Source organism: Streptomyces sp. NPDC040718, from assembly GCF_055593565.1.
The window spans coordinates 444,331-500,585 of the sequence record NZ_JBVIXO010000002.1 but is presented as its reverse complement, the minus strand read 5'-3'; the positions used below and the strand labels follow the sequence as shown (position 1 = coordinate 500,585).

The following is a 56,255-nucleotide window of genomic DNA, read 5'->3' as shown; positions in this document are numbered from 1 at the left end:
GGGCAGCGACTGTGGGGCGATGCCGGTGAAGGAGTCGCTGAAGGCCCGTCCGACGGTGCCGGCGGGATTGGCGAAGGACCCCGACGAGGTGAACCAGATCGCGGCGGCGATGTACGCGGCGACCGCGGCCGGGATCAGCCCGTGCCGGCCGATGCGGCCGAGCCCTTGGATGACCAGGACGAGTCCGGCGGTGGCGACGATCTCGCCGATCAGCAGGTGGCCCCCGTCGCGGACCTGGGTGGAGAAGGTTCCCGGGGTGCGGCCGAACATCGTCTCCGCCAGCACGGCACCGCCGATGGCGCCGGCGGTCTGGGCGGCGGCGTACGCGAAGGCCTCACGCGCGTCGAGTCCCTCGCCTCCGGTGCGGCGCGCCCACCAGGCGGTGAGGGTGACGACCGGGTTGAGGTGGGCTCCGGAGAGGGGGCCGAACAGGGTGATGATCAGGCCGAGGCCGATCGCGGAGGCGAGCGAGTTGGCGACGAGGGCGACACCGGTGTCGCGGCTGAGGTTCGCGGCCTGAATGCCCGAGCCGATCACCACCACGAGCAGGCCTGCGGTGCCGATGAGCTCGGCAGCCACACGCCGAAGCAGTGAAGCCTTATTTGTCATAATTTCTCCCTCTGGATAAGTCGTGATGCGGAAAATGTATTCCGTATCTTGGAAAAGCGATAGAGGGGTGCCGAGCCCGTCCAGGGGGTGGAAAATCGCTGCCCGAGGGCGCTGCGAGCCGTCAAGCTGGGGACATGGATGACCGACGCACCGTGAAGGTGTCCAAATACGTCTCGAAACACCTGCGGCACCAGCCGGAACGGATCGGACTGGTGCTCGACCCCCAGGGCTGGGTGGAGATCGACGATCTCCTGCGGGCCGCCGCGGAACACGGATTTCCGTTCAGCAGGGCTGAGCTCGACCACGTGGTCGCCGCCAACGACAAACAGCGGTTCGCCGTCGACGGCACCCGCATCCGGGCCAGCCAGGGGCACACCGTCGCGGTGGACCTGGGCCTGCCGGAGGCCGAACCGCCCGCGCACCTGTACCACGGCACCGTAGCCACCGCCCTGGACGCGATCCGCGCCGAGGGCCTGCGGCCCATGGCCCGCCATCACGTGCACCTGTCACCCGACCGCGAGACGGCGACCCGGGTGGGCGCGCGCCGGGGCCGGCCCGTGGTCCTCGCCGTGGACGCCGGAGCGATGCGCGCGGCCGGGCACGTCTTCCGGGTCAGCGCCAACGGAGTGTGGCTGGCGGACGCGGTACCGCCGGAATTCCTCCGCTTCCAGTAACCGGCCGGGGGGTGTCGGCCGGGGCGGAATTCACGGAGTGATTGTCGGATCGTCCACCTACTCTGTTCCTCGTTCCGGGATCAGTGAGGGGGGTACCTCGCGATCGCCGACCGACCACGCGAGCAAGCGAGCTGATGCCTGATGACATCCGTGCACCCGTCCCCGTCCGAATTCCCCGGTGATTCCCCGGCCGAGGGCGCCGTCAACAACTTCCAGGTCGACCTGCGCGGCCTGGTCGACCTGCTGTCCCACCACCTCTATTCCAGCCCCCGCGTCTACGTGCGCGAACTCCTCCAGAACGCCGTGGACGCCGTGACCGCCCGTCATGCGCACGAGCCCGGCGCGGAGGTCCGCATCCGCCTGTCCGCGACCGCCGGCCGCATCACCATCGAGGACTCCGGCATCGGCCTGACCGCCGCCGAGGCCCACTCCCTCCTCGCGACCATCGGCCGCAGCTCCAAGCGCCGCGGCGAGGGCGCCTCCGCCGCCGAGCTGCAGGGTCTGGAGACCACCCGTCAGCAGTTCCTCGGCCAGTTCGGCATCGGCCTGCTCGCCTGCTTCGTCGTCGCCCGGCAGATCCGGGTCGTCACCCGGTCCGCTCGCGACCCCCAGGCGGCGCCCGTCGAGTGGCTGGCCACCGACGACGGCTCGTACACCGTGCGCGAACTGCCCCACGACGCCCGCCCCGAGCCCGGCACCACGGTCCACCTGGAAGCCCGCCCCGGCGCCGAGGAGTGGACCGAGCCCGCCCGGGTCGAACGCCTCGCCCGCGACTACGGCTCACTGCTCCCCTACCCCATCACCTTCGACGACGGCCTCGGCGGCGCCCCCCGCCCCGTCACCGACCGGCCCGCCGTGTGGGACCGCGCCTTCCCCACCCCGGCCGCCCGGCGCGTCGCGCTCGCCGGGCACTGCGCGCAGCTCTTCGGCTTCACCCCGCTGGACAGCATCGAGCTCGACCTGCCGGTGGCCGGGGTGCGCGGAGTCGCGTACGTGCTGCCCGAGCCGACCAGCCCCGCCCACCGGGCGGGCCACCGCGTCCACCTCAAGGGCATGCTGCTGACCGACCAGGCCGACAACCTGCTGCCCGACTGGGCCTTCTTCGTCCGCGCCGTCCTCGACACCGACACCCTGCGGCCCACGGCCTCCCGCGAGAACCTCTACGACGACGAGACGCTCGCCGCCGTACGCGAAGCCCTCGGCGCCCGCATCCGGTCCTGGCTGGCCGAGCTCGCCGCGAGCGAACCGGACCGCCTGGCCGCCTTCCTGAGCGTCCACCACCTCGGAGTGAAGTCCCTCGCCCGGCACGACGCCGAGCTGCTCGGCCTGATGCTGCCGTGGCTGCCGTTCGAGACCAGCGACGGCTCGATGAACCTGGAGGAGTTCACGGCGGCCCACTCCGAGATCCACTTCACGCGCACCGTCGAGGAATTCCGGCAGATCGCCCCGATCGCGGCGGCCCACGGCCTCGGCGTCGTCAACGCCGGCTACACCTACGACGCCGACCTGCTGGCCCTGCTGCCCTCCGTCCGCCCCGACCTGAAGGTCACCGAGCTGGACGCGGGAGCGGTCACCGACCGCCTCGACCCGGTCCCCACCACCGTCGAACTCTCCCTGGCCGCGTTCCTCTCCACCGCCCGCACCCGGCTGGAGCCCCAGAGCTGCGACGTCGTGCTGCGCGCCTTCCAGCCCGTGGCCGTCCCCGCGCTCTACCTCGACGACCGCCAGGCCCGCCAGGAGCGGGACCGGACCGCCGCGCTCGAATCCGCCGACTCCCTGTGGAGCGGCATCCTCGGCTCACTGCGCGGCTCCGGCCCGCGCGCCCGCCTCGTCCTCAACCACAACAACCCGCTGATCCGGCGGATCGCGGGCCTTCCCGACCCGACGCTCGCCGGCACCGCCGTCGAATCGCTCTACGGGCAGGCGCTGCTGATGTCCCAGCGGCCGCTCCGCCCCGCCGATTCGGCCCTGCTCAACCGGGCCTTCCTCGGGCTCCTGGAATGGGCGACCCATCCCGTCGACACCCCGACCGCCACGTCCGAGGAGGACGAGAAGTGAGCACCCTGACGGCCGACGAGATCCGGCGCGCCCTGCACGAGAACCGCGGCCTGCCCCACGGCGCCGCGCGCAACGCCCAGGCCGAGGCGCTGTCCGCCGCCGCCGAGGTCTGCGGTGACACCGGTGTGTTCCGGATGGCGCTGATCAACCAGATCGACGCGTACGAGTACAGCGCCGAACGGAGCCGCATGGTGGTCCCCTTCGCCCGCCTGCTCCAGGAGTACGACCGCGACCCGTCGGCCTTCGACTCCGGCGACGCCCACTCCCTCCTCTGGCGCTTCAAGTGGGTCTCCGGCCAGATCATCAGCTCCCCCGACGTGCCGATCTCCTCCGTCACCGGCTACCTCGACGACATGGAGAAGCGCTACCGGATCGCCGGGTACAGCGAGCGGGCGGTACGCCAGTCCGAGTACTTCCTCGCCGACGCCATCGGCGACGACGAGCGCGCCGAGCGGGCGATGGCGCAGTGGCGCGCGGCCGACCGCGACGCGATGAGCGACTGCCACGCCTGCGAGACCAACTCCCAGGGCGTGTTCTGGGCGGCCAAGGACGAGCACGCCAAGGCCATCGAGGTCTGGGAGCCCGTGCTGACGGGCGAGCAGACCTGCATGGAGGAACCGCACCGGGTGCTCGCCCGGTCGCTGCTCCCCCTGCTGCGCCTCGGCCGCACCGACGAGGCCCGCTCGCACCACCTGCGCGGCTACCGGATGGCCCGGGGCAAGGAGAGCCTGCTGCGCGCGATCGGCCAGCACATCGAGTTCTGCGCGCTCACCGGCAACGAGGCTCGCGGCGTGGAGATCCTCGCCGAACACGCGGCGCACCTGCGGCCGCTCGTGGACGTCAAGACGCAGCTGGACTTCTACGCCGGAGTGATCGTCCTGCTCCGGCGGCTCGTCGAAATCGGCCACGGCGCCGACCCGACCGTGCCGTACGAGGGCTCCGCGCACACCGTCGAAGAGCTGCACGGCATCCTGCGCGCGGAGGCCCTGGGCATCGCCGGGCGGTTCGACGTGCGCAACGGCACCACCCGGGTCTCCGAGCGGCTCACGGAACGGATCTCCCGGGCCCCGCTGGCCGGCGCGCTGCCCCTGGGCGTGCGCAGCGCCGCGCTGCCGCGCCCGGCCGGGGCGGCGGCCCCGGCACCGGCCCCCGCGTCCGTGCCCGTCAGCGCCGTCGAGTTCAGCGTGCTCGTGGAGCAGGCCCGTGGCGCCCGCGACACGGGGCACCCGGACACGGACCGGCTCTGGGCGGAGGTCGCCGTACGGGTCTCCGCGCTGCCGGAGCCGGACGTGCACCCGCTGCTGCGCGCCGAGGTCGCCGACCACCGGGCCCTGACGGCCGCGCGGGCCGGAGCGCCGGACGCGGCGGAGCTGCTGGCGGCCGTACGCGACGACTACCGGACGCTGGGGCAGGCCGAGCGCGCCGCCCTGGCCGAGCTGCGGCTGGCGAGCGCGGCCGCCCAGGCCGGGGCCGCGCCGGGAGAGGTCCGCGCGCTGTTGGCGGCGGGGCTGCGCGCCGCCGAGGCACTCGACGCGGCGGAGCCGCTGCGGGCCCGCAGGATCGCGGTCGCTGAGCTGTCGGCGCTGCGGCTGGAGCCGTACCTGCGCTCGGCGGAGGCCGCGCAGGAGCAGGTCCACGAGCACGGGGACGACCACGGCCACGGGGGCCACGGTCATGACGACGGCCACGGCCACAGCCACGACCACGGCCACGGGCCGCTGACGGCCGAACTCGTCTCCTTCGTCTCCTCCTACCGGCAGGCCCTCCCGGACCTGGCCTCCGAGGCCGAGGAGATGCTCGGCCGACTGGCCCTCTCCCAGGGCGACACCGAAAGGGCCCTGGAGCTGCTGGCCTCCTCCGCGGACCGCGCCGTCGAGGCGGGCCGGCCCTGGCAGGCGGCGGACCCCCTCGTACTGCGGGCCGGGGTGCTGCTCTCGCTGGGACGGCCCGAGGAGGCCGAGGCAGCCGCGCGGTCCGGCCTGGAGCACTCCGCCGAGGTGACCGACCCCGAGGAGCAGGGCCTCGTACGCCTCACCCTCGCGGACGTCCTGCTGCGCGGGCGGGGCACGGCTGCGGAGGCCGCCGAGCACGCCCTCGCGGCGGCGCACTGGTTCGACCAGGCGGGGCTGGCCGCCGACGGCGGGGCACAGGCCCGGCGGATCCTGGCCCAGGCCTACGCGCGGGACGGCCGGACCGCCGATGCGGCGGAGGTGCTGCAGTCGGCGCTGCCGGACCTCCTGGAGCACGGCGAGGGACAGGCCGTCTCGGCGCGGGACTTCCTGGGGAACCTGCTGCGTGAGCTGCGCGAGTCCCGGGCCGCCGCGGAGCAGTTCCTGCTCGCCGCCGAACTGGTCAAGGACTGGGAGGACCCCCGGCCGCAGGCGGGCTTCGCCCAGGCGGCCGCCGACAGCCTCTCCGACGCCGGTCTGGCCGATGAGGCCGTCGCCGCGTACCGGCGGGCTCTGGAGCTGCGCCGGCTGACCGGTGATGCGGTGGTGTCCGAGGTCCGGATCCTGCGCTCGCTGGCCTGGCTGGGGATGCGCGAGGAGGTCACCGAGGAGACCGTGGCAGCCGCCCGGGCCCTGATGGACGAGGCTGCCGGAGCCCTGGAGGCGGCCCTGGCGGCCGACGGAGCCGAGGTCACGGAGCTGCTCTCCGAACTGGCGCAGACCTGGCACCAGCTGGCGCAGGTGCTGGACCGGCTGGTGAGCTCCCGGGACCCCGGCCAGGACGGGGAAGGGGAGCCCCCGGCCGGGGGCCTCCTGGGCCCGGACGCCGCCCGGGCCCTGCGGCTGGAGGAGATCGATTTGTGGGAGCGCGCGGCCGAGCTGTACGCGAGGCTCGGGCTGGAGTCGCTCCAGGACCGCTTCCAGTGCCTGAACAACGCCGCGTGGACCGATCACGAACTGGGCCGCCCGGAGGTGGGCGCCGCCAGGATGTCTGCGCTGCTGGAGGAGATCGAGTCCCTGCCCGAGGGCATGGCTCCGGAGTGGGCGGCCCCCCAGGCGCGGCGGATCATCGCGAACCTGACGGCCTGAGCGGCCCGGCATGCCCGACCGGGGCCCGTCATGCGACGGGCCCCGGTCGGGGCGGGTTCAGCCGTCCAGCTGGGCGAGCGCCTCGGTGGCGATCCTCTCGAAGACCGCATCGTCGGCGGCGAAGTCGGAATCCGGGATCGGCGCGTGGATGACCAGCTCGGTGAAGCCCAGTTCGCGGTGGCGGCCGGCGAAGTCGACGAAGGCGTCAACGGACTCCAGCATGGAGGCGCGCTCCGGGGTGAAGCCGGTCAGCAGCACCTTCTCGATCGAGTCGGAGTCGCGGCCGATCTCCGCCAGCGCCTTTTCGAGGCGCCCGTGCTGGACGCGCAGGGCCTCCAGCGACTGCTCGGGCGTGCCCTCGGAGTGCTTCGGGTCGCCCGCGGTCACCCAGGCCTGGCCGTGGCTCGCCGCGAGCTTCACACCGCGCGGGCCGGTCGCCGCGACGGCGAACGGCAGGCGCGGGCGCTGGACGCACCCGGGGATGTTGCGCGCCTCGTCGGCGGAGTAGAACGTGCCGTGGTGGGTGACCGCCTGCTCCGTGAGCAGCCGGTCGAGCAGCGGCACGAACTCCGCGAAGCGGTCCGCCCGCTCGCGCGGGCTCCACTCCTCCTGTCCCAGTGCGGTCGCGTCGAAGCCGTTGCCGCCGGCGCCGATGCCGAGGGTGATGCGTCCGCGCGAGATGTCGTCCAGCGACATCAGCTCCTTGGCGAGGGTCACCGGGTGGCGGAAGTTCGGCGAGGTGACCAGGGTGCCCAGGCGGATCCGCTCGGTGACGGAGGCCGCGGCGGTCAGCGTGGGCACCGCGCCGTACCAGGCGCGGTCGCGGAAGCCCCGCCAGCTCAGGTGGTCGTAGGTGTAGGCGGTGTGGAACCCGAGGCGCTCGGCCCGCTCCCACTCGTCACGGCCTCCCTCGTGCCACGGGCGTACCGGCAGGATCACAGTGCTCAGGCGCAGAGTCATGACGTCGAGCGTACGGCGGTCCGTGTCCCGTACACCAACCACGCCTCGTCCGTCAGGGCCCGGCTCGTCCGATTCGGCGCGTGTTTCACGTGAAACATGCGCCGTGCCGGACGGTTCCACAGGGCGCCCGGCCACGAGGGCGGGAAAAATGTCTGGACGATCATGGTCCGGCGGCAGGGGCCCATGGGCGAAGATGGAGCGGTGACCTCGGCTTCCCAGGGCCCGGACGGGCCGCCCCCCGCACCCCGGCTCATCGCCACCGACCTCGACGGCACCCTGCTGCGCGACGACAAGTCCGTCTCGCTGCGCACGGTCGCCGCGCTCGCCGCTGCCGAGGAGGCCGGGATCGAGGTCTTCTTCGTCACCGGCCGCCCGGCCCGCTGGATGGACGTGGTCAGCGATCACGTCCACGGCCACGGCCTGGCGATCTGCGCGAACGGCGCCGCCGTCGTCGACCTCCACGCCGGGCGGGAGTTCGTACAGGTCAGGGCACTGCCCCGGGCCACGGCCCTGACCGTCGTGAACACCCTGCGCAAGGCCGCGCCCGGTACCTCCTTCGCGGTCGAGATGACCACCGGCATCAACTACGAGCCGGCTTACCCGCCGTTCTTCCAGGACCCGGGTGCGACGGTCGCCACCGCCGAGAAGCTGCTCCACGAGGAACACGACGACCATGCGGCGCCGGTGCTGAAACTGCTCGCGCACCACGCCGAACTGGCTCCGGACGAGTTCCTCGCCGTGGCCCGGTCCGCCGCCGGCGCCTACGCCTCCATCACCCGCTCCAGCCCGACCGCCCTGCTGGAGGTCAGCGGGCTCGGCGTGTCCAAGGCCAGCACCCTGGAGCTGTGCTGTGCCGAACGCGGGATCTCCCCCGCCGAGGTCGTCGCCTTCGGGGACATGCCGAACGACGTGGAGATGCTCCGCTGGGCCGGCACCTCGTACGCGATGGGCAACGCCCACCCCGACGTGATCGCCGCCGCGTCCGGCCGCACGGTCGCCAACAACGAGGACGGGGTCGCCGTGGTCATCGAGCGGATCCTGGCCGAACACGCCGCGCGCGGCTAGCCCGTCCCGCCGGACGGGCCGTGACGGATCACAGCGGGGCCTCCCAGACCAGGGTGGTCCCGCCGCCGTCTTCCCCGATACCGGAGCCGTACCAGCTGGAGCCGCCGAGGGACTCCGCCCTGCGGCGCAGGTTGCGCAGACCGCTGCGCCGGCCGCCCTCCGGCATGCCCACCCCGTCGTCGGCGACCTCCAGCCGTACCCCGGGCCGGTTGTCGGGCAGGGTGACGGTGGCGTCGACCAGCACCTCGATCCGGGACGCGTCCGCGTGCCGGAAGGCGTTCGACAGGGCCTCGCGCAGGGCGGCGATCAGGTTCTTGCCGACCAGCTCGCCGACGACCGTGTCGATCGGGCCGGCGAAGCGGTGGGCGGGCTTGAACCCCAGCGGCACGGCCGCCATGTTGATCTCCCGCAGCACGCGCGTGCGCAGCCCCGACGGAGCCTCCGCCGGGCCCTGCTGGAGCGCGAAGATCGCGGTGCGGATCTCCTGGATGGTCACGTCGAGCTCGTCCACGGCCTTGCCCACACCGTCGCGGACCTCGGGGACGATGGACCTGCGCTGCGCGCCCTCCAGCATCATCCCGGTGGCGAACAGCCGCTGGATGACCAGGTCGTGCAGGTCCCGGGCGATCCGGTCTCGGTCCTCGAACACCGCCAGCCGCTCCCGGTCGCGCTGGGCCTCGGCCATCATCAGCGCGAGGGCCGCCTGGGAGGCGAACTGCGTGGCCAGGGTCCGCTCCGCCTCCGTGAAGGGCCGCTTGCCCCGGGCCCGCGGGGTGACCAGCGCGCCCAGCACCCGCCCGCCGCTGTGCAGCGGCAGCATCATGCAGGGTCCGTACTGGCTGGTCAGCCTGCTGATCATGCGGGGGTCGACGGCGGCGTCGTCCACGAAGACCGGCTCGCCCCGCAGCAGCTTGTCCACCACCGGGCTCTCGGCGGGCACGACCACGCCGAGCGAGGTCGCCGGGTTGTCCGCGGAGACCGCGACGATCTCCATGCCGCCCTCCTCCGCCGGCAGCATCACGATCCCGGCGGCGGAGTCGGCCAGGCGGCGGGCCTGTTCGGCCACCACCGACAGGGCGTCGTCGGCGTCCCCGCCGGACAGCAGGGCGGTGGTGACGGCCACCGAGCCGTCGATCCAGCGCTCGCGCTGGGTGGCGGCCTCGTACAGCCGGGCGTTGCCGATGGCGATGCCCGCCTCGGTGGCCAGCACCCGGACCATGTGGACGTCGTAGTCGTTGAACTCGCCGCCGCCGTTCTTCTCGGCGAGGTAGAGGTTGCCGAAGATCTCGCCCTGCACCCGGATGGGAACGCCCAGGAAGGTCTTCATGGGCGGGTGGTGCGCGGGGAAGCCCGCCGACCGCGGGTCCTTCGTCAGATCGGCGAGGCGGACGGTGTCCGGATGCGAGATGAGCGCGCCCAGCAGGCCGCGCTTCCCGTCCGGGCGGTGCCCGATCCTCCTCGCCAGCTCCCCGCTGACGCCGAAGGTGACGAAGTCCGACAGCCCCGGGCCCTCCGTGTCGACGACCCCGATCGCCGCGTAGCGGGCGTCCGCGAGCTCGGCGGCCGTCTCGCAGATGCGGTCGAGCGTGGAGTGCAGTTCGAGTCCGGTACCGACCGAGCGCATGGCCTCCAGCAGCTGCGGGACACGCGCGGTCAGCTCCGTGGACAGCCCGTGCAGGCTCCGGGTGGCCTGGGTGGCGGCCTCCAGTGGATCCGGTGCGCCCCCACGGGATTCCGGTGACTCCGGCGATTCCTGTGACTCCTGCACTGACATGCCCTTGAGCGTAGTTAGTCCTGATTAGGAGGGAAAGTCAGCCGCTGGTGCCGGCGAGGGCCCGATCGGCCTCCCGTTCCCGCTCCAGCAGGCTCCGCAGCGGCCCCTCGACCGCCGCCAGGTCGGCATAGGCACCACGCTGCACGACCGCGCCCCCGTCCAGTACGAGCACCTCGTCCACCGCCGCCAGCCCGGCGAGCCGGTGCGTGATCAGCACGGTGGTCCGGCCTTCGGTGGCCGCCAGCAGATCCGCCGTCAGGGCGTCCGCGGTCGCCAGGTCCAGGTGCTCGGCCGGCTCGTCCAGGACGAGGACGGGGAAGTCCGCCAGCAGCGCCCGCGCCAGGGCCAGCCGCTGGCGCTGCCCGCCGGAGATCCGCTCCCCGTGCTCCCCGACCAGCGTGTCCAGCCCGTCCGAAAGCCCGTCGGCCCACTCCAGCAGCCTGGCCGCGGCGAGCGCCTCGCGCAGCTGTTCCTCGCTCGCCCCGGTCCGGGCCAGCCGCAGGTTCTCCCGCACCGAGCTGTCGAAGAGGTGCGCGTCCTGGGCGCACAGGCCCACGATCCGGCGTACGTCGTCGCCGTCGAGGGTGCGGACGTCCGTCCCGCCCACGGTGTACGCGCCCTCGCGCGGGTCCAGGAAGCGCAGCAGGACCTGCGCCAGAGTGGTCTTGCCCGAACCCGACGGCCCGACGACCGCGATGCGCCGGCCTGCCTCCAGGGTCAGGTCCAGCCCGTGCAGCGCGTCCCGCTCCTGTCCGCCGTGCCGGGCGGCGAGCCCCGTCAGCCTCAGCGGGAACGGCGAGGCCGGCAGCGCCCGGGGCTCGGCCGGCTCGGCTACGGGCACCGGAGCGTCGATGACCTCGTACACCCGCTCGGCGCTGCGGCGCACCCGCTGGCGGTACTGGACGGCCAGCGGGAGCCCGCTGACGGCCTCGAAGGCGGCGAGCGGGGTCAGCACCACCACCGCCATGGCCACCCCGGACAGCCGCCCGGCCGCGACGGCCCCCGCACCCGCGAACGCTGCGCACACCACCGTGAGTCCGCACACCAGGGCGGACAGCCCGCTGCCGAGCCCGGTGGCAGCGGCCCCGCGCGAGGCGATCCGGGTCAGCACGCCGTCGCCCTCCCGCGCCCGCTCCTTCCGGCCGGCCAGCGCACCGGCCACCGTCAGTTCGGCGGTACCCGTCAGCAGATCGGCCACCCGGCTGGCGAGTTCGCCCCGGGCGGGCGCCAGCCGCCGCTCGGCACGCCGCGCACAAGCCCCGCTGATCAGCGGCACCCCCACCCCGGCCGCGAGGAGCCCCACCGCCAGCGCGGCCCCGGCTTCGGGCAGCAGCCAGGCGGTGAACGCCACCGACCCGGTGCCGACGAGCACCGCGGTGCCCACCGGAAGGAGCCAGCGCAGCCAGTAGTCCTGGAGCGCGTCGGCATCGGCCACCAGCCGGGAGAGGAGGTCCCCGCGCCGCTGCCCGCGCAGTCCGGCGGGGGCGATCCGCTCCAGCCGGCGGTACACCGCGACCCGCAGGTCGGCGAGCATCCGCAGGACGGCGTCGTGCGACACGAGCCGCTCGGCGTAGCGGAAGACGGCCCGCCCGATCCCGAAGGCCCGTGTCGCCGTGACGGCCACCATCAGGTACAGCACCGGCGGCTGCTCGGAGGCCCTGGAGATCAGCCAGCCGGAGACGGCCATCAGCCCGACGCTGCTCCCGACGGCCAGCGCCCCGAGCAGCAGCCCGAGCCGGAACCGGCCCTGCCAGGCCGCGGCCACGGCCCGCACCCGCCGCAGCGGATCGCCGGCCGGGCCCGCACCGACGCCGTTCCCGCCGCCCGAGCCGCGGCCGTTCCGCTCCGGTCCGCCGCCGAGGATCCACTCCCCGGGGCCGGATGCCGCCGACGGCCCGCCCGAGGCCTTCACCCCGGGAGCTCCGGGAACCCCGGGAACCCTAGGAACCCCGGGAGCTCCGGCAACTCCAGGAGCCCCGGGAACTGCGGCAATCCCCGCAACCCCGGAATCCGCACCCGCGACGGTTCCGGAAGCCGCGACCGGCCGGGCCGGGGCGCCCTCGGCCACCGCCACCACCCGGTCGGCCACCGCCAGCAGCGCCGGCCGGTGCACCACGAGCAGCACGGTCCGCCCGACCGCGAGGCGGCGTACGGCGTCCACGACGGCCGCTTCGGTCTCCCCGTCCAGGGCCGCCGTCGGCTCGTCCAGCAGCAGCACCGGCCGGTCCGCCAGGAACGCCCTGGCCAGGGCGAGGCGCTGGCGCTGCCCCGCAGACAGCCCCGCCCCGCCCTCGCCGAGCAGGGCCCGCGCCCCGAGCGGCAGGGCCGAGACGAACTCCCACGCCCCGGCGTCGCGCAGTGCCGCCTCCACGGCTTCGTCATCGGCTCCGGGTCGGGCCAGACGGACGTTCTCGGCGATGGTCCCGGCGAACAGGTGGGGCCGCTGCGGAACCCACGCGATGCGCTTCCGCCACTGTGCGAGGGAGAGTTCCGCCAGGTCCGTGTCACCGACCCGGACCCGCCCCGCCGTCGGAGCGACGAAGCCCAGCAGCACGTTCAGCAGCGTGGACTTGCCCGAACCGCTCGGTCCGGTGAGGGCCACGCACTCACCCGGTCCGACGACGAGCGAGACGGGTCCGGGAGAGCTCGCGCCGCGCCCCTCGTACCGCACCTCGACCCCGTCGAGCTCGATCCGCAGTTCCGTGGCCGGTACGTCGGCGCCGCCGCCCGGGGCGGCGGCCGGGGTCTCCAGGACCTCGAAGATCTCTTCCGCGGCCGCCAGTCCCTCGGCGGCCGCGTGGTACTGCGCCCCGACCTGGCGCAGCGGCAGATAGGCCTCCGGGGCGAGGATCAGTATGACCAGCCCGGTGTACAGGTCCAGTTCCCCGTGTACGAGCCGCATGCCGATGGTGACCGCGACGAGCGCCACCGACAGCGTGGCCAGCAGTTCCAGCGCGAAGGAGGAGAGGAAGGCGATGCGCAGGGTGCGCATCGTGGCCTGGCGGTAGTCGTCGGTGATCTTCCTGATGGACTCGGCCTGCGCCTTGGCCCGCCCGAACACCTTGAGCGTGGGGAGGCCCACGACCACGTCGAGGAAGTGCCCCGACAGCCGGGAGAGCAGCCGCCACTGGCGGTCCATCCGGCTCTGGGTCGCCATGCCGATGAGGATCATGAACAGCGGGATCAGCGGCAGGGTGACCACGATGATGGCCGCCGACACCCAGTCCTCGGTGACGATCCGGGCGAGGACCGCCACCGGGACCACCACGGCGAGCCCCAGCTGGGGCAGATAGCGGGAGAAGTAGTCGTCGAGCGCGTCCACGCCCCGGGTGGCCAGGGAGACGAGGGATCCGGTGCGCTGCCCGCTGAGCCAGCCGGGCCCGAGGTCGGCGGCCCGGTCCAGCAGCCGGCCCCGGAGCTCGGACTTGACCGCGGCGCTCGCCCGGTGCGCGGCCAGCTCCGTGAGCCAGGCGACGAGGCCGCGCCCCAGTGCCACCGCCGCGAGGAGCAGCAGTGGCGTGCGGAGGGCGGCTCCGTCGAGGCCCCGTTCGAAGGCTCCGACCACGATCTCGGCGATGAGCATCGCCTGACCGACGACCAGCCCTGCTCCGGCGAGCCCGAGGGCCACCACCGCCCCCAGGAAGAGGCGGGTGGAACGGGCGTACCGAAGCAGGCGCGGGTCGATCGGTTTCACGTGAAACATCCCCTCGGCAGGGTCTGGCAGGAGTGACGCGTGCGGCTCAGTGCGCGTCGACGATGTGCTGCGTACCGATCCGCTTGCGGAAGACCCAGTACGTCCAGCCCTGGTAGAGCAGGACCAGTGGAGTGGCCACGGCGGCACACCAGGTCATGATCTTCAGGGTGTACGGGGTCGACGAGGCGTTGGTGACCGTGAGGCTCCAGGCCGCGTCCAGCGAGGACGGCATGACGTTCGGGAAGAGCGTCAGGAAGAGCATCGCGACGGCTGCCGCGATGGTGATCCCGGACAGGGCGAACGCCCAGCCCTCCCGGCCCGCCAGGTTGAACCCGAGCGCGGCGACCAGCGCCAGTACGGCGACGGCCATCGCCACCAGGCTCCACACGTCACCGCGCGAGGCCTGGGTCCAGATCAGGAAGGCCAGGGCCAGGACGGCCGTCACCACACCCAGCCGGGTGGCCAGCGCACGCGCACGGTCCCGGATGTCCCCGACGGTCTTCAGCGCGGCGAAGACGGCGCCGTGGAAGGTGAACAGGGTGAGGGTGACCAGGCCGCCGAGGAGCGAGTAGACGTTGAGCAGGTCGAGGACGTTCCCGACGTACTCCATGTCCTGGTCGATCTTCACACCGCGCGCGATGTTGGCGAAGGCCACGCCCCACAGGAAGGCCGGGATCAGCGAGGTCCAGAAGATCGCGTGTTCCCAGTTGGCCTGCCACCGCTCCTCGGACCGCTTGTGGCGGTACTCGAAGGCGACGCCGCGGATGATGAGGCAGCCCAGAATGATCAGCAGCGGCAGGTAGAAGCCGGAGAAGAGGGTCGCGTACCACTCCGGGAAGGCGGCGAAGGTGGCACCGCCCGCCGTGAGCAGCCAGACCTCGTTGCCGTCCCAGACGGGCCCGATCGTGTTGATCAGGACCCGCTTCTCCGTGCGGTCCCTGGCGAGGAGCTTGGTGAGGACACCGATGCCGAAGTCGAAGCCCTCCAGGAAGAAGTAGCCGGTCCACAGGACGGCGATCAGTACGAACCAGACGTCGTGAAGTTCCATGGTGTGGTCTCCTCAGCCTCAGTACGAGAAGGCCATCGGCCGGTCGGGGTTCTTGTCGTCCCCGCCGATCCTGGTGGGCGGGTTGAGGTCGGCCTCGGTGAGCTCGGGCGGGCCTGCCTTGACGTACTTCACGAGGAGCCGGACCTCGATCACCGCGAGCACGGCGTAGAGCAGCGTGAAGCCGATCATCGAGGTGAGCACCTCGCCCTGCGAGACGTTCGGCGAGACCGCGTCCCTGGTGCGCAGCACTCCGTAGACCACCCAGGGCTGACGGCCCATCTCGGTGAAGATCCAGCCCCAGGAGTTGGCGATCAGAGGGAAGAGCATGGTCCAGAGCGCGGTGATCCAGTACAGCCGGGCGAACTTGGGGCTGAGCGCCTTCTTGAAGAGGACGAGATGGGGGACCTCGTCCTCGGCGGTGCGCAGCGCCGGCGGCAGCAGGAACCGCTTGCGGGTCAGCCACAGCCCGAGCATGCCGATCCCGAGGGAGGCCATGCCGAAGCCGATCATCCAGCGGAAGCCCCAGTACGCGACGGGGATGTTGGGGCGGTAGTCGCCGGGGCCGAACTTCTCCTGCTCGGCCTTGTTGACGTCGTTGATGCCGGGGACGAAGGAGCTGAAGTCGTCGTTGGCGAGGAAGGACAGCAGGCCCGGGATCTCGATGGCCACCTTGTTGTGGCCCTTCTCCACGTCTCCGTAGGCGAAGACGGAGAAGGGAGCCGGCGCCTCGCCGTCCCAGAGTGCCTCGGCGGCGGCCATCTTCATGGGCTGCTGCTTGAACATCACCTTGCCGAGCAGGTCACCGCTGATCGCGGTACCCATACCGGCGATGATCATGACGACCAGGCCGAGCCGCAGCGAGCTGCGCATGACCGGGACGTGCTTCTTGCGCGCGAGGTGGAAGGCGGCGATGCCGACCATGAACGCGCCGCCGACGAGGAACGCGGCCGTGATGGTGTGGAAGAACTGGGTGAGGGCCGTGTCCTGGGTGAGGACCGCCCAGAAGTCGGTGAGCTCGGCCCGGCCCCGCTCCTCGTTGATGCGGTAGCCGACCGGGTGCTGCATCCAGGAGTTGGCCGCCAGGATGAAGTAGGCGGACAGGACGGTGCCGAGCGACACCATCCATATGCAGGCGAGGTGGATCTTCTTCGGCAGCTTGTCCCAGCCGAAGATCCACAGGCCGATGAAGGTCGACTCGAAGAAGAAGGCGATCAAGGCCTCGAACGCCAGCGGCGCGCCGAAGATGTCACCCACGAATCGCGAGTAGTCGGACCAGTTCATACCGAACTGGAACTCCTGCACGATGCCGGTGACGACACCCATCGCGATATTGATCAAGAAAAGCTTGCCCCAGAACTTCGTGGCCCTGAGGTACTTCTCCTTCTCCGTCCGGACCCACGCGGTCTGCAGGCCGGCGGTCAGCGCGGCGAGCGAGATCGTGAGCGGCACGAAGAGGAAGTGGTAGACGGTGGTGATTCCGAACTGCCAGCGCGCCAATGTCTCAGGCGCCAAAGCTAGGTCCACGTCGTCTTCTCCTTGTCGTCGCCGTGGTCACAGCGGGCAGTCTGCCTGGCGGGTTCCTCCCCATACCGGGAGAAAGCAGGACACGCTTGTGAACGCGTTCACATTCACAAGCATTATGTCCTACCGCCTGCGGCCCCAATCGGCCGGGGTCCCCCGTATCGGCCACTAGCCAAGGATTTCAACAGATTGTTGAATGCGGCCCATGCAGATTCGAATCTCCTGGCCTGCGGGCCTGCTCACCGCGACCCTGGACGAGACCCCGACCAGCAAGGCGCTGGCCGCGGCCCTCCCGATCTCCGCCTCCGCGAACACCTGGGGCGAGGAGGTCTACTTCGACACCGGGGTCTCCGTGGCCCTGGAAGACGACGCCCAGCAGGTCGTCGAGCCCGGTACGGTCGCTTTCTGGACCGAGGGCGACGCACTGGCCCTGCCCTACGGCCCCACGCCCATCTCGCGCGGAGGCGAGAGCCGCCTGGCGAGCCCCTGCAACGTGCTCGGCTCGTTCGACGGCGACCCCCGCCTCCTGGCCACCGTCCGCGACGGCGACCCCGTCCGCGTGGAACTGGTCTGACGGCCACGGCTCCCCGCGGCCGGCATCCCGGTCACCGGACCACGGCCCTCCGGCCGCGACCCTGACTACAGCTCCTTGAAGAAGGCCTCGGCCGTGTGCAGGAAGAGGTCGTTCGCCTCGGTCTCACCGATCGTGACCCGCAGGCCCTCGCCCGCGAAGGGCCGGACCACCACACCGGCCTTCTCGCAGGCCGCCGCGAACTCGGCGGTGCGCTCCCCCAGCCGCATCCACACGAAGTTGGCCTGGGTGTCCGGAACCGTCCAGCCCTGCGCGAGCAGCGTCTCGTGGACCCGGTTGCGCTCGCACACCAGCGCCCCGACCCGGCCCATCAGCTCGTCCTCGGCCCGCAGCGAGGCGACCGCCGCGTCCTGGGCGAGCTGGCTCACACCGAAGGGCACCGCCGTCTTGCGCAGCGCCGCGGCCACCGGCTCGTGCGCCACCGCGAAGCCGACGCGCAGGCCGGCCAGCCCGTACGCCTTGGAGAACGTGCGCAGCACGGCCACGTTCGGGCGGTTGCGGTAGAGCTCGATGCCGTCCGGGATGTCGGCGTCGCGCACGAACTCGCGGTAGGCCTCGTCCAGCACCACCAGGACGTCCGAGGGCACCCGGTCCAGGAACCGCTCCAGCTCGGCGCGGCGCACAGCGGTGCCGGTGGGGTTGTTGGGGTTGCAAACGAAGATCAGACGGGTCCGGTCGGTGATGGCGGCCGCCATCGCGTCCAGGTCGTGGACGTCCCCGTCGGTCAGCGGTACCTGCACCGACGTCGCCCCGGAGATCTGGGTGATGATCGGGTACGCCTCGAAGGAACGCCAGGCGTAGATGACCTCGTCGCCCGGGCCGGCCGTCGACTGGATCAGCGACTGGGCCACACCCACCGAACCGGTGCCCGTGGCGATGTGCTCGACCGGCACGCCGAAACGGTCCGCCAGCTCGTTCACCAGCCCGGTGCACGCCATGTCCGGGTAGCGGTTGAACCGGCCCGCGGCGGCGACCGCGGTCTCCAGGACCCCCGGCAGCGGCGGATACGGGTTCTCGTTCGAGGACAGCTTGAACGCGACGGCCCCGCCCGCGGCGGCGGGCTTGCCGGGCTTGTAGGTGGGAATGCCGTCCAGCTCGGCGCGCAGCTTCGGGCTCTTCTCGCTCACCGCAGGTCCTCCTCGACCGTCCCGTCGACGTCGCCGTCGACTCAATACTGCTCACCTTATGAGGATTCCGCCGATCCGAGAATGGCGGGCGCCAGGAACACAGGGGGAGCGCACGCATATATGCGCGCGCCGGTGGCCTGCGCCGTGGCGCGCGTCCCTCGTGCAGGTGAGTTGAGGGCGATCCGAGACGGCTCCGTTTTGGCATGCTCGTACCCGCCGACAGGCCACACTCTCGACACCAGGCGCCAAATACCTTTAATTCCAAGGTCATTGGGGGTGGCGAACCATGCAGAATCGTGCCTGTCAACGCGTGCATATGCACCCGAACCACCCTCCCTTCCGAGCCCTACTATCGGCTCGCCATGACAGCAGCAGGGAAGCATCAGGTGAGCCGGACCGAGACCACCCGGCGGGTCGGCGGCCGACAGGGCCGGGCCGGCATCAGGGACGTGGCCGCCGCGGCGGGCGTGTCCATCACAACCGTCTCCGACGCGCTCAATGGCAAGGGGAGGCTGCCCGACGCCACTCGCCGCCACGTCCGCGAGGTCGCCGACCGGCTGGGGTACCGCCCCTCCGCCGCGGCCCGCACCCTCCGTACCGGCAAGTCGGGCCTGATCGGCCTGACCGTGACCACGTACGGGGATGAACCTTTCACCTTCACCGAATTCGCGTACTTCGCGGAGATGGCACGGGCCGCCACCTCCGCGGCGCTGGCCCGCGGCTACGCCCTCGTCATCCTGCCCGCCACCTCACGACACGACGTCTGGTCCAACGTGGCCCTCGACGGCACCGTCGTCATCGACCCCTCCGACCACGACCCGGTCGTCAGCGAGCTGGTCCGCCAGGGCCTCCCTGTGGTCTCCGACGGCCGCCCGGCGGGCACCCTCCCCGTCACCGCCTGGGTGGACAACGACCACGAGGCCGCCGTACTGGGGCTCCTCGACCACCTCGCCGCCGCCGGAGCCCGCCGCATCGGGCTGCTGACCGGCACCACCACCGACACCTACACCCGGCTCTCCACGACCGCCTACCTCAACTGGTGCGAGCGCGTCGGCCAGGACCCCGTCTACGAGTCCTACCCCGCCCACGACCCGTGCGCGGGCGCCGTCGCCGCCGACCGGCTCCTCGCCCGCCCCGACCGGCCGGACGCCGTGTACGGGCTCTTCGACCCCAACGGCACCGACCTCCTCGCCGCCGCCCGGCGCTACGGGCTGCGGGTCCCCGAGGACCTGCTCCTCGTCTGCTGCAGCGAATCCACCGTCTATGCCAACACCGAGCCGCCCATCACCACGCTCTCCCTCAAGCCCCGTCGCATCGGCACCGCCGTCGTACAGCTGCTGATCGACGCGATCGAGGGAGTGGACACCGGACGCCCCGTCGAGCAGGTCGTGCCGACCGAGCTGATCATCCGCACCTCCTCGCAGCGCAGAACGCCCCGCACCACCGTCAGCCCGCCCCGCTCACCGGCCCAGGACTGACCTCCACACCGTCACATGGGCGGGGCCGACGGCCCCTCCGAGGATTTCCCCATCGCCGAAATCGGAACAAAAGGGCAGGAAGGAGAGGTTCCGGCCAGGATTCACCACCCCTGGTGCGTCACAGAGCGCGAGCCGCATTCCTATGATGGGCGCACGACATCACGGACCCTCCGCCCAGGAGGTGAGGAGGGTCCGCAGGTGTACGGCAGCGCGACGGTGGTGGAGGGGTCGATGACTCAGGGGGCCGGTCAGGGACCCGCGATGCGGACGGACACGCTGCGGGACTTCCGGGTGCCGGTCGCCGAACCCGCGCCGTACGCCGCGCCCGCCGCACTGTCCGGCGAGCCCCCCGTGTACGGCGAGTACCCCCCGTACTACGAGGAGAGCGCGCCCGTGCCCCCGCGGCCCGGGTACGCCCCCGACCTCCCCGCCGGGACCCCTCCCGCCCACCCGGGCACGGAGACCGTCCCGCAGCAGCACACCGCGGGCGACGGCGAGTACGGCGACGGCGGTGACGACGGCTACACGCCCACGCAGCGCGACCTGCCCGTCATCGTCCGCGGCCCGGCCGGCGGCCCCGGGGACACCGTGCAGGTCCAGTACGTCCCCCAGGAGACCCCGGGCTCCGGCCCCGGCCCGCTCTACGTCGTGGGCGACGTACACGGCTACCTGGACGAGCTGATCCGGGAGCTCCAGGCCCAGCAGCTCATCGACGCCGAGTGCCGCTGGTCCGCCGGCAACGCCCGGCTCTGGTTCCTCGGCGACTTCACCGACCGCGGCCCCGATGGCATCGGCGTCATCGACCTCGTCATGCGGCTCTCCGCCGAGGCCGCCGCCGCCGGCGGGTACTGCAAGGCGCTGATGGGCAACCACGAACTGCTCCTGATCGGCGCCAAGCGCTTCGGCGACACCCCCGTGTCCTCCGGCGCCGGAACCGCCACCTTCCAGGCCGCCTGGCTGCTCAACGGCGGCCAGCGCACCGACATGGAGCGCCTGGAGGACGTCCACCTCCAGTGGATGTCCCGCCTCGACGCGGCGACGCTGCAGGACGGCCACCTGCTGCTGCACTCGGACACCACGGCGTACCTGGACTACGGCGACTCCATCGAGGACGTCAACGACACCATCCACGAGCTGCTCAACCGCAACGACGCCGACATCACCTGGGACCTCTTCCGCAAGTTCACCAAGCGGTTCGCCTTCCGCGACGAGGAGACCGGCCCCCAGGCCGTACGGGAGCTCCTGAGCACCTACGGCGGCGGCCGCGTCGTCCACGGCCACAGCCCCATCCCGTACCTGCTCGGCGAGGTGGGCGCCGAGGACGGTGAGGACTCCCGCGGACCGGAGGCCGTGGACGGGCCGCACGTGTACGCGGAGGGACTGGCCATCGCGATGGACGGCGGCGTGACGATGGCGGGCAAGCTGCTCGTCGTTCAACTACCTCTGCGCGACTGAGCGTTCTCGGAGCGGGGTATTTCAGCAAAGCCCCTGTCACGGCGTGGCAGGGGCGCTCTACCATCGCTCTATCCGTAGCAGGCTCTCCTCCGTTTGTGCCGGAGCCCCGGATCTACGCGGGCATACCGGCATGTACGGAGCATCGGGGGATGCACATGACCAGCGCTCCGCACCTGCTCACCGAAGACCGACCGGAGTTCGACCGGCTCCTCGACGAGGCACTGCGCACCGCGGACGAACGGCCCGAACTCGCCACCCTCGGCGAACGGCTGAACGCCGAACAGCTGCGCACCATGGCACTGGCCGCCACCACGCTCCTGACCGCCGCGGCGGCCGCCGAGTACGACCACTACGTGAAGGTGCGGGAGGAGCTGCGCGACGGGGCCCTGTCGGCTCCCGGGACGGCCGCCGAAGACGGCGCCGAGGACCAGGACGGCGGGGCCGGCGTGAGCGCCGTGGTCGGCGTCCTCGCACCGGTCCTGGCGGGCACCGCCATGCTGATCTTCCTGCTGGTGGGATACAGCCTCAAGATGATCGACCCCGCCCCCGCCTTCGCGGAGACGATGCTGACAGCGGGCTGGCTCTTCGGCGGGCTCACCGTGGCCGCCCTGCTGTTCGCCGTGATCGGCCTGCTCGTGACGGCCCTGCGCAACAGCTCCACCGAGGTCGGGGCGGAGGAGAGCGCGCCGATACCCGACGAGCTCTCCCGCGCCCGTGAGGCCTGGCGCAACGCCCTGCTGGAACGGGGCATCGTGCCGTTCCTGCGCGACGCCCTGGCCGACCCGACCGCCGGACCGGGCTACCCCGTACCGCGCACACCGGGGGCCGGGCGGATCCCCAGCCTGGGCTACAGCCGCCCGGACTTCACCAGCCCGGGCCCGGCCTCCCAGGGCCCCCGCCCCGGCTACAGCTCGCCGGACTTCACCAGCCCGGATTTCGGCGGCCCGGACCACGCACCGGAGTGAGGCCCCGGGCCCGTTTCACGTGAAACAGTCTGTTTCACGTGAAACATTCGCCCGTACAGACGGGTTCTCCCGAAGCGGCGAAGGCCGGCCGACGACTCCCCCCGGATGCCGTCGGCCGGCCCTCTCCTCACCGGTCAGTCGGCCAGCGGCAGGTAGACCCTGTTGCCCGAGGCCGCGAACTCGGCGGACTTCTCCGCCATTCCCGCCTCGATCTCATCGGCCTTCAGATCACCGCCGTGCTCGCGGCGGATGTCCTGCGAGATCTTCATCGAGCAGAACTTCGGACCGCACATGGAGCAGAAGTGCGCGGTCTTGGCCGGCTCGGCCGGGAGGGTCTCGTCGTGGAACTCACGGGCCGTGTCCGGGTCGAGGGCCAGGTTGAACTGGTCCTCCCAGCGGAACTCGAACCGCGCGTCCGACAGGGCGTCGTCCCACTCCTGGGCACCCGGGTGGCCCTTGGCCAGGTCCGCCGCGTGGGCGGAGATCTTGTAGGTGATGACGCCGGTCTTCACGTCGTCCCGGTTGGGCAGGCCCAGGTGCTCCTTGGGCGTCACGTAGCAGAGCATCGCGGTGCCCCACCAGGCGATCATCGCGGCGCCGATGCCCGAGGTGATGTGGTCGTACGCGGGCGCGACGTCCGTGGTCAGCGGGCCGAGCGTGTAGAACGGCGCCTCCTCGCAGATCTCCTGCTGGAGGTCGATGTTCTCCTTGATCTTGTGCATCGGGACGTGGCCCGGGCCCTCGATCATCGTCTGCACGTTGTGCCGCTTGGCGATGGTGTTCAACTCGCCCAGCGTCTTCAGCTCCGCGAACTGCGCCGCGTCGTTGGCGTCCGCGATGGAGCCGGGACGCAGGCCGTCGCCCAGCGAGTACGTGACGTCGTACGTCGCGAGGATCTCGCAGAGCTCCTCGAAGTTCGTGTAGAGGAAGTTCTCCTTGTGGTGCGCGAGGCACCAGGCGGCCATGATCGAACCGCCGCGGGAGACGATGCCGGTCTTGCGACGGGCCGTCAGCGGCACGTACGGCAGCAGCACGCCGGCGTGGACCGTCATGTAGTCGACGCCCTGCTCGGCCTGCTCGATGACCGTGTCCTTGTAGATCTCCCAGGTCAGGTCCTCGGCCCTGCCGTCGACCTTCTCCAGCGCCTGGTAGAGCGGCACGGTGCCGATCGGGACCGGGGAGTTGCGCAGCACCCACTCGCGGGTGGTGTGGATGTTGCGGCCGGTGGAGAGATCCATGACCGTGTCGGCACCCCAGCGGGTCGCCCACGTCATCTTCTCCACCTCCTCCTCGATCGAGGAGGTGACCGCGGAGTTGCCGATGTTGGCGTTGACCTTCACCAGGAACTTCTTGCCGATGATCATCGGCTCGATCTCCGGGTGGTTCACGTTGGCGGGGAGCACCGCGCGACCTGCGGCGATCTCCTCCCGGACGACCTCGGGGGAGACGTTCTCGCGGATCGCGACGTACTCCATCTCCGGGGTGATCTCCCCCCGGCGGGCGTACGCGAGCTGCGTGACGGCGGCGCCGCCACGGCCCCGGCGGGGCTGGCGCGGGCGGCCGGGGAAGACCGCGTCGAGGTTCTTGAGGCCCCCGCGCGGAGAGGTGTGCTTGATGCCGTCGTCCTCGGGGCGGACGGGGCGTCCCGCGTACTCCTCGGTGTCGCCGCGGCCGATGATCCAGTTCTCGCGCAGGGGCGCGAGGCCCCGGCGGACGTCGGTCTCGATCTGCGGGTCGGTGTACGGCCCGGACGTGTCGTAGAGCGTCACGTCCTTGCCGTTGGTGAGGTGGACCTGGCGGACCGGCACCCGGATGTCGGGGCGGGAGCCCGCCACGTAGCCCTTGTGCCAGCCCGGCTGGCGCTCGGTCTGGCCGTCGGCGTCCTGGCTGACGGCAGGCGTGCGTGCGTCCTGAATGGTCATGAGACCTATCTCCCTACGCCGGCATTACCCGGTAACAGGTTCGGCGGTCGACGCAGCCTCCTCCCGTACGCATTCTCATGCGCGTACGGTGATCAGCGCCCTCTCAGCCCGGTGCTCCGAGCTCCCGCGTTGTGCAAAGTAGCCCCCACGTTAGCGTCGTGTGTGGCGTGCTGAACAGTGGGCCCCCTCATCTCTTGCGATGATCTGCCGGTGACGTCCTCGCCGCAGCCTCCCCACGAGCCCACAGAGCCCTTGGGCCACACCGGCCACGAGCATGCGTCCCACGGGCATGCCTCAGCCTCCTCCCACGGGCATTCCCACGGCCCCGGCCATGGCCACGGTCATGGCCACGGTCATGGCCACAGCCACGGCCACGGGCCCGCGGCTCCGGTCTCCAAGCACCTGCGCAAGGTGATTGCCGCCGTGCTGATCCCCTTCGCCGCCGCCGTCTTCATCGGCATGGCCGTGCTCTGGCCCGGCGGCGCCCCCGCGCACGAGCGCACCGGGGTGGGCTTCGACCGCCAGACCCAGCAGGGCAAGGTCGTCGCTCTCGCGAAGGTCGACTGCAAATCGGTGAACGCGGCACAGGTCCCTCCCACGGGCGACACGTCCACCCCCGAGGGACGCGAGGCCCAGGCCGCCCGGACCGGCGAGTGCAAGAAGGCCACGGTCGAGGTGACCAGCGGACCCGAACAGGGCCGGGCCTTCTTCGAGATCGTCCAGCCAGGTGCGCCCCGGCAGTTGGAGAAGGGCCAGGAGGTGGTGGTGGCGTACGCGCCGGACGCGCCCCGGGACCTCCAGTACTCGGTGATCGACCTGAACCGGAAGTTGCCGATGGCGCTGCTGGCCGGCATCTTCGCCGTCGCGGTCGTCGTGGTGGGCCGGATGCGCGGCCTCTTCGCGCTCATCGCGCTCGTCGTCAGCTTCGGGGTCCTGACGCTCTTCATCCTCCCGGCGATCCTGCAGGGCTCCAACCCGCTGCTCGTCGCGGTCATCGGCGCCAGCGCGATCATGCTGATCGCCCTCTACATGTGCCACGGGCTGACGGCGAGGACCTCGGTCGCCGTCCTCGGCACGCTGGTCTCGCTCCTGCTGATCGGGCTGCTGGGCTCGCAGTTCATCGGCTGGGCGTTCCTGAGCGGCAACACGGACGACAACACCGGTCTGATCCACGGGCTCTACCCGAACATCGACATGAGCGGCTTGCTGCTCGCAGGCGTCATCATCGGATCCCTGGGCGTGCTCGACGACGTGACCGTCACTCAGACGTCGGCCGTCTGGGAACTCCACCAGGCGGACCCCGACATGGGGCCGCGCGCGCTGTACCGGGCGGCCATCCGGATCGGCCGCGACCACATCGCGTCAGTGGTGAACACCCTCGTCCTGGCGTACGCAGGCGCCGCGCTGCCCCTGCTGCTGCTGTTCTCGATCGCCAACAGCAGCATGGGTACCGTGGCCAACAGCGAGCTGGTCGCGGAGGAGATCGTGCGGACGCTCGTGGGCTCCATCGGGCTCGTCGCCTCGGTGCCGGTGACGACGGCGCTGGCGGCGCTCGTGGTCTCCGCCGACCGGCCCGGACCGGCGGCCGGAGCGAGCGGGAGCCCGGCCACCGGTCCGGCCGCCGCACCGGCCCGCGGCGGCCGGGGCAGGCGCCGGCGCAAGCGCTGAAGGGCGGGCCGGCGGCCGGAACCTCCCCGCCCCTGCCTCAGCCGGCCTTCCGCTCGTCGTGCTGCGATTCGGAGAGGATCTTGCCGAGCGCCTGGTCGAGGCTCTCCTCGAAGTCGCCGAGGTTGCGCTCCTGACCGAGCGGAACGAGCCGGTCGGTCCGGTCGAGGAACGCGACGAGCGGCCCCGCGCCGGCCCGGAACAGGGCCCGGTCGCCACCGACCTGAAGACGGATGTGGACGTCGGACAGCTCCTCCGGATCGGTGGGAGCGATGTGCACGTCGCCGTCACCGCTGGGCTTGTTGATGCCGTCGAGAAGCAGCTCCCGGCCGAACGCCCAGGTCACCGGGGCGTCTCCGGGAAGGTGGAAGGTCAGGCGGACCGCGTAGGGATCACGGGCGTCGTACCGGAGCTCCACCGGGATGCGGAACGCGAGCTCCTCGGAAACGAGGAAGCTCATCATGACCTCTGCCTGTACCGACTCGCGCATTGCCTACCCCGCTGTTGTGGAAGTGGCCAGGAATGGTCCCCCAGGGCCCTCTTGACAAGGGTGGTGGAAGCGCCAGCAGATCACAAGGAGTGAGTTTTCAGATACTGATAGAGAAGGAGAGGGTGCTCAACAGCGCGCCTACTTCACTCCGTAGTCGATCAACTGCATAGAGCAATCGATCTTCTTGGTGCAGGGGAAGGGAAATCGCCATGGTCGCAGCGGCATCGCCGGCCGTGATCGGGATGGCCGCACACACCGTGCCGAGGGCGTATTCCTGACGCTCCGTAACCGGCTGCATCCGTTCCAGGGAGCCGATCCGCTGCTCCAGCGCGTGCATGTCCCGCACGGTGTAGGGCGTGATGCTCTCGACCGGGTGCCGGTCGTAGTAGTCCCTGCGCGTCTTCTCGTCGAGCTGGCCCAGCAGGCACTGGCCGATTGCATGGGCGTGGCCGGTCGCGCGGAAGTCGGCCCACTCCTGGCAGGCCGGGTTGGCCGGGGTGTCCGAGACACCCACGACCTCGATCTCACCCTCGCGGTAGACCGCGAAGTAGACGGGGGCCCCGACCGCGTCACGGAAGTGCGCGAGCGAGTCGAGGATCATGCTGCGACGTTTCTGCTGAAGTCCACCGCCCGCCAGCCGGCCGGCCGCGTCGCCGAGGACGAACACCCCGCTCTCGCGACGCAGATAGCCCTCGTGCGTCAGGGTGCGCAGCAGGTGGTACGCGGTGGGGAGCGGGAGCCCGGCTTCGCGCGCCAGCTGTTTCGCCGGGGCTCCCTCGCTATGGGACCCCGCCGCTTCGAGGAGCCTCAGCGCCCGCTGCACCGAACCGATCAGGGTCGGGACACCGGGATTGTGAACCGAAGACAAAGCTCACCCCCAGGCGTGGCGGCGGGCCTCGGGGTGGCCCGCTCTGCGGGGGCCGCCCCCAGGGAACGGCGCGGATCGCACCCTATCGGCCGGTTCCCGGCGTTTGGGCCGTTCGGCCGGTCCCGTTCCCCCGCCTGGGTCAATCCCCTTACCCGTTGGGGGAAGGTCGCGGACGGCGGTCCTACCAGTCGCTGGAGGAGGCCTTCGCTCCGCTGCCGCTGCCGGTGAACTTCTTGACCACGAAGATCAGACCGCCGACGAGGGCGACGAAGAGCAGCGCCTTGAAGGCGAACGAGATCAGCGCGCCGAGGATGGAAGTGACCACTCCGCCGAAGACGAAGAGCGCCAGCAGCGGAACGGCGACCCACTTGACCCACCAGGGCATGCCCGCGAACATCGCTCGGATCCCGTCCATGTTCCTACCTCTTCCTCGTCCGTGACCCCGTGAGTTCGTGACTTCGCGAGTCCGGGTCGGTTTCTTTCCTCGCTCTCGATGCTAGGAGGCGGCGGCCCCGGACAGGGGGCCGCGAGCCCCCGGAACCCCCTGACCCGCCCCCTAGGGGGATCAGGGGCACGACCCTCAGACCGGCGGCCGTCCCGGCCGCACCCGGCCGTACCCGGCCCGTGCTCAGCCCTCCGGCGGGGAGAAGACGACCACCACCTTCAGGGGCTCGGTGATGTGGTGGAACTTGTGCGGCACCCCGGCCGGGACGTAGACGACACTGCCGTTGGCCACCACCGTCGTCTCCTCGCCGACGGTGATGGAGGCCCGTCCGCTCACCACGAAGTACACCTCGTCCTGGTGGTGCGGCTGCTGCGGGTCGCTCTGCCCGGCGTCGAGCGCGTAGAGCCCGACCGACATGTTCCGCTCCCGCAGGAACTGCAGGTAGGCGCCGTTGTTGGCGGCCCGCTCCGCTTCGAGCTCGTCCAGCCGGAAGGCCTTCATCTTCGCTGTGCCCCTTGCTCTTGCCCGGTGGTGCCCCGGGATCCGCTGATCTGCCGATGCCCGGCCCGGATCTTCTCTGCCACGATCAGACACATGACGAATTTCGTAGTCAAGACGCTCGCCAACGCGGCGGCCCTGGCCGTCGCCATCTGGCTGGTCTCCGGCATCACGCTCGACGACGGCAGCAGCACGGGCCGCCGCGCGCTGACCCTGGTCCTGGTCGCGCTGGTCTTCGGGCTGGTCAACCTCATCGTCAAGCCCGTGGTGAAGCTGCTCTCGTTCCCCCTGTTCATCCTCACCCTGGGCCTGTTCACCCTCGTGGTGAACGCCCTGATGCTGATGCTGACCTCCTGGCTGGCCGGGAAGCTCGACCTGAGCTTCCACGTGGACGGCTTCTGGACCGCCGTCCTCGGCGGCCTGATCATCTCCATCGTCTCCTGGGCCGTGAACCTGGCCCTGCCCGACAAGAACTGAGCGGGCCGCCCATGTACCGCGTGTGCTTCGTCTGCACCGGCAACATATGCCGCTCCCCCATGGCCGAGTCGGTCTTCCGCGCCCGCGTCGTCGAGGCCGGCCTCGACGGGCTGGTCGAGGTGGACAGCGCCGGCACCGGCGGCTGGCACGAGGGCGACGGCGCCGACCCGCGCACCGTCGCCGTGCTGGAGGCCGCCGGGTACGAGCAGGACCACCGGGCCCGGCAGTTCCGGGCCTCGTGGTTCGACCGCGTCGACCTCGTCATCGCCCTCGACGCCGGCCACCTGCGGGACCTGCGCGACCTCGCGCCCACGTCGGAGGCCGCCGCCAAGGTCCGGCTGCTGCGCTCGTACGACCCGGCGGCCGCGGTCGCGCGGGGCGGCGTAGCGGGTGCGGCGGACGTGCCCGATCCGTACTACGGCCCGTTCGACGGGTTCGAGGAGTGCCTGGCCCTGGTCGAGGCCGCGAGCACCGGACTGCTTGACGCCGTACGCACCGCCGTGAAGGAGCACGCCCCGTGAACGAGAACACCCCCGGCGGGACCGCCGCGACCCCGGCCCCGGCGGACCGGTACGGCGACGGCACGCGCGCGGTGCGCGCCGGGCTGCCCGCGCCCGTCAAGAACGAACCGCCGCTGCCCGGGCCGGTCTTCGCCGCGCACTTCCACCTCCCCGGCGAGGTTTCGGGGCCGTACGCCTACGGCCGCGACACGAACCCCACGTGGACCCTGCTGGAACGGGCCATCGGGGAACTGGAGGAGCCCGGCGGGGAGGGGGTGGAGACCGTCGTCTTCGCCTCCGGCATGGCGGCCGTATCCGCCGTCCTGCTCTCCCAGGCCCGCACCGGCGACACCGTCGTCCTGCCCTCCGACGGCTACCAGGCGCTGCCCCTGGTCCGGGAACAGCTCGAGGCGTACGGAGTCCGCGTGCGCACCGCGCCGACCGGCCAGGACGCGCAGCTCACCGCCCTCGACGGGGCCCGGCTGCTGTGGATCGAGACCCCGTCCAACCCGGGCCTGGACGTCTGTGACGTACGCCGCCTCGTGGCGGCCGCGCACACGGCGGGGGCCCTGGTCGCCGTCGACAACACCCTCGCCACCCCGCTCGGACAGCGGCCCCTGGACCTGGGCGCGGACTTCTCCGTCGCCAGCGGCACCAAGGGGCTCACCGGCCACGGTGACCTGCTGCTCGGCTACGTCGTCTGCCGCGACCCGGAGCTCGCCGCGGCCGTCCGCCGCTGGCGCAAGATCGTCGGGGCCATCCCGGGCCCCATGGAAGCCTGGCTGGCCCACCGCTCCCTGGCCACCCTCCAGCTGCGGACCGGACGCCAGTGGGGCAACGCTCTGGCGGTGGCCGAGGCGCTGGCCGACCGTCCGGAGGTCACCGGGGTGCGCTACCCCGGGCTCCCCTCGGACCCCTCCCACAAGACCGCCGCCCGGCAGATGCGCGGCTTCGGCTCGGTGGTCTCCTTCACCCTCCCGGACCGCGCGCACGCGGAACGCTTCCTGACCGCCCTGCACCTGGTCGAGGACGCCACCAGCTTCGGCGGAGTCCGCTCCACCGCGGAGCGGCGCGGCCGCTGGGGCGGCGACGACGTGCCGGAGGGCTTCATCCGCTTCTCCGCCGGGGCCGAGGACCCCGAGGACCTGGTCGCCGACGTGCTCCGGGCCCTCGATTCCGCGGCCGCCGGGGCCTGACCGGCCCAGGACGCATCAGGGCGGTCCGAGCCTCCCCCCTGGTGGCTCGGACCGCCCCTGGTTCCCCGAGAGAAGAACCACGCCGACAAGGCTAGTTGACTCAGCGTCAGAGTCCAATCACGGTAACGACAGGGGCCTATCGGCATATTTATAGTTGAAGGCCCCCACCGAGAGGGGCCGCCATGGACCTGGCCCTGCTGCGCACCTTCGTCGCCGTGCACCGGGCCGGCTCGTTCACCCGGGCCGCCGCGCACCTCGGGCTGTCCCAGCCCGCCGTCACCTCGCAGATCCGCACCCTGGAACGGCAGCTCGGCCGGCCCCTGTTCCACCGGCGCGCCCGGGGCGTCACCCCCACGGCCGTCGGCGACGAACTGGCCCACAAGGCCGCCCCGCACCTCGACGCGCTGCTACGGATCGCCGAGACCGAACGGGAGTCCGCCGGAGCCCTGCGGACCCTGCATCTCGCCGGGCCCCCGGAGTTCCTCTGCCTGCGCGTACTACCCGCCCTCGCACCCCTGGTCGGGCAGGGCCAGACCCTGCGGACCGCCCTCGCGCCCGGCGCCGAGGAGAACCTCGCCGGCCTGGCCGCCGGCCAGCACGACCTGGTTGTCACCACCGCCCGGCCGCGCGGCGGCCCCTTCACGACGACCGCCCTCTGCGACGAGGAGCAGGTGCTGGTCGCCGCTCCCTACTGGGCCGCACTGGCCGACCCCGCCGCACTGAGCGCCTCGGGCCCCGCGGCACTCGACGGGATCCCGGTCGTCGAGGTCCACGAGAGCCTGCCCCTGGTCACCCGCTACTGGGCCGCCGTCTTCGACTCCGTGCCCGACTCCGCCGCCACCGTCGTGGCACCCGACCTGCGGGCCGTGCTGGAGTGCGTCCGGGCCGGCTCGGGACTCGCCGTCCTGCCCCGCTACCTGTGCCAGGACGCCCTCGACCGCGGGGAGGTCGTCTCCCTTCTGGAGCCCGCCGTGCCCCCGCTGCGCACCTGGTTCCTCGTCGTCCGGGCGGGCAGCCTGGCGCTCGCGCACCTCGCCCGTGCCCACGACCGCCTGCTGCGCGCCGCCGTGCACTGGTGAACCCCTCGGGTTTCGGACGATGGCGCGTTTCAGAAAGGCGGGCGTGGGCCACGCTTCTTCCATGACCGAACGTCCCGTGGTCAAACGCACCGCCCGCGCGATCCTGCTCGACGGTGACGACCTGATCCTCATCAAGCGCACCAAGCCCGGCGTCGATCCGTACTGGCTCACCCCCGGCGGCGGTGTGGAAGCCTCGGACAGCACTGTCGTCGACGCCCTGCACCGGGAGATCCACGAAGAGCTCGGCGCCAAGATCACCGACGTGGTGCCCTGCTTCGTCGACACCGTCGAGCACATCGCCTCCGGGGGAGTGACCGGGGTGAAGGTGCAGCACTTCTTCGTCTGCCGGCTCGAATCCATGGACCCCGGCCAGCGGCACGGCCCCGAAGTCGACGAGCCCGAGGGCGAGTACGAGATCGTCCGCGTGCCCTTCAGCCGGGTGGGCATCGCCGCCGTCCACCTGGTTCCTCTCTCACTGCGCCACTACCTCGACGGCAACATCGAGGGGGTGCGCGCCATGCACGCCCCCGACCTGGGCTGACGACCCCGGGAGGGGCGGCGGGCCGGGCCGTGCTCAGCCGGCCACGCCCGCCAGCTCCTCCAGGGCGTCGTAGCGGATGCGCTCCCCGGGAATCCCGATCCGCTTGAGCGCGTCCACACCGCTGCGGACCATCGCCGGCGGTCCCGAGATGAAGGCGTCGTACGAGCTCCAGGGCCCGTGCTCACCGACCGCCTGCGGCAGCTGCCCGGCCAGCCCCTCGCCGATCACCGGGCGGACCGACAGCCACGGGTGGGAGCGCTGCAACCCGAGCAGGGTGTCCTTGTCGTAGAGGTCGTGATCGCTGCGCGCCCCGAAGAAGACCTCCACCGGGCGCCGCTCACCGTGCTCGGCGACGTCCTCGATCAGCGCCTTGATCGGGGCGATGCCGGTACCGCCGCCCAGGCACAGCATCCCGTTGTCGGTGCTGTGGTCCACCACCATCGAACCGGCCGGCGGTCCCAGCCGCAGTACGTCGCCCGGCCGGGCGTGCCGTACCAGGGCGTTGGAGACCCAGCCCGCCGGAACCGCCTTGACGTGGAAGGACAGCAGCCCGTCCGCACGCGGCGCCGAGGCGAAGGAGTAGTGCCGCCAGACCCTGGGCCACCAAGGGGTCTCCAGACTCGTGTACTGGCCGGCGAGGAAGGGGTACGGCTGGTCGGGGCGGACCGTCAGCACGGCGATGTCCGAGGTGCGCAGGTCGTGGGAGACCACCTCGGCGTGCCACCAGGCCGGCGCCCTGGCCTCGTCCTCCGCCGCCGCGTCGATCATCGTCTGCGAGATGGCGGTGTACGCGCGCACCCACGCCGCCTGGGTCTCGGGCCCCCAGGTGAGTTCCGCGTACCGGGCCAGCGCGCCGATCAGCGCCTCTCCGACGGCCGGGTAATGGGCGGACACCGTGCCGTACTTGCGGTGGCCCGCGCCGAGCCGGCGCAGGTACGGGGTCAGCACCGCCGGGTCGTCGATGTGCTCGGCGGCGGTCAGCAGGGCCTTCAGCAGCCGGCCGCGCTGGACGTCCATGGCCGCCGGGAACATCTCCCGGACCTCGGGGTGCCCCGTGAAGACCAGGGCGTAGAAGTACGAGGTCACCTTGTCCGCGACGGGGGCGATCTCAGCGAGGGTCCGGCGGATGAGCACGGCGTCCGGGGAGGGCTCGATCGAACCGCCCCCGGAGGGTATCCGGCCCGTCGGTCTGGCCGATCTGGTGGGCGGAGCGTCCATGCGGTGCCTCGCTTCGAGCATCTCGGTCGGGTCTCACACGCCACGGCCTCGAATCCGTGGTTCCGGGTTTCACAGCGTGCCAGCCGACCGAGAGCGCGGCGGAGGAATGGAGGAAACGGGGTTTCGAACCCCCTTTTCCCCTTAAGATGCCTCGACTCCCGGGCGCGCCGCACCCAGGAGCTGGTATGCCTCCCGGAGGTCCCGGCCCTGGTAGACGTGCGTGGCCCGCGCCGCCAGGTGGGGGCGTGCGTTCACCGCGACCGAGCGCGGCACCGCCTCGAAGAGCACCGCGTCGGTCATGGAGTCCCCGTACGCGACGCAGTCGGCCCGGCCCACTCCGAACCGCGCGCACAGCGAGTCCGCGACCTCCACCTTGCGCTCCGGCGTCAGGATCCCGGTCACATCGACGGGCCCGGTGAAGGGCACCGCCGGGAACACGGAGCCGTGAGCGGCGTGCACCCCCCACTCCAGCAGCAGCTCCACGAAGAAGGAGGGGGACAGCGAGATCACCGCGCAGTAGTCCCCGCGCTCCCGGATCTCCGTCCAGACGTCCTGGATGCCCGCCAGCCAAGGCGACCCGTCGAAGGCCGCCCGGACGTGGGCGGGCGTCAGGTCCGCCCACAGCTCACGGGCCGCGACCGAGAACTCGTGCGGGCCGATCTCCCGTGCGCTGAAGGCCCGCTCCAGCTCCGCGATCTCGATGTCCACACCGAGTTGCCGGGAGATCTCCACGGGCGCGGCCGAGCCGTACATCAGGGTGCCGTCGAGGTCGAACAGGTGCAACGAAGTCATAGCTTCCGAGGCTATCCGCTCGGTCGAACGCGGTGGATGTTTCACGTGAAACATCCACTGCCCGGATCCGCCCGGATCCCTCAATTCCCTGGACTCTCCATGAGCCGATGATCCACTCTGGGGCCGTGACACCACCACCGCTCACCGACCTGCCGATCCGCGCACTGACCACGGAAGACCTCCGTCACTGCGCCGACCTGTCCGAGGACCGCGGCTGGCCGCGCGAGGACCACAAGTGGGGGCTGCTCCTCACCGCCGGCGACGGCTACGGCATCGACGCACCCGACGGCCGGGGACTCGCCGCCGCCTGCGTCGTCACCCGGTACGGAGACATCGGAGCGAAGCCCGACCTCGCCGCCATCGGGATGGTCCTCGTCGCCGACCGGTACGCCCGCCAGGGCCTGGGCCGGCGCCTCATGAAGCACGTGTGCGACGACGCGCTCGCCGGAGTCCCGCTCACCCTGCACGCCACCCCGAACGGCCGACCGCTCTACGAGGAGCTCGGCTTCGACACCACGGGCCGCGCGGAGATGCTCCGGGGCACCTTCCGCCCCGAGCCGGACGCCCCCGCCGCCGGCACCGCCGGTGTCCACGTCCGGTCGGCCTCCGCCGAGGACCTCCAGGGGATCGTCCGGCTGGACAACGAGGTGTTCGGCACCGACCGGACCCACCTCATCACCCGGCTACCGGCCTTCACCGACAGGCTGCTCGTCGCCGAGGACCGCTCCGGCGCCCTCATCGGCTACGCCGCGATCTGGCCCAACATGGACACCCATGTCGTCGGCCCCCTGATCGCCCGCGACACCACCACCGCGAAGGCCCTGGTGTCCGCGCTGGCCGCCGGCACCGGACGGGACCTGCGGACCGACGTCGACGTGCGGCACGAGGAACTCCTCGCGTGGCTCAAGGAACGCGGACTGGAGTCCGTGGCCTTCAACGCCGTCATGACCCGGGACGTCCCGGACCTGCCCGGCGACTGGTCCCGCCGCTGGGCGCCGCTCACCGTCGCCGCCGGCTGAAACGAGGAGACCCCATGACCGGAGCCCCCGACCTCACCATCCGCCCGGCCACCGAGGCCGATCTGCCCGACATCGTCGCCATGCTCGCCGACGATCCGCTCGGCGCCACACGCGAGTCCCCGGACGACCTGACCCCGTACGCCACGGCACTGAAGCGGCTGACCGACGATCCCCACCAGCACGTCGTCGTCGCGGTCCGCGGCGAGCGCGTAGTGGGCACCCTCCAGCTCACGATCGTTCCCGGCCTGTCCCGCAGGGGCGCCACCCGTTCCATCATCGAAGGCGTCCGGGTCCACGCCGACGAGCGCGGCGGCGGCCTCGGGACCCGGTTCATCGAATGGGCCGTCGAGTGGTCCCGGCAGGAGGGCTGCGGAATGGTCCAGCTCACCTCGGACGCGACCCGCACCGACGCCCACCGGTTCTACGAGCGGCTCGGTTTCACCGCCTCCCACGTGGGGTTCAAGCTGCAGCTCTGAGCGGTCCCGGCACGGGCCGGGCCGCTGTCGGCGGCCCGGCCTACGATCGGGAGGATGAGCACCGGCCTCCCCGTCATCACCACCGCCGAGCGTCGCCACCGGCTGGGCCGGCGGCACCGCCTGGCCCCCTCGGCCCGTGCCGCCACGACGAGCCAGGCCGCGGACGCCGTGGTCGCCCTGCACGCCACGGACGCCGCGACCGTCTTCCTCTCCGTCCGCGCCCGCCTGGCCGATGGCGGACCCGCCGCGGTCGAGCGGGCCCTGTACGAGGACGTCAGCGTCGTCCGCATGCTCAGCATGCGCAACACCCTCTTCGCGGTCTCCGCGGAACTCGCCCCGTACGTGGACGCGTCCACCGCCCGGGGCATCGCCGTGAAGGAGCGCCGGACCCTCCTGAAGCACCTCGCGGAGGACGGCCGGGGACTCGACGCCGACTGGCTGGAGCAGGCCGAGGCCGCCGCCCTCGACGCGCTCGACGCCCTGGGCGCGGCGACGGGCAGCCAGCTCTCCTCCGCGGTACCGGCCCTGCGGCAGAAGATCACCATCGGCCGGGGCAAGAAGTACGAGACCGAGACCGGTGTCGCCACCCGCGTCATCCGCCTCCTGGCCGCCGACGGCCGCATCCGGCGGGACCGGCCGCGCGGGACGTGGACGTCCAGCCAGTTCCGATGGGTGCACACGCAGCCCTGGTCCGCCGTGCCCGCCGCCGAGGCCCGTGCCGAACTCGCCCGCCGCTGGCTCCACGCCTACGGCCCGGCCACCGAGGCCGACCTCAAGTGGTGGACCGGCTGGAGCCTCACCGACGTACGCAAGGCCCTGGCCGCCGTGGGCCCCGAGCAGGTCCGCCTCGACGAGGGCGGAACGGCTCTCGTCTGCCGCGGTGACACCGGGCCCGAGCCGGCCCCGGAACCCTGGGCCGCGCTGCTGCCCGGCCTCGACCCCAGCGCCAGGGGCTGGGCGGACCGGGGCTTCCACCTCGACCCGGCCCACCGTCCCGCGCTGTTCGACTACGCGGGCAACATCGGGCCGACCGTGTGGTGGAACGGCGAGATCGTCGGCGGCTGGGCCCAGCGGTCTGACGGGGAGATCGTCTGGCGACTGCTGGGCCGCCCCGGCCGGGCCGCCGAAGAGGCGGTCGCCGCCGAGGCCGGACGGCTCGCCGGCTGGCTGGGCGATACCCGCGTCACGCCCCGGTTCCGCACCCCTCTGGAGCGCGAACTCGTCGCCTGAGCCGGGCACACGGCCCGCCGGGCATCAGCCGATGCCGCGCCAGCCCTGCGGGTCCGTCCCGCCGGGCACCGGGGCCGCCGGGTCGTACGGCTCGCGGGTGAAGACGAACGACGCGAGGTCGAGGTGGCTCACGGAGCCGTCCTCACGCCTGACCGCCCGCAGCGTCTCTCCCGCGTAGTAGCCCGTCAGACCGGTCCAGGTGCCGTCCGGTTCAGGGCGGAAACGGGCCGACCGGCCGGTGGCGCCGACGGGGCTCAGCTCCAGCGATCCGTCCCAGGACAGCCGCAGCAGCTGCGCCGAAGTGCCCCAGTACCAGGGGCCGCACAGCTCCAGCGGCACCTGGTCGTCCTCCTTGAACGGGCGCCACGGCTCGGGGATGCGCGGCTCCGCCTCGGCGACGATCGCGACGAGATCGGCGGCCACCGCCGAGGCCGGCAGGCCCGAGGTGCAGTTCGCCATCACGACCGCCGCCACGTCGTCCGCCTCGCTGAACCAGAGGCCCGCGACGAACCCCGGCAGCGAACCGCCGTGGCCCACGAGCCGGCGTCCGCCGTGGTCAGCCAGCTGGAGTCCGAGCCCGTACCCGAGGTCGGCGGAGCCGGGCTCCGGGGGCGCCACCGACGTACGCATCTCCCGGGCGCTCTCGGCGCTCAGCACCCGGTCGTCGCCCAGCATCAGCAGCCGTGCGAACCGGGCCAGGTCGTCGGTGGTGGACCACAGTTGACCGGCCGCCGCCATCAGCCCGAGGTCCTCGGACGGCTCCGGCACCATCACGTCCGCCCACGGGTGCACGGCCCAGCCGCCCGCGTGGGGAGCCCGCGGCAGTCCGCTCGTACGGCTGAGCCCCAGCGGCTCCAGCACCTCGGCGCGCAGCACCTCCTCCCACGGCTTGCCCCGGAGCGCCTCCACGAGCGAACCCAGCAGGGTGTAACCGGGGTTGGAGTAGTGGAACCGGGTCCCCGGCACGTGCTTGAACGGCTCCTCGCCGAGCACGTCGGCGAGCTCCGGCCGCAGCGCCGCAGAAGAGCGCTCCCACCACTCGCCCGGCGTCTCCGCCGCGAGACCCGAGGTGTGGGCCAGCAGCTGGGCGATGGTCACCTCGTCCGCACCGCTCCCCGCCAGGTGCTTGCCCAGCGGGTCGGACAGGTCCAGCAGGCCCTCGTCCCGCAGCCGCATCACCAGGACGGCGGTGAAGGTCTTGGTGATCGAGCCGATCCGGTACTGGACGTTCCCGTCCGGCCCGTGGCCCTCCACGGAGGTCCTGGAGCCCTCCCAGACCACCTCCCCGCCGCGTACGACGGCCGCCACCAGCGAAGGGGACCGCCCCTCGCGCTGGGCGACGGCGACCCGGTGCCGCAGGGCACGCCGGGTGGCGGGGAGCAGTTCCAGGTCTTCAGAGAGCGCGTCCATGATCGGATGCTACGTGTTGGCCATGTCCACGAACCGCGAATAGTGGCCCTGGAAGGCCACGGTGATGGTGGCCGTCGGACCGTTTCGGTGCTTGGCGACGATCAGGTCCGCCTCGCCCGCTCGGGGCGACTCCTTCTCGTACGCGTCCTCTCGGTGCAGCAGGATCACCATGTCGGCGTCCTGCTCGATCGAGCCGGATTCACGCAGGTCGGAGACCATCGGCTTCTTGTCGGTGCGCTGTTCGGGGCCACGGTTCAGCTGGGAGAGCGCGATCACCGGCACCTCGAGCTCCTTGGCCAGCAGCTTGAGGTTTCGGGACATGTCCGAGACCTCCTGCTGGCGGCTCTCGGGCCGGCGCGAGCCGCCCGACTGCATCAGCTGGAGGTAGTCGATGACGACGAGCGAGAGGTCGTTGCGCTGCTTGAGCCGGCGGCACTTGGCCCGGATCTCCATCATCGACAGGTTGGGGGAGTCGTCGATGTACAGCGGGGCGGCCGAGACGTCCGGCATCCGGCGGGCGAGCCGGGTCCAGTCGTCGTCGGTCATGGTGCCCGAGCGCATGTGGTGCAGCGCCACCCGGGCCTCCGCGGAGAGCAGGCGCATGGCGATCTCGTTGCGGCCCATTTCGAGGGAGAAGATGACGCTCGGCAGGTTGCTCTTGATGGAGCAGGCGCGGGCGAAGTCCAGCGCGAGCGTCGACTTGCCCATGGCGGGGCGGGCCGCGATGACGATCATCTGGCCCGGGTGCAGGCCGTTGGTCAGGGAGTCGAGGTCGGTGAAGCCGGTCGGCACGCCGGACATCTGGCCGGAGCGCGACCCGATCGCCTCGATCTCGTCGAGCGCCCCCTCCATGATGTCGCCCAGCGGCAGGTAGTCCTCGGAGGTCCGCTGCTCGGTGACGGCGTAGATCTCGGCCTGGGCGCTGTTGACGATCTCGTCGACGTCGCCGTCGGCCGCGTAGCCCATCTGTGTGATCTTCGTACCGGCCGCGACGAGGCGGCGCAGCACGGCCCGCTCGTGGACGATCTCCGCGTAGTACTCGGCGTTCGCCGCGGTCGGCACGGACTGCACCAGGGTGTGCAGGTACGAGGCGCCGCCGACCTTGCCGATCTCGCCGCGGCGGGTCAGCTCGGCGCCGACCGTGATGGGGTCGGCGGGCTCGCCCTTCGCGTACAGGTCGAGGATGGCCTGGTAGATCGTCTCGTGCGAGGGCCGGTAGAAGTCGTGGCCCTTGAGGACCTCGACCACGTCGGCGATCGCGTCCTTGGACAGCAGCATGCCGCCGAGCACCGACTGCTCGGCGTCCAGGTCCTGCGGCGGGACGCGCTCGAAGCCGCCCCCTCCGCCGTCCCAGGAGCCGCCCTCGCGGCCCCGGTCCTGCTGGTCGTCCCCGCGGCCGCGGCCTTCACCGCCGCGGCGCGAGCGGGCGGGCAGACGGTCACTGGGACCGCTGTCGGCCCAGGGGTCGTCCATGGGCTCGGGCATGCTCACCGGGCCACCTCCTCCCGTCCGCAACGCGGACCTCGCCGTGCCAATCTTTCTACGACACGGCTCTGACATTTGGGACACCCGGACCGGCTCTGGGCGCGTCGGGCAACGCCCAACGGTAGGGCCGCGAGCGACGTCAGCCAATCTTGTTATCCACAGGCTGTGTGGATGAGATGTGGACGACGGAGCCAATGCTGTGGGTAAGTCGGCCGAAGCTGTGCACAGAGCGGGGGACGACGCTGTGGACAAAATCACCCACCCCCTCCGAGCACCGCCGCTGACCTGCGATTTCCTCTTCCATCGGCGGCGGGGCAGAAAATTCTTGGCCACTGTCTCAAGATCGCCGCCAGCGAGCCGGAAAGAACGCCCAAGTCAGGGGCTTGGTAAGGATCCAAAGACCCTTGTATCCATTACCTGTGGAAGATTAGATTGGGCACATGACACAGGCCACCACCACCGCGAAGTCGACCGCGAGACAGCACGACCGCGAGATCCTCGCGCTGGCAGTGCCGGCCTTCGGCGCCCTCGTGGCCGAGCCGCTCTTCGTGATGGCCGACAGCGCCATCGTGGGCCACCTCGGCACCCCCCAGCTGGCCGGCCTCGGCATCGCGGCGGCGCTCCTCACCACCGCCGTGAGCGTCTTCGTCTTCCTCGCCTACGCCACCACCGCGGCCGTGGCCCGGCGCGTCGGTGCCGGCGACCTCCAGTCCGCCATCCGGCAGGGCATGGACGGCATCTGGCTCGCCCTCCTGCTCGGCACCGCGGTCCTCGTCGCCGTCCTGCTCACCGCGCCCGGCCTGGTCTCCCTCTTCGGAGCCTCGGAGACGGCCGCCCCGTACGCAGAAACGTATCTGCGGATTTCCGCCCTCGGCATCCCCGCCATGCTCATCGTCCTGGCGGCCACCGGCGTCATACGCGGCCTCCAGGACACCCGCACGCCGCTCTACGTGGCCATCGGCGGCTTCGCCCTCAACGGCATCCTCAACGTCGCCCTGGTCTACGGCGCCGGCCTCGGTATCGCGGGATCCGCCTGGGGCACGGTCATCGCCCAGTGCGCCATGGCCGGCGCGTACCTGTTCGTGGTCGTCCGCGGTGCCCGGCGCCACGGTGCCTCCCTGCGGCCCGACGCGGCCGGCATCCGCGCCTGTGCCCAGGCCGGTGTCCCGCTGCTGGTCCGCACCTTGTCCCTGCGGGCCATCCTGATGATCGCGACCGCCGTCGCGGCCCGGCTGGGGGACGCCGACATCGCGGCCCACCAGATCCTGCTGTCCCTCTGGAGCCTGCTCGCCTTCGCCCTGGACGCGATCGCCATCGCCGGCCAGGCCATCATTGGCCGCTACCTGGGCGCCGGCGACACCGAGGGGGCCAAGACCGTCTGCCGGCGGATGCTGATGTGGGGTGTGGTCTCGGGCGTCGTCCTGGGCCTGCTGGTAGTCCTTGCCCGTCCCGTGTTCATCCCGCTGTTCACCAGCGACCCCGTGGTCGAGGACGCCCTGCTGCCCGCCCTGCTGGTCGTAGCGCTGAGCCAGCCGGTCTGCGGGGTCGTCTTCGTCCTGGACGGAGTGCTGATGGGGGCCGGCGACGGGCGCTACCTGGCGTGGGCGATGCTGCTGACCCTGGCCGTCTTCGCCCCGGCGGCGCTCCTGCTCCCCGCTCTGGGCGGTGGCCTGACGGCGCTCTGGTGGGCCATGACGCTGATGATGCTGGTCCGGATGGCCACGCTCCAGCTCCGCGCCCGCTCCGGCCGCTGGCTGGTCGCGGGAGCCACCCGGTGACCGGGGATGTTTCACGTGAAACATCCCCCCTGAAACATCCCGGGCCCCGGAGCGGAAGGGGTTGGGAACGACGAAGGGCCGCACCCCGGAGGGTGCGGCCCTTCATGCGCTGCCCTTAGGCGGCGACGACCTCGATGCCCACGTTCGCGACGACCTCGGCGTGCAGACGCACGGAGACCTGGTACGAACCGAGGGTCTTGATCGGGGAGCCCAGCTCCACGCGACGCTTGTCGACCTTCGGGCCACCGGAAGCCTCGACCGCGGAAGCGATGTCGGCCGGGGTGACGGAACCGAAGAGACGACCGGCGTCACCCGCGCGGGTGGCCAGACGGACCTTCACGCCCTCGAGCTTGGCCTTGACCTCGTTGGCCTGCTCGATGGTCGCGATCTCGTGGATCTTGCGGGCGCGGCGGATCTGCGCCACGTCCTTCTCGCCACCCTTGGTCCAGCGGATCGCGAAACCACGCGGGACCAGGTAGTTGCGAGCGTAACCGTCCTTGACGTCGACGACATCGCCGGCGGTGCCGAGGCCAGAGACCTCGTGGGTCAGGATGATCTTCATTAGTCGGTCACCCTTTCCTTATCGCGCGGTGGACGTGTAGGGCAGCAGCGCCATCTCACGGCTGTTCTTCACGGCCGTGGCGACGTCACGCTGGTGCTGCGTGCAGTTGCCGGTAACGCGGCGGGCACGGATCTTGCCGCGGTCGGAAATGAACTTCCGCAGCATGTTCGTGTCCTTGTAGTCCACGTACGCGGTCTTGTCCTTGCAGAACGCGCAGACCTTCTTCTTAGGCTTGCGCACAGGCGGCTTCGCCATTGTGTCTCTCCTGTGTGATCAAGAAGTTTGGATGGAGCTGCCCTAGAAGGGCGGCTCGTCCGAGTAGCCACCGCCGGAGCCGCCGGAGCCGCCGGAGCTTCCGCCCCAGCCGCCCCCGCCGCCGCCCTGCTGGCCGCCGGCCGGCGCGCTGGACGCCCACGGGTCGTCGGAGGGAGCTCCGCCGCCCTGGGGCCCGTTGCTGGGGGCTCCGCCCCAGCCGCCGCCACCGCCCTGCTGCTGCTGACCGCCGCCGCCGTATCCACCCTGGCCACCGCGACCCGTGGTCTTGGCGACCTTGGCCGTGGCGTTCTTCAGGCTGGGGCCGACTTCCTCGACGTCCAGCTCGTAGACCGTGCGCTTGACACCCTCACGGTCCTCGTAGGACCGCTGCCTCAGCCGGCCCTGCACGATGACGCGCATGCCCCGCTGAAGGGACTCGGCGACGTTCTCGGCCGCCTGCCGCCACACCGAGCAGGTCAGGAACAGGCTCTCGCCGTCCTTCCACTCGTTGGTCTGACGGTCGAAGGTGCGGGGGGTGGACGCGACACGGAACTTCGCGACCGCCGCACCCGAGGGGGTGAAGCGCAGCTCGGGGTCGTCGACGAGATTGCCGACGACCGTGATGACGGTCTCGCCTGCCATGGATGAACCTCTCGGCGGGGATTGCTGCTGGGCTGCTGTGCTACTCGGTCCCGATTACCGCTGAACCGAAGTTCAGTGGGTCTCGGGGCGAAGGACCTTGGTCCGGAGAACCGACTCGTTCAGGTTCATCTGGCGGTCGAGCTCCTTGACGACCGCAGGCTCGGCCTGCAGGTCGAGGACCGAGTAGATGCCCTCGGGCTTCTTCTTGATCTCGTAAGCGAGACGACGACGGCCCCAGGTGTCGACCTTCTCGACCTTTCCGTTGCCCTCACGGACGACGGAAAGGAAGTTCTCGATCAGGGGGGCGACAGCGCGCTCCTCCAGATCGGGGTCGAGGATGACCATCACTTCGTAGTGACGCATGTGGAACCCACCTCCTTTGGACTCAGCGGCCACGGTCGTTCCGTGGCAGGAGGGTCGTGATGCGTGCGCACGGCGTCCGAAAGCAGACACCGCGCAGCTGTACAGACTACCTGCTCGCGTCCTTCCGGTTGAAATCCGACAGGAGAGGGCCACAATCTGTATCCATCGGGTGTGCCGGTGCTATGCCTCCGCCCCAGGCCGGAGGCGGCCCCGCACACCGCTCTGCGTCAGCCAGGAGGTGCCTTCCGATGGCACAGGCAATGCATCGCCAGTCCTCGCCCCGCCCGCCGATCTCCCTCTTCTCCACCGACGGCAAGCCCCATCCGGTCCAGGACACCCTGATGGTGGCCACCCTGGTGCTCGGCGCCGTGGCGTTCGTCACTGCGTTCTTCCACCATCTGCACCTGCTCAGTTCCTGGGCCGGGCTGATCGGGATCGGGACCGGGCTGTACGGACAGTTCATCTCCGCCACCACCCGCGAGCGCTTCGCGCTGATCATCGGCCTTGGCGCGTCTGCCTTCGGCTTCATGCTCGGAATGGCGCACGGCGGCCTCTTCGGCGGCTGGCTGGGCTGACCGGGGGACCTCCGCGACGTGGCGCCGGCCTCCCTCCGGCCCAGGCTCCGGCCTGTCCCCCAGATGGGTGGCGCCACCGTCGCAGTAGGCTTCGCGCCATAGCAGCGAAGCCGCCGGAGGAGACACCCCGCATGAGCCTGTCCCTGAGCACCATCAGCCGAGAGCAGCATCTGGCGTACCTCCAGAGCCTGCCGTCGGCTAGCCACTGCCAGGTCCCGGCATGGGCCGACGTCAAGAACGAGTGGCGTTCGGAGAACCTCGGCTGGTTCAACCAGAACGGCGAACTCGTCGGCGTCGCGCTCGTGTTGTACCGCCAGCTGCCCAAGGTGAAGCGGTACCTCGCTTACCTCCCCGAGGGCCCGGTCATCAACTGGTACGCCCCGAACCTGGACGAGTGGCTCCAGCCGATGCTGGCCCACCTCAAGCAGCAGGGCGCCTTCACCGTGAAGATGGGTCCGCCCGTCGTCATCCGCCGCTGGAACTCGGCCGCCATCAAGGCCGGCATCCAGGACCCCGAGGTCAAGCGCCTGCGTGACGTCGAGGCCTCGCACATCGAGCCCCGCGCCTTCGAGGTGTCCGACAAGCTGCGCCGCATGGGCTGGCAGCAGGGCGAGGACGGCGGCGCCGGCTTCGGCGACGTCCAGCCCCGCTACGTGTTCCAGGTCCCGCTGGCCAACCGCTCCCTGGACGACGTCCTCAAGGGCTTCAACCAGCTGTGGCGCCGCAACATCAAGAAGGCCGAGAAGGCCGGCGTCGAGGTCGTCCAGGGCGGCTACGAGGACCTGCCGACCTGGCAGTACCTCTACGAGATCACGGCCGAGCGCGACAAGTTCCGCCCTCGCCCGCTCAGCTACTTCCAGCGCCAGTGGACGGCCCTCAACTCCGAGGACCCCAACCGCATGCGGCTGTACATCGCCAAGCACGAGGGTGAGCCGCTGGCCGCCGCCACGATGATCACCGTCGGCCAGCACGTCTGGTACTCGTACGGCGCCTCCGCGAACCACAAGCGCGAGGTCCGCCCCTCGAACGCGATGCAGTGGCGCATGCTGCGCGATTCGTACGCGCTGGGTGCCAGTGTCTACGACCTGCGCGGCATCTCTGACACGCTGGACGAGAACGACCACCTGTTCGGCCTGATCCAGTTCAAGGTCGGTACGGGCGGCGAAGCCGTCGAGTACGTCGGCGAGTGGGACTTCCCGCTCAACAAGGTGCTGCACAAGGCGCTCGACATCTACATGTCGCGCCGCTGACCCAGCTGTTTTTCGAGAGAGGTACCGGACGGGCATGGCGCTCACGCTCTACGTCGACACCGCGCGCTGGCGTGCGCACCAGAAGCAGATCACGGACCAGTTCCCCGGTCTGATCCCGGTCTGCAAGGGCAACGGCTACGGCTTCGGCCACGAGCGGCTGTGCGAGGAGGCGACCCGGATGGGCACCGACATCCTGGCCGTCGGCACCACGTACGAAGCCGCGAGCATCAAGGACCACTTCGGCGGCGACCTGCTCGTCCTCACCCCGTTCCGGCGGGGCGAGGACCCGGTGCCGCTGCCCGACCGTGTGATCCGCTCGGTGGCCTCGGTGGACGGGGTCCGCGGCCTGGTCGGAGCCCGGGTGGTCATCGAGTGCATGAGCTCGATGCGCCGCCACGGCATCTCCGAGCAGGACCTCGGCCTGCTCCAGTCGGCGATCGAGGACGTCCGGCTGGAGGGCTTCGCCCTGCACCTGCCGCTGGACCGCCCCGACGGCTCGGACGCCGTCGAGGAGGTCATCGGCTGGATGGACCGGCTGCGCGCGGCCCGGCTGCCGCTGCACACCATGTTCGTCAGCCACCTGAGGGCCGAGGAGCTGGCGCGGCTCCAGCAGCAGTTCCCGCAGACCCGCTTCCGGGCCCGCATCGGCACCCGCCTGTGGCTGGGCGACCACGACGCCACCCAGTACCGGGGCTCGGTCCTGGACGTCACCCGGGTCGCCAAGGGCGACCGCTTCGGCTACCGCCAGCAGAAGGCCGCCTCCGACGGCTGGCTGGTCGTGGTCGCGGGCGGCACCTCCCACGGCGTGGGCCTGGAGGCCCCCAAGGCCCTCCACGGGATGATGCCGCGCGCCAAGGGCGTCGCCCGGGCCGGTCTGGCCACGGTCAACCGGAACCTGTCGCCCTTCGTCTGGGCGGGCAAGCAGCGCTGGTTCGCCGAGCCGCCGCACATGCAGGTGTCGATCCTGTTCGTGCCCTCGGACGCGACCGAGCCGAAGGTCGGCGACGAGCTGGTGGCCCACCTGCGCCACACCACGACGCAGTTCGACCGGGTGCTCGACTCCTGAGCCGGTCCCCGGTCTCCGGGCCCGCCGGCCCGGTCAGTCCCTGGGGTCCAGGCCCCAGGCGACCCGCTGTCCCTCCGAAGGCGCCGCGTACCGCGGCGCCTTCGCCCTTTCCGAGAGGGTGAAGACGTCCTCGGCGCCGTCCAGGACGCCGCCGGAGGGGTCGTCCGAGCCGTCGCGCCGCACGACGTCGCGCTCGGGCAGCAGGATGTCGCGTACGACGACGGCGCACAGGTACAGCGTGGCCAGCAGGTGGGCGGCGATGGCCAGCTGGTAGCCCTCCACGGGCAGGCCCTGGTGCTTGTCCCCGCTGCTCGTGTAGGCGAGGTAGAACCAGATCCCGAGGAAGTACGCGATCTCGCCCGCCTGCCAGATCAGGAAGTCCCGCCAGCGGGGTCGGGCCAGCGCGGCGAGCGGGACGAGCCACAGCACGTACTGCGGCGAGTACACCTTGTTGGCCAGGATGAACGCGGCGACGACCAGGAAGGCCAGCTGGGCGAAGCGCGGTCGCCTGGGGGCCGTCAGCGTGAGCAGTCCGATGGCGATGCACAGCAGGAGGGTGAGCCCGGTCGCGTACGTGTTGGCTCCTTCGAGGGGGTTTCCGGTGCGCTGGGAGATCAGCAGCCAGACGGAGCCGAAGTCGATGGGGCGTTCCTGGCTGAACTCGTAGAACCGCTTCCAGCCGTCCCAGGCGAAGTACATGACCGGGCCGTTCACCAGGAGCCAGGAGGCGGCCGCGCCGAGGGCCGCGGCGCCGAACGCCCGCCACTTCCCCGCCCGCCAGCAGAGGACGAAGAGCACTCCGAGCAGCAGGACGGGGTAGAGCTTGGCCGCGGTCGCCAGGCCGATGGAGACACCGGCGAGCAGGGGCCGGCCACGGGCCCACATCAGCATCGCGACCGCCGCGAGGGCCACGGCGGGCAGGTCCCAGTTGATGGTGGCGTTGAGGGCGAAGGCCGGTGCGAGGGCGAGGAGCAGGGCGTCCCAGGGCCTGCGGCGGTGGGTGCGGGCGACGCATACGGCGATGACGGCGGCGCAGGCCATCAGCATGCCCGCGTTGACCATCCAGTACATCTGCTCGCGGTGCTGGATGGAGCCGGCGGTGGGCGTCAGCCAGGAGGCGACCTGCATGAAGGCCCCGGTGAGCACCGGGTACTCGAGGTACTTCATGCCGCCGTACTTCGGGTCGGTCGCGATGTCGGGGAACTGGTCGCGGTAGGGCACGAGGCCCTCGGCGAAGCCTCGGGCGGAGTACAGGTGCGGGATGTCGGAGTAGCAGGCGTGGGTGTACTGCGAGCCCGCTCCCCGGAACCAGGCCCAGTCGTAGCAGGGCATCTTCTGCACCATGCCCAGCGCGAACATGCCGAGGGCGACGAGGGCCACGACGCGGACCGGGCTCAGCCAGTGGCCGCCCAGCCGGGCATGGCGTCCGACCGGTCCCCCGATGAACTCGCTGCCGGCGGCGGCGACCTCGTCGTGCTGGGTGGGCGGTACGGGGTGGTCCTCGTGCACCTTGGTCATGGCGCCCATCCTGCCGTACCGCGCCGTGCACGGGGGAGGGCCGCCACACGGTGTGCGACGGCCCTCTCAGGTCCGGTACGGGGGCTGGGTCAGCCGGAGGCGCCCATGATGCTGCCCCAGTTGCTCGATCCGCCGGGGCGGCCGGGGCGGGTGGGCGGGGAGGGCTGTGTGGTGGTGCCGCCGTCGGGGGAGCCGCCGGAGCTCGTTCCTCCGTCGGCTCCCGCGTTCGCGCCGCCGGTGGCCGTCGGGTCGCAGTTCAGGTTCCAGGGCCTCGGCTTGCAGGTCGGCTTGCCGTGGCCGGACGGCGACGGGGACACCGAGGGCGAGGTGCTGGGCGAGGGCGATACCGAGACGGAGGGCGACGGTACGGCCGAGGGGGTGGGCTGGGGGGCGCCGGCCGCGTCGGCGATGACGCCGATGTCGTCGGCCTCCGGGAAGTCCTTGACCGGCCTTCCCTTGAGCGCCTCGCGCATGTACTCGGTCCAGATGACCGCCGGAATGTCACCACCGTGGATGGAGTCGACCCCGCCCACGCGGTTCATGGACATGAGCTCCTTGTTCTTGGAGGTCGGGTCGTTGCGGAAGAGGGTGACCGAGGTGGACAGCTCCGGGGTGTAGCCGACGAACCAGGCCGACTTGTTCTGGTCGGTGGTGCCCGTCTTGCCGGCCGCGGGCCGGCCCAGCTTCTTCGCCTTGGTGCCGGTGCCGTTCTCGACGACGTTGCGCAGCACCTTGGTGACGTTGTCCGCGATGGAGTCGTCCATGGCGCGGGACTCCTTGGGCGGCTCGAAGCCGGGCACGTCCTTGCCGTCCTTGACGACCTTCTTCACGGAGAAGGGCTCCCGGTGGGTGCCGGAGGCGGCGAAGGTCGCGTAGGAGTCGGCCATGCGGATGGCGCTGGGCGTCGAGGTGCCCAGGGCGAAGGAGGCGTTGTTGTTCTTGTCCATCGACTCCTCCAGGATCCCGGTCGACTTCGCGACCTCGCGGACCTTGCTGTGGCCGACGTCGAAGACGAGCTGGGCGAACGGGACGTTGATGGACTTCTCCATCGCCTCGTTGAGGGTCACGTAGCCGTAGGGGTAGTCGCTCTCGTTCTTCTGCCGGAAGGGCGTCCCGTCGTTGGCGAGCAGCGGCTTGCCCTCACGGTTGTTGATCACGGTGAGGTCGTTGGCGTTGTACTTGCTGCCGACCGAGATCCCCGAGCCCTTGGAGTTCTGCGTGCCGTACTGCATGGCGGCCGCGAGGACGTAGGGCTTCCAGGTCGAGCCGACGGGGACGCCGGAGGTGTTGGCGTTGTTGGCGAAGTACTTGTGGTCCCAGCCGGGACCGCCGTACAGGGCCACGATCGCCCCGGACTTCACGTCCACGGAGGCGGCGCCGACCTGTACGAAGGTGTCGTACTGGGGCCGCAGCTTCTCGTCGAGGAGGTCGTTGCGGGTGTCCTCCACCGCCTTGACCAGGGCGTCCACCCTGGGCTTCTCGAAGGTGGTGGTGATCGTGTAGCCGCCGAGCGCCATCTTCTCGGCGGTGATGCCGGTGGTCTTCATGACGTACTGCTTGGCCACCTCGACGAGGTAGCCGGTCTGGCCGGACATCCCGCGGGCCTGCTCGGAGTCCACCCGGGCGGGGAACTCCTTGTACTTGTCCCGCTCGGACTGCGCCATGCGCCCCACGGCGACCTCGCGGTCGAGCACCCAGGCCCAGCGGAGCCGGGCGCGCTTCTCGTTGGCCTCGGGGGTGGCTGCCGTGCCGATGCCGCCGTCCGGGTTGTAGAGGTTCGGGCCCTTGAGCATGGAGGCGAGGAAGGCGCTCTCGGACGGGTTGAGGTCCTTGGCGTCCTTGCCGAAGTAGGCGCGGGCGGCGGCCTGGATGCCGTAGGCGTCCCGGCCGTAGTAGGCGGTGTTCAGGTAACCGGCGAGGACGACGTCCTTCTCCTCGCTGACGCCCAGCTTGATCGCGATGAAGAGCTCGGTGACCTTGCGCTTGAGGGTCTGCTCGGAATCGAGGTACGTGTTCTTGACGTACTGCTGGGTGATGGTCGAACCGCCCTGGGTGGAACCACCGGTGGCCATGTTCACCACGGCCCGCGCGATACCCATCGGGTCGACGCCCTTGTCCGTCTCGAACGACTCGTTCTCGGCCGCGATCACCGCATTCCGCATAGACAGGGGAATCTGGTCGATCGGGACGATCTGCCTGTTCGTGGTGCCGCCGGTGGCGACCATCTGGGTGCCGTCGGCCCACTGGAAGACGTTGTTCTGCGCCTTGGCGGCCTTGTTCGCGTCCGGGGTGCCCACGCTGGCGATGCCGATGCCGGCCCCCGCGAAGATCACGGCGAAGAAGCCCAGGAAGGTACCGCCGACCAGCTTCCAGGACGGCACGAAACGCTGCCAGCCGACCTTGCCGGCGCGCGGGTAGTCGATGAACCGACTACCGCCCTTTTCGCCCTTGCCCCCCCTCCCACCTGCGCGTCCACGGCCGGCCGGGCCCCGCTGGGCCGCCCGGCGGGCATCGGCACGGCTCCCGTGCGCCCCGTGTTCCGCGTACGGTCCGCCGGACGGCGCCGCGGGGACGTCACGGCCGGGTCCGGCACCACGGCCGGGGTGCTGCGGGGCGGCCCTGCGGGACGCGGCGCGGCCGCCGCCCTGGGGCTGCGGCGGTTTACGGCGGTGCTCGCTCATCGAACGACTACTCCTCGGGCAGGCGAGTGGCCTGGAAGCGGCAGGTTATTCCGGTTCCCCCCGGTGGTCCTGCCGCACAGCCTACGCACGGCCAAAACCCGACCAGTGCCGAAGTTCACCCCAAATCAGGCAACTTGCGTCGTACGAATCGGTGATGTGACGCCGGTCACCACGTCACCGCTTGTCGCTTCGAGCAGCCCGTTCTATCGTCTGGATGTATCGAGCCGATACATCAGCTCGACATAAACTCCGAAGCAGAGAGGGGGAGGCGGATGAGCAGGCGCTCCGGCATCCTCGAGTTCGCCGTCCTCGGCCTGCTTCGCGAATCCCCCATGCACGGTTACGAGCTCCGCAAGCGGCTCAACACCTCGCTGGGGGTGTTCAGGGCGTTCAGCTACGGGACTCTCTACCCCTGCCTCAAGACTCTGGTCGCGAACGGCTGGTTGATCGAAGAACCGGGGAACGCCCCGGAAGACGCTCTCGCCGCTTCACTCGCAGGGCGCCGCGCCAAGATCGTCTACCGGTTGACGGCAGCAGGTAAGGAGCACTTCGAAGAGCTTCTCTCCCACACCGGCCCCGACACATGGGAGGACGAGTCCTTCGCCGCCCGCTTCGCCTTCTTCGGTCAGACCGAGCGAGATGTGCGCATGCGGGTACTGGAGGGCCGCCGCAGCCGGCTGGAGGAGCGCTTGGAGAAGATGCGCGCCTCGCTCGCCCGTACACGGGAGCGCCTGGACGACTACACGCTCGAACTGCAGCGGCACGGTATGGAATCCGTCGAGCGTGAAGTGCGCTGGCTCAACGAGCTCATCGAGAGCGAGCGGGCGGGACGGGATCGGCGACGATCCGGACCGCCCGACGAAACTGCAAAGTGAGGCCTGTATCTCGCAGGCCTCGTTTCCGAGAACAAACAGGGAGCAACCGGAATGGGTTCGGTTCGCGTAGCCATCGTCGGCGTGGGCAACTGCGCCGCCTCGCTGGTGCAGGGCGTCGAGTACTACAAGGACGCCGACCCGGCGGCCAAGGTCCCCGGTCTGATGCACGTCCAGTTCGGCGACTACCACGTGGGTGACGTCGAGTTCGTCGCCGCTTTCGACGTCGACGCGAAGAAGGTCGGCCTCGACCTTTCGGACGCCATCGGCGCCAGCGAGAACAACACCATCAAGATCTGCGACGTCCCGAACTCGGGCGTGACCGTCCAGCGCGGCCACACCCTGGACGGTCTGGGCAAGTACTACCGCCAGACCATCGAGGAGTCCGCCGAGGCTCCGGTCGACGTGGTCCAGATCCTCAAGGACCGCCAGGTCGACGTCCTCGTCTGCTACCTCCCGGTCGGTTCCGAAGAGGCGGCGAAGTTCTACGCCCAGTGCGCCATCGACGCCAAGGTCGCCTTCGTCAACGCCCTCCCGGTCTTCATCGCCGGCACCAAGGAGTGGGCCGACAAGTTCACCGAGGCCGGTGTCCCGATCGTCGGCGACGACATCAAGTCCCAGGTCGGCGCCACCATCACGCACCGCGTGATGGCGAAGCTGTTCGAAGACCGCGGTGTCCGTCTCGAGCGCACCATGCAGCTCAACGTCGGCGGCAACATGGACTTCAAGAACATGCTCGAGCGCGACCGCCTCGAGTCGAAGAAGATCTCGAAGACGCAGGCCGTCACCTCGCAGATCCCCGACCGCGAGCTCGGCGAGAAGAACGTCCACATCGGCCCGTCCGACTACGTCGCGTGGCTCGACGACCGCAAGTGGGCCTACGTCCGCCTCGAGGGCCGTGCGTTCGGCGACGTCCCGCTGAACCTCGAGTACAAGCTCGAGGTGTGGGACTCCCCGAACTCCGCCGGTGTCATCATCGACGCCCTGCGCGCCGCGAAGATCGCCAAGGACCGCGGCATCGGCGGCCCGATCCTGTCGGCCTCCAGCTACTTCATGAAGTCCCCGCCGGTCCAGTACTTCGACGACGAGGCCCTCGCCAACGTCGAGAAGTTCATCAAGGGCGAAGTCGAGCGCTAGTCGGCCCAAGGGTCTCCGGACACCTGGTCTTCGACCGTTCTTCCACCGAGGGTCCCCGGACGATGTGTTCGGGGACCCTCGGTGTGTGTGACCCTTGCCCTCATGCCTGTCGTAGGTGATCTGCGCGTACTCCTGCGCCTGAGGGACTTCCGCAACCTGCTCGCCGTGCGGCTGTTCTCACAGGCGGCCGACGGCGTCTACCAGGTCGCCCTCGCCACCTACGTGGTCTTCTCCCCCGAGAAGCAGACCTCACCGGCGGCCATCGCCTCGGCCATGGCGGTCCTGCTGCTCCCCTACTCGGCGATCGGTCCCTTCGCCGGGGTGCTGCTGGACCGGTGGCGCCGGCGCCAGGTCTTCCTCTACGGCAACCTGCTGCGGGCCCTGCTCGCCTGTGTGACCGGCGTGCTGATCGTCGTCCACGTGCCCGACTGGCTCTTCTACGCCTCGGCCCTGTCCGTGACGGCGGTCAACCGCTTCGTCCTCGCCGGGCTCGCCGCGTCCCTGCCCCATGTCGTCCGTGCCGATCAGCTGGTCACGGCGAACGCCCTCTCGCCCACCGCCGGCACGCTCGCGGCGGTCGCCGGAGGAGGGCTGGCCTTCCTCGTCCGGCTGCTGGCCTCGGGGTCCAACGCCCTCGTCGTCCTGCTCGGCGCCGCCCTCTACCTGTGTGCGGCCCTGGTCTCGCTCCGCCTGGCCATCGGGCTCCTGGGGCCCGACCACCGGGGCGGGCCCGACCATCCCTCGCTCGTCGAAGGGATCGCCCTCACGGTCCGGGGCATGGCCGAGGGCCTCAGGCACCTCGCCCACCGCCGGGAGGCCGCGCGGGCGCTGACCGCGATGACCCTGATGCGGTTCTGCTACGGCGCCCTGACCGTGATGCTGCTGATGCTCTGCCGCTACTCCTGGTCGGACAACGAGTCCGACGGGCTGGCCCTGCTGGGGATCGCCGTCGGGGTCTCCGGGGCCGGATTCTTCGCGGCCGCCCTGGTCACCCCCTCGCTGGTGAACCGTCTCGGGCCGCTGGGCTGGATCGTCGTCTGCTCGGCGGTCTCCGCCGTGCTCGTGCCCGCGCTCGGGCTCTTCTTCGCGCCCGGGCCCATGCTCGTCGCCGCCTTCGTCCTCGGCCTCGCCACCCAGGGCGCCAAGATCTCCACCGACACGGTCCTGCAGTCCCGGGTGGAAGACGAGTTCAGGGGCCGGGTCTTCTCCGTCTACGACGTGCTCTTCAACATCGCCTTCGTCGGGGCGGCCGCCGTGGCGTCCCTCATGCTCCCCACCGACGGCCGGTCCGTCGCCCTGCTCGTCGGCGTGGCCCTGCTCTACGCGGCCACGGCCGGCTTCCTGCGGCGCGGCGATGTTTCACGTGAAACATCGCCGCGGTAGATCACACGTCAGACCTGGGGAGCCTGACCCGCCCACCACTCCTTGAGGGCCGCGACGGCCGCCTCACGGTCCATCGGGCCGTTCTCCAGCCGCAGCTCCAACAGGAAGGCGTAGGCCTTGCCCACCACCGGGCCGGGCCCGATCTCCAGGATCTGCTGGATCTCGTTCCCGTTCAGGTCGGGGCGGATCGCGTCCAGCTCCTCCTGCTCCTGGAGCTGCGCGATGCGCTCCTCCAGGCCGTCATAGGTGCGGGAGAGCGCGTTGGCCTTGCGCTTGTTGCGCGTGGTGCAGTCGGACCGGGTCAGCTTGTGCAGCCGGTCCAGCAGCGGGCCGGCGTCGCGCACGTAGCGCCGCACCGCGGAGTCCGTCCACTCCCCGTCGCCGTACCCGTGGAACCGCAGGTGCAGCTCCACCAGCCGGGACACGTCCTTGACCATGTCGTTGGAGTACTTCAGCGCCGTCATGCGCTTCTTGGTCATCTTCGCGCCGACCACCTCGTGGTGGTGGAAGGAGACCCGGCCGTCGCTCTCGAAGCGCCGGGTCCGGGGCTTGCCGATGTCGTGCAGCAGGGCGGCCAGCCGCAGCACCAGGTCCGGGCCGTTCTCCTCCAGGTCGATCGCCTGCTCCAGGACGATCAGCGAGTGGTCGTAGACGTCCTTGTGCCGGTGGTGCTCGTCACGCTCCAGCCGCAGGGCCGGCAGCTCCGGCAGGACCCGGTCGGCGAGACCGGTGTCCACCAGCAGCCCCAGGCCCTTGCGGGGGTGCGCGGACAGCAGCAGCTTGTTCAGCTCGCCCTGCACGCGCTCGGCCGAGACGATCTCGATCCGGTCGGACATCGCCTTCATCGCCGACACGACCTCGGGCGCGACCTCGAAGTCCAGCTGCGCGGCGAACCGGGCTGCCCGCAGCATGCGCAGCGGATCGTCGGAGAAGGAGTCCTCCGGGGTGCCGGGAGTCCGCAGCACGCCGGCCGCCAGGTCCTCCAGGCCGCCGTGGGGGTCGACGAACTCCTGCTCCGGGAGTGCCAGGGCCATGGCGTTGACGGTGAAGTCCCGTCGGACCAGGTCCTCCTCGATGGAGTCGCCGTAGGAGACCTCGGGCTTGCGCGAGGTGCGGTCGTACGCCTCGGAGCGGTACGTCGTCACCTCGATCTGGAACCCGTCGCGCTGCGCCCCGACGGTGCCGAAGGCGATGCCGACGTCCCAGAGCGAGTCCGCCCAGGGCCGCATGATCTTCAGTACGGCCTCGGGGCGCGCATCGGTGGTGAAGTCGAGGTCGTTGCCGAGACGCCCGAGCAGCGCGTCGCGGACGGACCCGCCGACCAGGGCGAGGCGGAATCCCGCCTCCTGGAACCGGCGGCCGAGCTCGTCGGCGACAGGAGCGACCCGCAGCAGTTCACTGACCGCGCGGCGCTGCACCTGACTCAGGGCACTGGGGTTGTCTTCGTTGGCGTTCGGCACAACAGAAAAGGGTACGTGGCCCGCCCGGCGCGGGCTCCCCCGTTTCACCGCCGCTCCCGCCACCGGCGACTCCGAAGCGGAACCGATCGTGTGGAGCAAGGCGCGGCACTCGCACACAGCGCACCTCGTTACCATGCGTGGACGCAGAACCGACGACCACTGACACTTCGAGGGACGGGCGAACGCGTGGCCGAGGCGGCAGACATCCAGGGGACGGCCCCCGTCCCTGCCCGGCGCCGTTGGCTGCGGCGGGCAGTCGTCCTGCTCAGCGGGACGCCGGTGCTGGCCGCTCTGATCTACGCCCCCGCCCCGGCCGCGCACGCGGCCGATTCCGCGGTCGACGTCCAGCTGACCGAGGTGTCACCGAGCGCTCCGGTCAAGAGCGACACCCTCACGATCTCCGGCACCGTGGTCAACAACGGCTCGGAGACGATCAAGAACGCCCACGTGGGGCTGCGGGTCGGGCCCAGGCTGGGGGACCGGTCGGCGATCGGCGAGGTGTCGGACCGCAAGGGCTTCCGGCCCGGAGTGGACCCGGGGGAGATCGACCAGGCCTTCGCCGTGAAGATCGACTCGCTGACCTCCAAGGTCGGCCAGCAGTTCACGATCAAGGTGCCGGTGAACAAGCTGGACCTGGGTGCGGACGGGGTCTACCAGCTCGGCGTCTCTCTGTCGGGGTCGACCGACAGCCGTCCGCACGAACAGGTCCTGGGGATCCAGCGGACCTTCCTGCCCTGGCAGCCGGACCCGGCCGCCAAGCGCTCCTCGCTGACCTACGTGTGGCCGCTGATCTCCACCACCCACATCACGGCGGAGACCGGCTCGGACGAGCTCCAGACCCCCGTCTTCCTCGACGACTCCCTCTCGGACGAGCTGCGGTCGGGCGGCCGCCTGGAGCGGATGGTCGCGCTCGGCAAGGACCTGCCGGTGACCTGGGTCATCGACCCCGACCTGCTCACCGCGGTCGACGCCATGACCAAGGGCTACCGCGTCCGCAGTCCCGACCCGGACGGCAAGCCCGTACAGGGCAGGAACAAGGCCGTCGCCGAGCAGTGGCTGAGCGCCCTGGAGAGCGCCGTACAGGGCAAGAAGGTCGTCGCGCTGCCCTTCGCCGACCCCGACATCGCCTCCCTCGCCCACCACGGCAAGGACGTCTCCGGCACCCTGGGCCAGCTGCGGCCCGCCACCGACAAGGCGAAGCAGGCCGTGGAGACGGTGCTGCACGTCCCGGCGTCCACCGACTTCTCCTGGCCGGTGGACGGCGCCATCGACCCCTCGATCGTCAACGTCGCCACCTCGGCCGGTGCCCACAACGTCCTGGCCCGCAGCGACAGCCTCCAGGAG

The 56,255-nt window shown here is 71.1% G+C and carries 48 protein-coding genes (2 of these 48 only partly in view); 25 read left to right on the top strand and 23 right to left on the bottom strand.

Annotated elements, in window-relative coordinates; translation table 11 throughout:
- Nucleotides 1-609 carry the 5' portion of an aquaporin gene (locus ACZ597_RS07720; protein WP_471326312.1) on the bottom strand. It extends 177 nt beyond the left edge of the window, so the window shows 609 of its 786 coding nt (coding positions 1-609); the start codon lies at nt 607-609; the stop codon falls past the left edge of the window.
- A gap of 134 nt (nt 610-743) precedes the next feature.
- Here ACZ597_RS07720 and ACZ597_RS07715 point away from each other — a divergent pair, with 134 nt between their 5' ends.
- The 3 genes from ACZ597_RS07715 to ACZ597_RS07705 all read left to right on the top strand — a co-directional run bounded on the left by ACZ597_RS07715 (nt 744) and on the right by ACZ597_RS07705 (nt 6,379).
- Nucleotides 744-1,283, top strand: a complete 540-nt coding sequence (locus tag ACZ597_RS07715) for an RNA 2'-phosphotransferase (protein ID WP_471326310.1) — start codon at nt 744-746, stop codon at nt 1,281-1,283.
- Between the two features lie 141 nt (nt 1,284-1,424).
- Entirely contained in the window at nt 1,425-3,341 is a 1,917-nt protein-coding gene (locus tag ACZ597_RS07710; protein WP_471326307.1) for an HSP90 family protein, read from the top strand.
- Nucleotides 3,338-6,379 (top strand): tetratricopeptide repeat protein, encoded by a 3,042-nt coding sequence (locus tag ACZ597_RS07705; RefSeq protein WP_471326304.1) that lies wholly within the window; start codon nt 3,338-3,340, stop codon nt 6,377-6,379. The genes ACZ597_RS07710 and ACZ597_RS07705 overlap by 4 nt, the downstream gene beginning before the upstream one ends.
- Nucleotides 6,380-6,436: 57 nt before the next feature.
- Here the strand turns inward: ACZ597_RS07705 and ACZ597_RS07700 are convergent, their stop codons facing one another.
- A complete protein-coding gene (locus ACZ597_RS07700; RefSeq protein ID WP_471326300.1) occupies nt 6,437-7,339 on the bottom strand; it encodes an LLM class flavin-dependent oxidoreductase in 903 nt (300 codons plus the stop codon).
- A 183-nt stretch (nt 7,340-7,522) separates the two neighbouring features.
- Here ACZ597_RS07700 and ACZ597_RS07695 point away from each other — a divergent pair, with 183 nt between their 5' ends.
- Nucleotides 7,523-8,404 carry a Cof-type HAD-IIB family hydrolase gene (locus ACZ597_RS07695; RefSeq protein ID WP_471326298.1) on the top strand — a complete coding sequence of 294 codons (882 nt, stop codon included), beginning with the start codon at nt 7,523-7,525 and terminating at the stop codon, nt 8,402-8,404.
- Nucleotides 8,405-8,432: 28 nt separating this feature from the next.
- Here ACZ597_RS07695 and ACZ597_RS07690 read toward each other — a convergent pair whose 3' ends face one another.
- Genes ACZ597_RS07690 through ACZ597_RS07675 form a run of 4 tightly spaced genes read right to left on the bottom strand, consistent with a single transcriptional unit; the run spans nt 8,433 to nt 16,444 of the window.
- The gene (locus ACZ597_RS07690; protein WP_471326295.1) at nt 8,433-10,178 is read right to left on the bottom strand and encodes a sensor histidine kinase; all 1,746 of its coding nucleotides are present in this window, start codon (nt 10,176-10,178) and stop codon (nt 8,433-8,435) included.
- Nucleotides 10,179-10,215: 37 nt separating this feature from the next.
- The gene (cydD, locus tag ACZ597_RS07685) at nt 10,216-13,872 is read right to left on the bottom strand and encodes a thiol reductant ABC exporter subunit CydD (RefSeq protein ID WP_471326291.1); all 3,657 of its coding nucleotides are present in this window, start codon (nt 13,870-13,872) and stop codon (nt 10,216-10,218) included.
- Nucleotides 13,873-13,918: 46 nt separating this feature from the next.
- Nucleotides 13,919-14,920, bottom strand: a complete 1,002-nt coding sequence (cydB, locus tag ACZ597_RS07680; protein WP_471326289.1) for a cytochrome d ubiquinol oxidase subunit II — start codon at nt 14,918-14,920, stop codon at nt 13,919-13,921.
- An 18-nt stretch (nt 14,921-14,938) separates the two neighbouring features.
- Nucleotides 14,939-16,444 (bottom strand): cytochrome ubiquinol oxidase subunit I, encoded by a 1,506-nt coding sequence (locus ACZ597_RS07675; protein ID WP_471326286.1) that lies wholly within the window; start codon nt 16,442-16,444, stop codon nt 14,939-14,941.
- 202 nt (nt 16,445-16,646) lie between these two features.
- Here ACZ597_RS07675 and ACZ597_RS07670 point away from each other — a divergent pair, with 202 nt between their 5' ends.
- Nucleotides 16,647-17,015: a cyclophilin-like fold protein gene (locus ACZ597_RS07670; protein WP_285547817.1), complete on the top strand. Its 369-nt coding sequence runs from the start codon at nt 16,647-16,649 to the stop codon at nt 17,013-17,015.
- A 65-nt stretch (nt 17,016-17,080) separates the two neighbouring features.
- On the opposite strand, the gene hisC is transcribed toward ACZ597_RS07670, so the two are convergent.
- Nucleotides 17,081-18,160 (bottom strand): histidinol-phosphate transaminase, encoded by a 1,080-nt coding sequence (hisC, locus tag ACZ597_RS07665; RefSeq protein ID WP_471326283.1) that lies wholly within the window; start codon nt 18,158-18,160, stop codon nt 17,081-17,083.
- A 362-nt stretch (nt 18,161-18,522) separates the two neighbouring features.
- On the opposite strand from hisC, the gene ACZ597_RS07660 reads away from it, so the two are divergent.
- From ACZ597_RS07660 to ACZ597_RS07650, 3 genes are all read left to right on the top strand, one after another.
- Nucleotides 18,523-19,638, top strand: a complete 1,116-nt coding sequence (locus tag ACZ597_RS07660; RefSeq protein WP_007265278.1) for a LacI family DNA-binding transcriptional regulator — start codon at nt 18,523-18,525, stop codon at nt 19,636-19,638.
- A gap of 216 nt (nt 19,639-19,854) precedes the next feature.
- Nucleotides 19,855-21,093 (top strand): metallophosphoesterase, encoded by a 1,239-nt coding sequence (locus ACZ597_RS07655; RefSeq protein WP_471326800.1) that lies wholly within the window; start codon nt 19,855-19,857, stop codon nt 21,091-21,093.
- 149 nt (nt 21,094-21,242) lie between these two features.
- Complete coding sequence (locus ACZ597_RS07650) at nt 21,243-22,058, top strand: hypothetical protein (protein ID WP_471326279.1); 816 nt, start codon at nt 21,243-21,245, stop codon at nt 22,056-22,058.
- Nucleotides 22,059-22,192: 134 nt separating this feature from the next.
- On the opposite strand, the gene thiC is transcribed toward ACZ597_RS07650, so the two are convergent.
- Nucleotides 22,193-23,980 carry a phosphomethylpyrimidine synthase ThiC gene (thiC, locus tag ACZ597_RS07645; RefSeq protein ID WP_470841936.1) on the bottom strand — a complete coding sequence of 596 codons (1,788 nt, stop codon included), beginning with the start codon at nt 23,978-23,980 and terminating at the stop codon, nt 22,193-22,195.
- A gap of 177 nt (nt 23,981-24,157) precedes the next feature.
- Here thiC and ACZ597_RS07640 point away from each other — a divergent pair, with 177 nt between their 5' ends.
- Entirely contained in the window at nt 24,158-25,648 is a 1,491-nt protein-coding gene (locus tag ACZ597_RS07640) for a YibE/F family protein (RefSeq protein ID WP_471326276.1), read from the top strand.
- A 37-nt stretch (nt 25,649-25,685) separates the two neighbouring features.
- Here ACZ597_RS07640 and ACZ597_RS07635 read toward each other — a convergent pair whose 3' ends face one another.
- The 4 genes from ACZ597_RS07635 to ACZ597_RS07620 all read right to left on the bottom strand — a co-directional run bounded on the left by ACZ597_RS07635 (nt 25,686) and on the right by ACZ597_RS07620 (nt 27,949).
- Nucleotides 25,686-26,135 (bottom strand): SsgA family sporulation/cell division regulator, encoded by a 450-nt coding sequence (locus ACZ597_RS07635; RefSeq protein ID WP_471326273.1) that lies wholly within the window; start codon nt 26,133-26,135, stop codon nt 25,686-25,688.
- A 97-nt stretch (nt 26,136-26,232) separates the two neighbouring features.
- Complete coding sequence (locus ACZ597_RS07630) at nt 26,233-26,958, bottom strand: IclR family transcriptional regulator (RefSeq protein WP_471326271.1); 726 nt, start codon at nt 26,956-26,958, stop codon at nt 26,233-26,235.
- A gap of 226 nt (nt 26,959-27,184) precedes the next feature.
- Complete coding sequence (locus ACZ597_RS07625; RefSeq protein WP_470975037.1) at nt 27,185-27,409, bottom strand: DUF5326 family protein; 225 nt, start codon at nt 27,407-27,409, stop codon at nt 27,185-27,187.
- Nucleotides 27,410-27,631: 222 nt separating this feature from the next.
- Nucleotides 27,632-27,949: a cupin domain-containing protein gene (locus ACZ597_RS07620; RefSeq protein ID WP_471326268.1), complete on the bottom strand. Its 318-nt coding sequence runs from the start codon at nt 27,947-27,949 to the stop codon at nt 27,632-27,634.
- Between the two features lie 93 nt (nt 27,950-28,042).
- Between ACZ597_RS07620 and ACZ597_RS07615 the strand changes: the two genes are divergently transcribed.
- From ACZ597_RS07615 to ACZ597_RS07595, 5 genes are all read left to right on the top strand, one after another.
- Nucleotides 28,043-28,423, top strand: a complete 381-nt coding sequence (locus ACZ597_RS07615; RefSeq protein WP_471326266.1) for a phage holin family protein — start codon at nt 28,043-28,045, stop codon at nt 28,421-28,423.
- Nucleotides 28,424-28,434: 11 nt separating this feature from the next.
- The gene (locus tag ACZ597_RS07610; RefSeq protein WP_471326263.1) at nt 28,435-28,944 is read left to right on the top strand and encodes a low molecular weight protein-tyrosine-phosphatase; all 510 of its coding nucleotides are present in this window, start codon (nt 28,435-28,437) and stop codon (nt 28,942-28,944) included.
- Nucleotides 28,941-30,119 (top strand): cystathionine gamma-lyase, encoded by a 1,179-nt coding sequence (locus ACZ597_RS07605; protein WP_471326260.1) that lies wholly within the window; start codon nt 28,941-28,943, stop codon nt 30,117-30,119. Before ACZ597_RS07610 ends, ACZ597_RS07605 begins: the two co-directional genes overlap by 4 nt.
- Before the next feature lie 182 nt (nt 30,120-30,301).
- A complete protein-coding gene (locus tag ACZ597_RS07600; protein WP_471326257.1) occupies nt 30,302-31,198 on the top strand; it encodes a LysR family transcriptional regulator in 897 nt (298 codons plus the stop codon).
- Between the two features lie 61 nt (nt 31,199-31,259).
- Entirely contained in the window at nt 31,260-31,739 is a 480-nt protein-coding gene (locus ACZ597_RS07595; RefSeq protein WP_471326254.1) for an NUDIX domain-containing protein, read from the top strand.
- Nucleotides 31,740-31,772: 33 nt separating this feature from the next.
- Here ACZ597_RS07595 and ACZ597_RS07590 read toward each other — a convergent pair whose 3' ends face one another.
- Both ACZ597_RS07590 and ACZ597_RS07585 read right to left on the bottom strand, forming a co-directional pair.
- On the bottom strand, nt 31,773-32,957 hold the full coding sequence (locus tag ACZ597_RS07590) for a globin domain-containing protein (protein WP_471326251.1): 1,185 nt from the start codon (nt 32,955-32,957) through the stop codon (nt 31,773-31,775).
- Nucleotides 32,958-33,098: 141 nt separating this feature from the next.
- Nucleotides 33,099-33,749 (bottom strand): HAD family hydrolase, encoded by a 651-nt coding sequence (locus ACZ597_RS07585; protein ID WP_471326248.1) that lies wholly within the window; start codon nt 33,747-33,749, stop codon nt 33,099-33,101.
- Between the two features lie 125 nt (nt 33,750-33,874).
- Here ACZ597_RS07585 and ACZ597_RS07580 point away from each other — a divergent pair, with 125 nt between their 5' ends.
- From ACZ597_RS07580 to ACZ597_RS07570, 3 genes are read left to right on the top strand one after another with little or no spacing between them, the layout of a single operon-like run.
- On the top strand, nt 33,875-34,768 hold the full coding sequence (locus tag ACZ597_RS07580; RefSeq protein ID WP_471326244.1) for a GNAT family N-acetyltransferase: 894 nt from the start codon (nt 33,875-33,877) through the stop codon (nt 34,766-34,768).
- A gap of 14 nt (nt 34,769-34,782) precedes the next feature.
- Nucleotides 34,783-35,244 (top strand): GNAT family N-acetyltransferase, encoded by a 462-nt coding sequence (locus ACZ597_RS07575; RefSeq protein ID WP_471326234.1) that lies wholly within the window; start codon nt 34,783-34,785, stop codon nt 35,242-35,244.
- 54 nt (nt 35,245-35,298) lie between these two features.
- Complete coding sequence (locus tag ACZ597_RS07570; RefSeq protein ID WP_471326231.1) at nt 35,299-36,474, top strand: winged helix DNA-binding domain-containing protein; 1,176 nt, start codon at nt 35,299-35,301, stop codon at nt 36,472-36,474.
- 24 nt (nt 36,475-36,498) lie between these two features.
- Here ACZ597_RS07570 and ACZ597_RS07565 read toward each other — a convergent pair whose 3' ends face one another.
- Together ACZ597_RS07565 and dnaB are read right to left on the bottom strand one after the other, a co-directional pair.
- Nucleotides 36,499-37,884 (bottom strand): serine hydrolase domain-containing protein, encoded by a 1,386-nt coding sequence (locus ACZ597_RS07565; protein ID WP_471326228.1) that lies wholly within the window; start codon nt 37,882-37,884, stop codon nt 36,499-36,501.
- Between the two features lie 9 nt (nt 37,885-37,893).
- Nucleotides 37,894-39,357 (bottom strand): replicative DNA helicase, encoded by a 1,464-nt coding sequence (gene dnaB, locus ACZ597_RS07560; protein ID WP_362456874.1) that lies wholly within the window; start codon nt 39,355-39,357, stop codon nt 37,894-37,896.
- A 452-nt stretch (nt 39,358-39,809) separates the two neighbouring features.
- Here dnaB and ACZ597_RS07555 point away from each other — a divergent pair, with 452 nt between their 5' ends.
- Entirely contained in the window at nt 39,810-41,147 is a 1,338-nt protein-coding gene (locus ACZ597_RS07555) for an MATE family efflux transporter (protein WP_471326226.1), read from the top strand.
- Nucleotides 41,148-41,262: 115 nt separating this feature from the next.
- Here ACZ597_RS07555 and rplI read toward each other — a convergent pair whose 3' ends face one another.
- The 4 genes from rplI to rpsF form a co-directional block, all read right to left on the bottom strand.
- Complete coding sequence (gene rplI, locus ACZ597_RS07550; protein ID WP_125594108.1) at nt 41,263-41,709, bottom strand: 50S ribosomal protein L9; 447 nt, start codon at nt 41,707-41,709, stop codon at nt 41,263-41,265.
- A gap of 18 nt (nt 41,710-41,727) precedes the next feature.
- Nucleotides 41,728-41,964 (bottom strand): 30S ribosomal protein S18, encoded by a 237-nt coding sequence (gene rpsR / locus ACZ597_RS07545; protein WP_005315025.1) that lies wholly within the window; start codon nt 41,962-41,964, stop codon nt 41,728-41,730.
- A 42-nt stretch (nt 41,965-42,006) separates the two neighbouring features.
- Entirely contained in the window at nt 42,007-42,606 is a 600-nt protein-coding gene (locus ACZ597_RS07540; protein WP_471326223.1) for a single-stranded DNA-binding protein, read from the bottom strand.
- A gap of 72 nt (nt 42,607-42,678) precedes the next feature.
- Entirely contained in the window at nt 42,679-42,969 is a 291-nt protein-coding gene (gene rpsF / locus ACZ597_RS07535) for a 30S ribosomal protein S6 (protein WP_007265254.1), read from the bottom strand.
- Between the two features lie 248 nt (nt 42,970-43,217).
- Between rpsF and ACZ597_RS07530 the strand changes: the two genes are divergently transcribed.
- The 3 genes from ACZ597_RS07530 (at nt 43,218) to ACZ597_RS07520 (ending at nt 45,860) form a co-directional block, all read left to right on the top strand.
- Nucleotides 43,218-43,544, top strand: a complete 327-nt coding sequence (locus ACZ597_RS07530) for a hypothetical protein (RefSeq protein ID WP_471326221.1) — start codon at nt 43,218-43,220, stop codon at nt 43,542-43,544.
- 131 nt (nt 43,545-43,675) lie between these two features.
- Nucleotides 43,676-44,794, top strand: coding sequence for a lipid II:glycine glycyltransferase FemX (locus tag ACZ597_RS07525; RefSeq protein ID WP_471326218.1), 1,119 nt, complete (start codon nt 43,676-43,678; stop codon nt 44,792-44,794).
- A gap of 34 nt (nt 44,795-44,828) precedes the next feature.
- Nucleotides 44,829-45,860, top strand: a complete 1,032-nt coding sequence (locus tag ACZ597_RS07520) for an alanine racemase (RefSeq protein ID WP_471326215.1) — start codon at nt 44,829-44,831, stop codon at nt 45,858-45,860.
- Nucleotides 45,861-45,893: 33 nt separating this feature from the next.
- Here ACZ597_RS07520 and ACZ597_RS07515 read toward each other — a convergent pair whose 3' ends face one another.
- Nucleotides 45,894-47,378, bottom strand: coding sequence for a glycosyltransferase family 87 protein (locus ACZ597_RS07515; protein WP_471326212.1), 1,485 nt, complete (start codon nt 47,376-47,378; stop codon nt 45,894-45,896).
- An 89-nt stretch (nt 47,379-47,467) separates the two neighbouring features.
- Nucleotides 47,468-50,059 (bottom strand): transglycosylase domain-containing protein, encoded by a 2,592-nt coding sequence (locus ACZ597_RS07510; RefSeq protein ID WP_471326209.1) that lies wholly within the window; start codon nt 50,057-50,059, stop codon nt 47,468-47,470.
- A gap of 272 nt (nt 50,060-50,331) precedes the next feature.
- Between ACZ597_RS07510 and ACZ597_RS07505 the strand changes: the two genes are divergently transcribed.
- The 3 genes from ACZ597_RS07505 (at nt 50,332) to ACZ597_RS07495 (ending at nt 53,451) form a co-directional block, all read left to right on the top strand.
- Complete coding sequence (locus ACZ597_RS07505; protein WP_249766869.1) at nt 50,332-50,934, top strand: PadR family transcriptional regulator; 603 nt, start codon at nt 50,332-50,334, stop codon at nt 50,932-50,934.
- A gap of 51 nt (nt 50,935-50,985) precedes the next feature.
- Nucleotides 50,986-52,068 carry an inositol-3-phosphate synthase gene (locus ACZ597_RS07500; RefSeq protein ID WP_471326206.1) on the top strand — a complete coding sequence of 361 codons (1,083 nt, stop codon included), beginning with the start codon at nt 50,986-50,988 and terminating at the stop codon, nt 52,066-52,068.
- Nucleotides 52,069-52,170: 102 nt separating this feature from the next.
- On the top strand, nt 52,171-53,451 hold the full coding sequence (locus tag ACZ597_RS07495) for an MFS transporter (RefSeq protein ID WP_471326203.1): 1,281 nt from the start codon (nt 52,171-52,173) through the stop codon (nt 53,449-53,451).
- Between the two features lie 8 nt (nt 53,452-53,459).
- On the opposite strand, the gene ACZ597_RS07490 is transcribed toward ACZ597_RS07495, so the two are convergent.
- Entirely contained in the window at nt 53,460-54,911 is a 1,452-nt protein-coding gene (locus ACZ597_RS07490; RefSeq protein ID WP_471326200.1) for a CCA tRNA nucleotidyltransferase, read from the bottom strand.
- A gap of 186 nt (nt 54,912-55,097) precedes the next feature.
- Here ACZ597_RS07490 and ACZ597_RS07485 point away from each other — a divergent pair, with 186 nt between their 5' ends.
- Nucleotides 55,098-56,255, top strand: partial view of a DUF6049 family protein gene (locus tag ACZ597_RS07485; RefSeq protein WP_471326197.1) — the 5' portion only. 1,110 nt of this gene lie beyond the right edge of the window; the window shows 1,158 of its 2,268 coding nt (coding positions 1-1,158); its start codon is at nt 55,098-55,100; its stop codon lies off the right edge, out of view.

Excerpts from the sequence above, each read along its gene's own strand:
- ACZ597_RS07595 (WP_471326254.1), top strand. The coding sequence starts at position 31,260 with ATGACCGAACGTCCCGTGGTCAAACGCACCGCCCGCGCGATCCTGCTC.
- ACZ597_RS07575 (WP_471326234.1), top strand. The coding sequence starts at position 34,783 with ATGACCGGAGCCCCCGACCTCACCATCCGCCCGGCCACCGAGGCCGAT.
- ACZ597_RS07660 (WP_007265278.1), top strand. The coding sequence starts at position 18,523 with ATGACAGCAGCAGGGAAGCATCAGGTGAGCCGGACCGAGACCACCCGG.
- ACZ597_RS07600 (WP_471326257.1), top strand. The coding sequence starts at position 30,302 with ATGGACCTGGCCCTGCTGCGCACCTTCGTCGCCGTGCACCGGGCCGGC.
- rplI (WP_125594108.1), bottom strand. The coding sequence starts at position 41,709 with ATGAAGATCATCCTGACCCACGAGGTCTCTGGCCTCGGCACCGCCGGC.
- ACZ597_RS07690 (WP_471326295.1), bottom strand. The coding sequence starts at position 10,178 with ATGTCAGTGCAGGAGTCACAGGAATCGCCGGAGTCACCGGAATCCCGT.
- rpsR (WP_005315025.1), bottom strand. The coding sequence starts at position 41,964 with ATGGCGAAGCCGCCTGTGCGCAAGCCTAAGAAGAAGGTCTGCGCGTTC.
- rpsF (WP_007265254.1), bottom strand. The coding sequence starts at position 42,969 with ATGCGTCACTACGAAGTGATGGTCATCCTCGACCCCGATCTGGAGGAG.
- ACZ597_RS07700 (WP_471326300.1), bottom strand. The coding sequence starts at position 7,339 with ATGACTCTGCGCCTGAGCACTGTGATCCTGCCGGTACGCCCGTGGCAC.
- ACZ597_RS07515 (WP_471326212.1), bottom strand. The coding sequence starts at position 47,378 with ATGACCAAGGTGCACGAGGACCACCCCGTACCGCCCACCCAGCACGAC.
- dnaB (WP_362456874.1), bottom strand. The coding sequence starts at position 39,357 with ATGGACGACCCCTGGGCCGACAGCGGTCCCAGTGACCGTCTGCCCGCC.
- ACZ597_RS07520 (WP_471326215.1), top strand. The coding sequence starts at position 44,829 with ATGGCGCTCACGCTCTACGTCGACACCGCGCGCTGGCGTGCGCACCAG.
- ACZ597_RS07610 (WP_471326263.1), top strand. The coding sequence starts at position 28,435 with ATGTACCGCGTGTGCTTCGTCTGCACCGGCAACATATGCCGCTCCCCC.
- thiC (WP_470841936.1), bottom strand. The coding sequence starts at position 23,980 with ATGACCATTCAGGACGCACGCACGCCTGCCGTCAGCCAGGACGCCGAC.
- ACZ597_RS07585 (WP_471326248.1), bottom strand. The coding sequence starts at position 33,749 with ATGACTTCGTTGCACCTGTTCGACCTCGACGGCACCCTGATGTACGGC.
- ACZ597_RS07650 (WP_471326279.1), top strand. The coding sequence starts at position 21,243 with ATGCACATGACCAGCGCTCCGCACCTGCTCACCGAAGACCGACCGGAG.
- ACZ597_RS07555 (WP_471326226.1), top strand. The coding sequence starts at position 39,810 with ATGACACAGGCCACCACCACCGCGAAGTCGACCGCGAGACAGCACGAC.
- ACZ597_RS07500 (WP_471326206.1), top strand. The coding sequence starts at position 50,986 with ATGGGTTCGGTTCGCGTAGCCATCGTCGGCGTGGGCAACTGCGCCGCC.
- ACZ597_RS07510 (WP_471326209.1), bottom strand. The coding sequence starts at position 50,059 with ATGAGCGAGCACCGCCGTAAACCGCCGCAGCCCCAGGGCGGCGGCCGC.
- ACZ597_RS07620 (WP_471326268.1), bottom strand. The coding sequence starts at position 27,949 with ATGAAGGCCTTCCGGCTGGACGAGCTCGAAGCGGAGCGGGCCGCCAAC.
- ACZ597_RS07590 (WP_471326251.1), bottom strand. The coding sequence starts at position 32,957 with ATGGACGCTCCGCCCACCAGATCGGCCAGACCGACGGGCCGGATACCC.
- ACZ597_RS07525 (WP_471326218.1), top strand. The coding sequence starts at position 43,676 with ATGAGCCTGTCCCTGAGCACCATCAGCCGAGAGCAGCATCTGGCGTAC.
- cydB (WP_471326289.1), bottom strand. The coding sequence starts at position 14,920 with ATGGAACTTCACGACGTCTGGTTCGTACTGATCGCCGTCCTGTGGACC.
- ACZ597_RS07495 (WP_471326203.1), top strand. The coding sequence starts at position 52,171 with ATGCCTGTCGTAGGTGATCTGCGCGTACTCCTGCGCCTGAGGGACTTC.
- ACZ597_RS07635 (WP_471326273.1), bottom strand. The coding sequence starts at position 26,135 with ATGCGCGAGTCGGTACAGGCAGAGGTCATGATGAGCTTCCTCGTTTCC.
- ACZ597_RS07570 (WP_471326231.1), top strand. The coding sequence starts at position 35,299 with ATGAGCACCGGCCTCCCCGTCATCACCACCGCCGAGCGTCGCCACCGG.
- ACZ597_RS07505 (WP_249766869.1), top strand. The coding sequence starts at position 50,332 with ATGAGCAGGCGCTCCGGCATCCTCGAGTTCGCCGTCCTCGGCCTGCTT.
- ACZ597_RS07540 (WP_471326223.1), bottom strand. The coding sequence starts at position 42,606 with ATGGCAGGCGAGACCGTCATCACGGTCGTCGGCAATCTCGTCGACGAC.
- ACZ597_RS07565 (WP_471326228.1), bottom strand. The coding sequence starts at position 37,884 with ATGGACGCGCTCTCTGAAGACCTGGAACTGCTCCCCGCCACCCGGCGT.
- ACZ597_RS07695 (WP_471326298.1), top strand. The coding sequence starts at position 7,523 with ATGGGCGAAGATGGAGCGGTGACCTCGGCTTCCCAGGGCCCGGACGGG.
- ACZ597_RS07670 (WP_285547817.1), top strand. The coding sequence starts at position 16,647 with ATGCAGATTCGAATCTCCTGGCCTGCGGGCCTGCTCACCGCGACCCTG.
- ACZ597_RS07615 (WP_471326266.1), top strand. The coding sequence starts at position 28,043 with ATGACGAATTTCGTAGTCAAGACGCTCGCCAACGCGGCGGCCCTGGCC.
- ACZ597_RS07710 (WP_471326307.1), top strand. The coding sequence starts at position 1,425 with ATGACATCCGTGCACCCGTCCCCGTCCGAATTCCCCGGTGATTCCCCG.
- ACZ597_RS07530 (WP_471326221.1), top strand. The coding sequence starts at position 43,218 with ATGGCACAGGCAATGCATCGCCAGTCCTCGCCCCGCCCGCCGATCTCC.
- ACZ597_RS07715 (WP_471326310.1), top strand. The coding sequence starts at position 744 with ATGGATGACCGACGCACCGTGAAGGTGTCCAAATACGTCTCGAAACAC.